Origin of the sequence: Piscinibacter gummiphilus, from assembly GCF_032681285.1 — a bacterium.
GTDB classification, from domain to species: domain Bacteria; phylum Pseudomonadota; class Gammaproteobacteria; order Burkholderiales; family Burkholderiaceae_C; genus Rhizobacter; species Rhizobacter gummiphilus_A.
On sequence record NZ_CP136336.1, the window covers coordinates 5,077,752 to 5,131,818 of the forward strand.

Below are 54,067 nucleotides of genomic sequence, written 5' to 3' on the forward strand. Positions count from 1 at the left end.
CAACAAGGGCACGCTCGCCGTGGTGCGCGAGGGCCGCACCTTCGTCGCGCTCAACACCCACGGCTCGCCGACCGCGGCCTTCGTGCACAACCCCGACTGGCAATTCCCCTCCGCGAGTTGCGAAGCCGCCTTGATGAACGCCGCAGGCCGCGACGGCTTCGGCGCCTTCGATGCCGAGCAGCTCGCCGTGGCGCTCTGCGGCGACTCGCTCTACACCAACCCGATGATGCTCGGCTACGCGTGGCAGAAGGGCCGGGTGCCGCTCTCGCACGCCTCGCTGATGCGCGCGATGGAACTCAACGGCGTGCAGGTCGAGCGCAACCAGCTGGCCTTCGAGTGGGGCCGCCGCGCGGCGCATGACCTGCGTGCGGTGCAATCCCTGGCCCAGCCGTCGCAGGTGATCGAGTTCGTGCGCAAGCCTTCCGGCAACCTGGATGAGCTGGTGAGCAAGCGCGTCGAGTTCCTCACCTCCTACCAGAATGCCGCCTACGCCGCGCAGTACCGCGCCTACGTCGACAAGGTGCGCACCGCCGAAGCGCCGCTCGGCAGCACGAAGCTGGCCGAAGCCGTGGCGCGCTACCTCTTCAAGCTGATGGCCTACAAGGACGAATACGAAGTCGCGCGCCTGCACACCGAGACCGGCTTCCTGGAGAAGATCGCCTCGCAGTTCGAGGGCGACTACCGCGTGAACTACCACCTTGCGCCGCCGCTGCTCGCCAAGCACAACGAGCGCGGCGAGCTGGTGAAGCAGCGCTTCGGCCCCTGGATGAAAACCGCCTTTCGCGTGCTCGCCAAGTTGAAGGGTCTGCGCGGCACCGCCTTCGACCCCTTCGGCCGCACCGAAGAGCGCCAGACCGAACGTGCGTTGATCGCCGAGTACCGCGCGAGCCTCGACGAGGTGCTGACGACGCTCAACGCCGACAACCTGCCGCAGGCCCTCGCGATTGCGAAGATCCCCGAAGACATCCGCGGCTACGGCCACGTGAAGGCACGCCACCTCGCCGCCGCGCGCGACAAATGGCAGAGCCTGATGCAGCAATGGCGAGGCGCCGTCCGTCAGGCGGCTTGATTTTTCTATTCACTTTCTATTCAAATAGAACCCCTGATGCCCTGAGACCCCTTGTTTTCTCGAGGGGCTGGGCGCCTGAGGTTCTATTCAATGACCAGCACCCAAGAGCTGCCAAGCCGCGTCCGATCGCTGCTGACCGCGCGAGGCTTCGCCACCTCGGCCGAGCTGCAGCAGGCCACGGGCAAGAGCCAGGCCACGTTGTCGCGTGTGCTCAAGGGCATGTCGCGCGACCTGGCGGTGCTGGGCGCGGGCAAGCGCACCCGCTACGGCCTGCCACACACCATCCGCGGGCTGCCTGCACAGCAGCCGCTGTGGTGGACCGATGAAGCCGGCCTCACCCGTCGATACGGCACCCTCACCTTTCTCGCCGGGGCCCATGTGCATGTCAGCGCCGAGCACGGCCTGGATGTGACGACGCGCGACGAACTCCCCTGGTTCCTGGCGCCGCTGCGGCTGCAAGGTTTCCTGGGGCGCGAATGGGCGCAGCGCCTGGGCCTGGACCGCAACCCCGAGCAGTGGGACGTGGAGCAGGTGCTCTACGCTGCCATTTGCATCGACGACCACCCCGGCGCCATCTCCATCGGCGAGCCGCAGGCCGAGATGGCGGCGCGCCACCCCATTCCGCTGCAGGAGCGCGGCCCTCGTTACGACACCCTCGCCGCCGACGTGTCGTCCACCCTGCCGGCGGGCTCATCGGCCGGCGGTGAGCAGTCGAAGTTCCTCGCGGTGCTCGGCACCGGCGAGCATGTGCTGGTGAAGTTCACGCCACCGCGCGGCACGCCCTTCGGCGAGCGCTGGCACGACCTGCTGCATGCGGAACACCTCGCCCTGCAGGTGCTGACCGAAGCCGGCTTCGCGGTCGCAGCCAGCCGGCTCGTCGAGACGACGACGCGCACCTACCTCGAATCCTCGCGCTTCGACCGTCTCGGCGCCCGGGGCCGGCGCCATGCGGTGCCGCTCGATGCCGTCCACCAGGCCTTCGTCCCCGGCCCACGCCAGACCTGGGCCGCGACCTGCGATGCACTCGCCGCGCAGCGCCGCCTCGCCACGCAGGAGGCGCAGGCCGTGCACACGCTGCTCAGCTTCGGCCGCCTCATCGGCAACAGCGACATGCACTTCGGCAACCTGAGCCTGTGGGCCGACGCCCCGGCCACCGAACGCTTCAACCTCGCGCCGCTCTATGACATGCTGCCCATGCGCTGGCGGCCCGATGCGTTCGCGGGGCTGCATGACTACGCCGCCTTCGAGCCGGTGCATCTGGCGGCCGATGCGCGCGCCACCGCGATGGCGCGAGATTTCTGGGCGCGCCTGGCCGAGCACGCTCCCGCCAGCCAGGCCTTGCGTGACACCGCGGCCGCCATGCACGACCGCCTGCCCCGCACCTGCCGAAGGGGGGCGTGACAACCCGGGCATGACACGGGACTCTGCGCGGTGGGAAGATGCGGCGCCCACCCCCACAGGAGACACCCGATGAACGCTCGCTTCCACCTGCCGGCCTTGCTCTCGATCTCCCTCGTCGCCCTCGCCGCCTGCGGCTCGATGGCGCCGAAGAACCCCACCACCTTCTTCGTGACCAGCACCGGCAGCGGCAAGGGGGCCGACTTCGGCGGCCTCGCCGGCGCCGACAAGCACTGCCAGTCGCTCGCCGACGCCGCCGGCATGGGCCAGCGCACCTGGCGCGCCTACCTCAGCACCAGTGCCAGCAGTGGCGGCACCGCCGTGAACGCCCGCGACCGCATCGGCAGCGGCCCGTGGCAGAACGTGAAGGGCGAGGTGATCGCCACCAGCGTCGACGACCTGCACAGCGCCAACAACAAGCTCACCAAGCAGACCGCACTCACCGAGAAGGGCGGCGTGACCAACGGCCGCGGCGACACGCCCAACCTGCACGACATCCTGACCGGCTCGCTGCCCGACGGCCGCGCCGCCAGCGCCACCTGCAACAACTGGACGTCCAGCGGCGAAGGCAGCGCCATCGTCGGCCACCACGACCGCATGGGGCTCAACGAGTCGGCCGAGGCGAAGTCGTGGAACTCGTCGCACCCCTCGCGCGGCTGCAGCCCGGATGCGCTCAAGGCCACCGGCGGTGCCGGGCTGCTGTATTGCTTCGCCATCAACTGACAGCGAAGCGGGCTTCGCTTCAGTTCAGAACTGCATGAAGCTCAGCCCGAAGCCGACGCTCGTCTGCTTGAAGTTGTAGTCGGTGAGCGTCTCGCCGTAGCCGTGGAAGGCCTGCAGGAACCAGCGCAGGCCGTTGGGCCGGCTCTTGGCCACCGGGTAGGTCCACTCGAACTGCAGCGCGCCCCAGTCGCTGCGCCGGGCGCTGTTGCGCCACAGCAGCGAGGTCGTGCTGGCGCCCGGCGTCCAGCCGAGCTGCAGTTCGGTGCGGCCGCGGTAGTCGACGAGGTCGGGGTTGTTGTCGCGCTCGAGCTTCTCGTTCAGGCGCTGCGAGACACGGGCGGTGAGGTTCAGGTCGCCGCGCTCGAAGCCGGTGCCGAGGTAGACGCGGTTCCAGCTGCGCGAGAGCGGGTCCGACTGGCCGTTGGACTGGTGCGCGAGGCCGAACTGCCCGAGCCGCCATTGCCAGCCGAAGGGCAGCTGCCGCACGGCCTTGGGCACCGGCACCACGAAGATGGCTTCGGGCTCGTAGTCGGTGTTGCGGAAGGGCTTGGAGTCCTTGCCGTTCCAGATCTGCCACATGGCCTGCTGCGTGAAGGCAAGCCACAGGTCGCCACCCGTGCCGAGCACGTCCTGGACCGCCTTGGTGCGCAGCGAGATCTGGAACTTGGCCTCGACGTCGCGGTAGTTCGGCTGGTTCACCGCGGCCTGCGTGGGCGACTGCGGCGCACGGTTGATGCGGTTGGTCTTGTGCAGGGGCATCACGTAGTTGGCGCGATAGCCGAGCAGGTTGAAGGTGCCGCGCTTGTCGCCCGCGTCGAGCTCCCAATACTGCGACAGCGGGCTCGCCTCGGGCTTCACCTCGTGAGCCGGGGCGGTGGCCGCCCCTTGCGGAGCCATCTGCGTGGTGGCGATGGGCACCTCGGCCGGCGGTGGCGCGGGCAGCGCGCGGCCGGCGAGCTTGTCGTAGCAGGCCAGCCGGTCGGCGGCCGAGCCGATGGCGGCGCATTCCTGCATCGCCTCGTTGCTGGGGGCGGGTACCGCCGACGGCGAGGTGCTCGCCTGGGCGCGGGCCGCGCTCGCTGCGAGCACGAGGCAGCTCGCGACGACACAGGGCAGGAAGGACAAGGCGTGGAGTCGTTGAGCAGGTTTCGACACGGTGAGCGCGCAGTGGACGGGGCCGCGCGATGGTAAGCGGCGGGTTTGGTGAGATCATTTCGCCCATGAATACCCAAGTCCAAGAGCTGGTCGAACTGCTGCAGGTCGAGCAACTGGAGCACAACCTCTTCCGCGGCATCAGCGGCGACATCGGCAGCCCGCGCGTCTTCGGCGGCCAGGTGCTGGGCCAGGCGCTGATGGCGGCCGCGCTCACCGTCGAGCGCGACCGCAGCGTGCATTCGCTGCACGCCTACTTCCTGCGCCCCGGCGACAAGCAGGCCAAGATCGTCTACGACGTGGAGCGCATCCGTGACGGCGGCAGCTTCACCACCCGGCGCGTGGTCGCCATCCAGCACGGCCAGCCCATCTTCAACTTCGCCGCCTCCTTCCATGTGAAGGAAGAAGGCGTGTCGCACCAGGACCCGATGCCCCAGGTGCCGCCACCCGACGGCCTGACGAGCGTGCACGAGCTGCGCCGCCAGCATTTCGACAAGCTGCCCGAGCGTCTGCGCGCGGTGCTGCATGCCGAGACCGCCATCGACATCCGCCACTGCGAGCCGTTCAACCCGCTCAACCCACCGCCAGCCGGCGAGCGCGCGGCGGTCAACAACTCGTGGTTCCGCGCCTCCGACCGCCTGCCCGACGACCCGGTGCTGCACCAGGCGATGCTGGCCTACTCGTCCGACTTCGGCCTGTTGAGCGCCGCGCTGTTGCCGCACGGGCTGAGCTTCATGAACGGCAGCGTGCAAGGCGTGAGCCTCGACCATGCGATGTGGTTCCACGACAGCTTCCGCATGGACGACTGGCTGCTCTATGCCACCAACTCCCCGGCCGCCAATGGCGCGCGCGGCTTCTGCCGCGGCAGCATCTACACGCAGGACGGGCGGCTCGTCGCCTCCGTCGCGCAAGAGGGCCTGATGCGGCCTCAGCCGCCCAAGCCCAAGCCGAACAGCTAAAGCGGCGGCCTGAGCCTGCGGATCAGGGCCTCGCGCCGCGCGAGGCTCTCGGCCGGCCAGACCTCCGACGCGCGGTAGTACTCAGGCACTGCCCATGCACCGGGCGGCAGCTGCACCCACGGCTGCTTCGACTGCGTGTAGATGTGGATGTCGGGCGGCAAACGATCCGGCTCGTCGAGCGTGCCCACCCGGACGAAACACACCGCATCGCCAGAGCCTGCATAGTGGCTCCACACCGCGATGCGGCAGTGGGCGCAGCGCACGATCTTCTGGCCCTTGCCGCTCGCCGACGGCGTGAGCACGGTCTCGACCTCGCCAGACGTCAGCCGCTGCACCCGGTCGGCTTCGATCATCGCGTTGAGCGCGAACGATGCGCCCGTCTCGCGCTGGCACCAGCGGCAATGGCAGCAGTGCACGATGAGCGGTGCGCTGGTCAGGCGGTAGCGCAGCTGCCGGCAGGTGCAGCCGCCTTCGAAGGTGGTGGTTGTGTTCTGCACCAAGGCCTCATCAGCCACCGCACACGCGGACAGCGACTTCCACTCCGAGCCGGGGGCTGCTCAGCACCAGGAGGCCGGTGTCGGCCAGCAGATCGGCCGCGCCGGCCATCGAGGCCTGGGCGAGCACGACGGTGTCGCCGGGTTTCGCGTGCCGGCGCACGGCGCTTGCGATGCGATCGAGGTAGGCCTCGCGCCGGCCCGCCTCGAAATGAGGCCAGGCCTCTTCGACGCACAGCGAGCGCATCGCGAGCGGCCGGCCGACGCGCTCGGCCGAGGAGCGCAGCAGCTGCGCGGTCGGCTCCAGGGTGCTCTGCACGGCGGCGACCATCAGCACCGGCGCACCGCGTTGCACGGCCTCGTCGGCCATGGCGCGGTCGATGCGGGTGATGGGCACGCTCGCGCGCGTCGCCTCGGCCAAGCCGCCGAGGGTGGAACAACTGCACACCACCACACGAGATTGGCTCGCCGCCGATTGCAGTGCCGAGCGCACGCCGGCGATGAGGCCCGGATCGTCGAGGCCTTCGACCTGCGCCCGCGCCAACAAGTCTTCGCGCACCAGATGCGAAGCGGTAAGCTGCGGCGCAACGTCCTTCACCAACGCATCGAAGGTGGCCACGTGCGCGGGCGAGGTGTGGAGGAAGGCGATGTCGGCCATGTCATCTCTTCAACAGCACGGGAAGCGACGACACGATCATCACCACCCCCGAGACGGTGAGCAAGCCCAGCACCACCCGCCGGAACGAGGTCTCGCTCAGCCCCACGTACAAGCGCGTGCCCAGCACCGAGGGAATGAAGAGCGCCGGGATCACCGCCCCGAAGAGCGGCCACATCTCGCGCGTGACCATGCCGCTGCCCACGTAGGTGGCGAAGGTGACCGAGAGCGCGGCGAGGTTGAAGTTCTGCAGCACGGCGCGGGCGGTGTCCTTGTCCCAGCCGCGCAGCGTGCACCACAGCGAGGGCACGACGCCGGTGAACCCGCCCAGCCCACCCATCACGCCACCGGCGGTGCCAGCCAGCGCATCGCCGATGCGCCCGCCGCGGGTGATGCGCGGGAAGCGCTGCGCAAAGAGCATGGCCGAGCAGCACACCATCAGCGTCACGCCGAGGCCGAATTTGAAGACGACCGCATCGACATAGGGCAGCACCACCACGCCCAGCGGCACGCCCACCAGCGCGCCGGCCAGGAAGGGCCACAGGAGCGGCCACTGCAGGCCCCGGCGCAGGCGCACGGCCGCGAAGATCTGCCCGCTCAGGCCGCCGGCGATCGACATCACGACTGCCACGCGCGGGTCGATGGCCCAGACCCAGATCGACATCGCAACCATGCCGAAGGCAAAGCCCGACAGCCCCTGCACGAAGCCGGCAACCGCCGCGCCGACGACGAGCAGCGCGATCTCAGCGCCCGGCATCGCGTGCGATCACTTGGAGCGGCCGTCGAAGTGGTGGACCTTCACCGTATCGAGGTCGATGCCTTCGAGGCAGCGCACGTTGATCGCGGCCATCGCATTGCCTTTCGGGTCGACACCCTCGCCATAGGGGTGGATGCCGCAGGTCGGGCAGAAGCGGTGCTTGATGACGTGCTTGTTGAAGGTGTAGGTGCTGGCGGCGTCTTCGGGCGTCTTGAGCTTCAGCTCCGCGCGCGGCACGAACCACAGCAGCGAGCCCTTGCGCTGGCAGATCGAGCAGTTGCAGGCCAGTGCCGTGCCGATCTCGCCTTCGACCTCGAAGGCGACTCGTCCGCAGTGGCAGCTTCCGGTGTATTTCATGGGGGGAGTCTCCTTGTCGTGGCAATGTACCTAACCCGTGATGATGGGCCGCAGGGTGTCGATCTCGTCGACGATGAAGTCGAAGAACGCGGCCACCCGCGGGCTTTTCCGCAGCTCGGGCGTGGTGAGCACACGCCAGATGCGGGTGAGCTCGGGGATGGGGCCGAGCACCTTTTCCAGCTCGGGCTCGGCATCGCCGAGCGCCGTGGGCAAGGGCGCGAGGCCGACGCCGGCCTTCACCGAGTGCAGCAGGCCCAGCACGCTGCTGTTGCGCGCCACCGGCACCACGCCGGGCGCAATCTGCTGCAGCCACTGGGCGGCCCGGTGCTGGGCCATTCCCTCGTCCAGGCCCACCAGCGCGTGTGACACGAGCTCGTCGACGGAACGTGGGCGCCCGTGCTGCGCCAGGTAGCGGCCGCTGCCGTACACGGCCCACAGCGAATCGCCGATCTTGCGGCCGATGAGCGCGCCGTCGTCGGTGTCGCCGGAACGCAGGGCGATGTCGGCTTCGCCCTTGTGCAGGTCGAGGTACTGGTCGCTCATCACGAACTCCACGCGCAGCTCGGGGTAGCGTGCCTGGAATCGGTCGAGCAGCAGCGACGCGCCGATGCGCGTGACGAGCGGCTCGGGGCAGGTCACGCGCACCACGCCGGCCACGTCGCGCGCCGCCACCGCGAGCTGCCACTCGAAGGCCTGCACCGCCTGGGCCACGGCTTGCGCGTGCGGCAGCATGTGGCGGCCGAAATCGGTGAGCTGGTAGCCGGTGGGCTCGCGCTTGACGAGCGGCTGGCCGGTGTGGCGCTCCAGCTCGGCAATGCGCCGCTGCACCGTGGACGCGTCGGCTCCGAGCGCGCGCCCGGCGGCGAGCGTGCTGCCGTGCTGGGCCAGGGCGACGAAGTAGCGCAGGTCGTTCCAGTTGAGCATGGGTCGACCTTATGCAGGATTGCGGCCCCCTTGTGCAAGCCTGCGCCTTACGTCCAGCAGGGCCGGCGCCTAGCCTTGGGTCAGCTCAACGCCGGAGACCTTCATGAACCGCCTCGCCCTTTTGCTGCTTCCCGCCCTCTGCGGCCCCGCGCTCGCGCAGGACCCGACCCTCACCGACGGCGACAAGTACCGCGTGGTGCTCGACAACGCCTGCGTGCGGGTGCTGCGCTACCACGATCAACCGGGCGACAAGACGCAACTGCACCGGCACCCGAACTTCGTGGTGGTGGCGCTCGCCCCCTTCAAGCGCAGGCTCACGCTGGCCGACGGCCGCACGATGGCCCGCGAGTTCAAGGCGGGCGACACGCTGTATTCGGCGGGAGAAGACCACATCGGCGAAAACGTGGGCGACACGCCCACCGAGGTGGTGATGGTCGAGCTCAAGCCCGGCCGCCAGTGCGCCCGCTGAGGTCGCGCCGGCTCAGCGCTTCTTGCCCGGGCCGCCCTGCCGGCGCCAGTACTGGAACTCGTCTTCGTGCACCTCGACGTCGAGCTCGTCGACGCGCACGCGCAGCCGCTCCTGCACTTCGGTCACCGCCTGGTTGTAGATGACGGGGCCGATCTCTTCCAGAAAGTAGTTGAGCAGCGCGCCCGCGGCGATGTTACCGATCCGCTCTTCCATGTTCTCCTGGAAGTAGCGCTCGATGGAGGCGATGGCCTCCTGACGGGCTTCCTTCGGGATCTCGATGGTCATGACAGGCCTGCGCACCCTCGGGGGGCATTGAACGACGTGGACGTGGGGGTCGTCATTTCTTGCGCTGCTGCCAGGCGATCAACTCGCCCACGAAGCCGCGGCGGAAGGCGATCACGCACACCACGAAGATCACGCCGATGATCACCGTGACCCACGAGCCCACGCGGTCGGCGAGGAAGTTCTGCAGCCCGATGATGGTGAAGGCGCCGATCACCGGGCCGGCGAAGGTGCCCAGGCCGCCGAGCAGCGTCATCAGGATCACCTCGCCCGAGAGCGACCAGTGCACGTCGGTCAGCGTGGCGAAGCCAAGCACCAGGGTCTTGAGCGAGCCAGCCAGGCCGGCGAGCGCGCTCGAGAGCACGAAGGCGAGCAGCTTGTAGCGGTCGACGTCGTAGCCGAGCGAGATGGCGCGCGGCTCGTTCTCGCGGATGGCCTTGAGCACCTGGCCGTAGGGCGAGTGCACGATGCGCAGGATACCGAGGAACACCGCCGCGAAGATCGCCAGCACCAGGTAGTACATCGCGATGTCGCTGCCGAGCGGCAAGACACCGAAGAGCTTGCCGCGCGGCACGCCCTGCAGGCCGTCTTCACCGCCGGTGAAGGGCGCCTGCAGGCAGACGAAGTACACCATCTGCGCCATCGCGAGCGTGATCATCGCGAAGTAGATGCCCTGGCGGCGGATGGCAATCAGCCCCACCACCAGGCCGAGCAGCGCCGCGACCCCGACCCCGGCGATCAGGCCGAGTTCGGGCGTGAGGCCGGCCGAGCGCACCAGCCAGCCGGTGGCATACGCCGCCGAGCCGAGGAAACACGCGTGGCCGAACGACAAGAGGCCGGTGAAGCCGAGCAGCAGGTTGAAGGCGCAGGCAAAGATCGCGAAGCACAGCGCCTTCATCATGAAGACGGGATACAGGCCGACGAAGGGCGCAATCGCGAGCAGCGCGAAGAGCACCGCCCATGCGATGCGCGCGTTGCGGGTCTGGGTGGTGGCTTGGAGGGCCATGCCTTATTTCTCCTTGCCGAAGAGGCCGGCGGGGCGAATCATCAGCACGATGGCCATGATCACGAAGACGACGATGTTCGAGGCCTCGGGGTAGAACACCTTCGTCAGGCCTTCGACCAGCCCGAGCGCGAGGCCGGTGAGGATGGAGCCGAGGATGGAGCCCATGCCGCCGATCACCACCACCGCGAAGACGACGATGATGAGGTTGGTGCCCATGAGCGGCGTGATCTGGATCACCGGCGCGGCCAGCACGCCGGCCAATGCGGCGAGGGCGGCACCGCCTGCGTAGGTGAACATCACCATCATCGGCACGTTGATGCCGAAGGCCTGCACCAGCGCAGGGTTCTCGGTGCCGGCGCGCAGCTTGGCGCCGAGGCTCGTCTTCTCGATCAGCGCCCAGGTGCCCAGGCACACGATGAGCGAGGCCACGATGACCCACGCCCGGTAGTTGGGCAGCACCATGAAGCCGAGGTTGGTCGCCCCCTGCAGCGCCTCGGGCACCGAATACGACTGGCCCGACACGCCGTACTGCTCGCGGAACACACCTTCGAAGATCAGCGAGATGCCGAAGGTGAGCAAGAGGCCGTAGATCGGATCGAGCTTGTAGAGGTGCTTGAGCAGCGTGCGCTCGATCACGAGGCCAAGCGCCCCCACCACCAGCGGCGCCACGATGAGCGCCATCCAGTAGTTGAGGCCGAACTTCTCGAGCGAGAACCAGGCCACGTAGGCACCGATCATGTACAGCGCGCCGTGCGCGAAGTTCACGATGCCCAGGAGGCCGAAGATCACCGCCAGGCCGAGGCTCAGCATGGCGTAGAACGAGCCGTTCACCAGGCCCAGCATCAGCTGGCCCATGAAGGCTTGTATGGGAATGCCGAAGATTTCAGTCATGGCGGTGTCTTGTTGGACGGCGGCGCAGGCTCAGCCCGCGCCGCGGGCAGCGCTTATTTCCAGAGAGCACACTTGGATTCGGCCTTGGTGGTCCAGGCCTCTTCACCCTTGAAGGTCTGCGCCACCTTGTAGTAGTCCCATGGCTCGGTCGACTCCTTGGGCGTCTTCACCTGCATCAGGTACATGTCGTGCACCATGCGGCCGTCGTCACGGATGAAACCGCCCTTGGCGAAGATGTCGTTGACCTTGGTCTTCTTCATCTGGGCCAGCACCTTGTCGGCATCGTCGCTGCCGGTGGCCTTGACGGCGTTCAGGTAGTTGAGCGCGGCCGAGTAGTCGCCGGCCTGGATGGACGAGGGCATGCGCTTGATCTTCTCGAAGAACTTGCGGCTCCACGCGCGCGTCTCGGGGTCGCGGTTCCAGTACCAGCTGTCGGTGAGGTACATGCCTTGCGTGGCGTTGAGGCCCAGCGAGTGCACGTCGTTGATGAACATCAGCAGGCCGGCGAGCTTCATCGTCTTGGTGATGCCGAACTCGTTGGCCGCCTTGATGCTGTTGATGGTGTCGCCACCGGCGTTGGCGAGGCCGAGGATCTGCGCCTTGCTCGACTGCGCCTGCAGCAGGAAGGACGAAAAATCGCTCGCCGACAGCGGGTGCTTCACCGAGCCCACGATATTGCCGCCCGCGGCCTTGACCACGGCCGAGGTGTCGTTCATCAGCTGAGCGCCGAAGGCGTAGTCGGCCTGCAGGAAGTACCAGCTCTTGCCGCCCGCCTTCACGACCGCGTTGCCGGTGCCCTTGGCGAGCGCCACGGTGTCGTAGGCCCAGTGCACGGTGTAGGGGTTGCACTGCTCGTTGGTCAGAGCCGAGGTAGCCGCACCGACCGAGATGAACACCTTCTTCTTCTCGGCCGCCACCTTCGCCATCGCGAGGCTGGTGCCGGAGTTGGTGCCGCCGATCAGCATGTCGAGCCCGTTGGTGTCGAACCACTCGCGCGCCTTGGCGGCGGCGATGTCGGGCTTGTTCTGGTGGTCGGCCGAGACGAGCTCGATGGTCTTGCCATTGATCTTGCCGCCCGCGTCGGCGATGGCCATCTTGATGGCTTCGACGCCAGCCGGGCCGTCGATGTCGGAGTACAGGCCCGACATGTCGGTGATGATGCCGATCTTGATCACGTCGCCCGAGATCTGGGCCTGGGCGGGAAGAAGCGCGCTGGTGCACGCGATGGCGGCTGCTGCGGCGATGTTCTTGAGTTTCATCATGGTGTGTTTCTCCTGGTGGTGGTGAGAGAACGAGCAGGTATCAGACGCCCAGGTACTCGTGGAGCTGGGCCATGCGGTCAGGCAGTTGCGCTTGGGTGAACTCTTGGATGATCCGGCCGTGCTCCATGACGAGGAAGCGGTCGGCCAGCGGTGCGGCGAAGCGGAAGTTCTGCTCCACCATCACGATGGTGTAGCCCTGCTTGCGCAAGGCCACCACCATCTCGGCGAGCTTCTGCACGATGACGGGTGCGAGGCCTTCCGAGATTTCGTCGAGCAGAAGCAGCTTGGCGCCGGTGCGCAGGATGCGCGCGACGGCCAGCATCTGCTGCTCGCCGCCTGAGAGGCGCGTGCCCTGGCTGTTGGCGCGCTCCTTCAGGTTGGGAAACATGTCGTAGATCTGGGCGATGCTCATGCCGCCTTCGGCTTGCTTGGGCGGCAGCATCAGGTTCTCTTCGCACGAGAGCGTGGAGAAGATGCCGCGCTCTTCGGGGCAATAGCCGAGGCCCATGCGGGCGATGCGGTGCGTGGGCAGCGAGATGGCCTCGGTGCCGCGTACCTTGATGCTGCCCTTGCGCGAGCCGATGAGGCCCATGATGGCGCGCAGGGTGCTGGTGCGGCCGGCGCCGTTGCGGCCGAGGAGCGTCACGACCTCGCCTTCGTCGACGTGGAAGTTCACGCCGTGCAGGACGTGGCTTTCGCCGTACCAGCCTTGGAGTTCTTTGACTTCTAGAAACCTGGTGCCCATTTCAGTGTTTCCTTTGCTTGGAGTGGGGCGAGCTCGCTGCGACAGGGCGCCGTGTTCCGCTCATGTCCCCCGAGTCGGGCTGCGCCCGCCTCTCCTCCTTTACTTCGCTCCACACGGCGCCCTGTCGCAGCGAGCCAGCCACCCTGGAGGCACGCCGACAACTTGGTATGCCACCGCTGGTGCTGGCCGAGGCCACCGGGTGACCGGCGCAGCGAAGTAAAGGAGGAGGCCAGGCGCAGCCTGGCCGGGGGACATGAGCGGAGCCGGTCACCCGGTGGCCTCGGCCCGCGCAGCAATGGGCAAGCATCAATGCGCCCCCTTCAACTCAACGCTGGCACTGCCCATATAGGCCTCGATCACCGCCGGGTTCTTCGACACCTCCGCATACGGCCCTTCGGCGAGCGTGGCGCCTCGCTGCAGGACGGTGATGGTGTCGGCGATGCTGGCCACCACGCTCATGTTGTGCTCCACCATCAGGATGGTGCGATTCGCCGAGACCTTCTTGATGAGCGAGCGGATGCGGTCCACGTCTTCCAGGCCCATGCCCTGCGTGGGCTCGTCGAGCAGCATCAACTCGGGCTCCATCGCGAGCGTGGTGGCGATCTCGAGCGCACGCTTGCGGCCGTAGCTCAGTTCCACCGTGGTGTTGTCGGCGTAGCTTTCGAGGTCGACCTGGCGCAGCAACTCGAGCGCACGCTCGTTGAGCGTGTGCAGCGAACGCTCGGGCTTCCAGAAGTGGAACGAGGTGCCAAGCTTGCGCTGCAGCGCCACGCGCACGTTCTCCAGCACGGTGAGGTGGGGGAACACCGCCGAAATCTGGAACGAGCGAATGATCCCGCGGCGCGCGATGTGAGCCGGCGCCTCGCCGGTGATGTCTTTGCCGTTGAAGACGATCTGACCCGAGGTGGGGGTGATGAAGTGCGTGAGCAGGTTGAAGCAGGTGGTCTTGCCGGCGCCGTTCGGCCCGATCAGCGCGTGGATGTGACCGCGCTTGACCTTCAGGTCGACCTGGTTGACCGCGACGAAGCCCTTGAACTCCTTGGTGAGCTTGCGCGTTTCGAGAATGATGTCGTCGCTCATGTGTCCGCTCGTGTGTCGTCGTTCATTTGGAGCTTTGTGAGGGCGAGGCGCCCAGCCGCTCGGAGAGCCGGCGGGCGAGGTCGATCACGGTGTCGCGCTGCTGGGCGACGAAGCGAGCCTTGAGCCCCGCTTTCTGCATGCACACGCCTAGGCCGGCCACCACTTCGCCGGACGCGCCGCGCACCGCGGCGGCCAGGCAGTAGACGCCCTGGCGCACGCTTTCGTCGTCGATGCTGTAGCCGCGCTCGCGCGTCTCGGCGAGTTCCTGCAGCAAATCACTGCGGCGCATCGCCGGCAGGTTCATGTAGGCCGGCAGGCGCGCCGCCGGGTAGAGCCGCCGGACCCAGGTTTCGTCGTGGAAGGCCAGCATGGCGCGGCCGGTGGCAGCCCGGTGGGCGGGCAGGCGCATGCCCACGCTGAAGGCCATGCCGAGCGGGCGCATGCCGTTACGCACACCGACATAGACGACGTCGGTGCCATCGAGCACCGAGAGGATGAGCGTCTCTTGCGGCACGGTGCCGAGGCTCGCCCAGAGCCGCTCGAACTCCTGGGCGGGCGTGGTCTGTTCGGCAAAGGCATGGGCCAGGCCCATCACGCGCGGGCCGATGTAGAACGTGCCGTCGTCCTGGCGGCGCAGGTACCCGAGCGCCACCAGGGTGTTGCACAAGCCGTGCACACTGCTCTTGGGCAGCGCGAGGCTGGCCGAGAGCTTGGCCAGGCTCATGGCACCCCGCTCCTTTTCCAGCAGGTCGAGCAAGGCCATGGCACGCGCCACGGCCGGCACGAGGGCGGGCTTGGTGGTGGAAGGTGCAGTGGCCACGGCGAGTTGCATGCGATGAAGAGAAGGCAAAACCCCCGCTTGGATCAGGGTGGGCGCTCGGCGGCGCCTTGGGCGTATCGTTCAATCCATTGAACGCTGTTCAATGGCCTGAACCATCGGGAGCCGAGTCTAAGAGTGGAGCGTGGCGGTGCAACATGCGCCAAACCCGCGCTAGGGAAAGTACGAACAGGGTTTGCGTCTTGGCACTTTTGCGTAAGCCCCATGTCTGAGCGGGGCGCCCGGACGTTCAAAAATTTGAAGGTTCACAACAAGGTCGATGAACGGCTTTGAACGCCGCCCCCGTAGAGTGCCGGTCATGAACACACCCACCCCAACCCGCTACAGCGCCGTCGCCATCGCGTTCCACTGGGTCCTGGCGCTGGCGATCGTCGGCGCGTTTGGCATGGGCGTGTACATGAGCGACCTACCGTTCTCCCCGCAGCGGCTCAAGTACTACAACTGGCACAAGTGGGCGGGGGTGACGATCCTGGCCCTCTCGGCACTGCGCCTCCTGTGGCGACTGACGCACCGGCCGCCGGCCGACCTGCCGGCGCCGGCCTGGCAGAAGCTCGCCGCCCATGCCACGCATTGGGCGCTGTATGCGCTCTTCTTCGCGGTGCCGCTGGTGGGCTGGGCCTACAGCTCGGCCGCGGGCTTCCCCATCGTGTGGTTCGGCGTCGTGCCGCTGCCCGACTTCGTATCGCCCGACAAGGCGCTGGCCGAAGCCATCAAGCCCTGGCACGGACGGCTGGCCTGGTTGCTCGCGGTGCTGGTGCTGATGCACGTGGCCGCGGCGTTCAAGCACCACTTCATCGACCGCGACGGGCTCATCGGCCGCATGTCGCTGCGCAGTTGAACCCGCGGTGAAAGGACCGCCTCCCATGAAAAAACTCTTCGTCTCCGTGGCGCTCGCCACCCTCGCCCTCGGCGCTGCGGCCCAGCAGAAGCTCGTGCCGGCCCAGAGCGAGATCGCCTTCACCAGCAAGCAGATGGGCGTGCCCGTCGACGGCAAGTTCAAGAAGTTCGACGCCCAGGTGGCCTTCGACCCCAAGAAGCCCGAGACCGCCAAGATCGCCTTCACCGTCGACCTCGCGAGCGTGAGCTTCGGGTCGAGCGAAACCGAGAGCGAAGTCGCCAAGCCCGACTGGTTCAACACCAAGGCCTTCCCGCAGGCCACCTTCCAGTCGACCACGGTCAAGGCCACCGGCCCCGGCAAATACGAAGTGGCCGGCAAGCTCACGATCAAGGGCGCCAGTCAGAACATCGTCGTGCCGGTGGCGCTCGCGCAGGCGGGCGGCACCACCACCGCCACCGGCGGCTTCGTGCTCAAGCGCCTCGATTTCCGAATCGGCGACGGCGACTGGAAAGACACCTCGATGGTCGCCAACGAAGTGAACGTGAAGCTCAAGTTCGCGCTGACGGGCGTTGCGCCCCTCTGATCCCCAACCCCTCCCAACAGGAAGCCCTCCCATGATGAAGAAGACCCTGCTCGTTTCCGCCCTGCTCGCCGTTGCCGGCATGGCCCAGGCCGAGACCGCCACCTACGCGATCGACCCCTCGCACACCTTCGTGACCTTCGAGGCCAAGCACTTCGGCACCAGCACCATCCGCGGCCGCTTCGACAAGAAGGAAGGCAGCGTGTCGCTCGAGAAGGGCAAGAGCGGCAAGGCCGAGATCACCATCGACACGACCTCGGTGAGCACCGGCGTGGGCCCGCTCGACGGCCACCTGAAGAGCAAGGATTTCTTCAACGCCGCCGAGCACCCGACCGCCAAGTTCGTGGGCGACAAGTTCAGCTTCAACGGCGACAAGGTCACGACCGTCGCCGGCACGCTGACCTTCCTCGGCAAGACCCAGCCGGTCACGCTCACCGCCACCAACTTCAACTGCTACACGAGCCCGATGCTCAAGCGCGAGGTGTGCGGCGGCGACTTCGAGACGACGATCCAGCGCACGCAGTTCGGCAACAACTACGGCGTGCCGGGCATTCCCGACAGCATCAAGCTCTTGATTCAGGTCGAAGCGGTAAAGCAATAAGGCTCATACCGGGACGAGGTGGCGCCGTAGCACCGCGCGCAGATCCTCGTCCTTGAAGGGCTTGGCGAGGTGATCGTCCATGCCCGCCGCGAGGCTGTGCTCGCGGTCACCTTGCAGGGCATTCGCCGTCAGCGCCACCACCGGCGTGCGCGGCAGCCCTTGTTCGCCTTCGTGCTCGCGGATGCGCCGCGCCGCCTCGAAGCCATCCATCACCGGCATCTGGCAATCGAGCAGCACGAGGTCGGGCGGCGACGCTCGGAACGAGGCCACGGCCTGCAGGCCGTCTTCGACGAGCTCGACGGTGAGCCCCATGTTCTTGAGCGCCGCCTCGGCCACGAGGGCGTTGACGGGGTTGTCTTCGGCCAGCAGCACACGGCCCTGCAGCGGCACGCCGTCCGCACCTTCGCCTGCCGCGGCGGGCGATGGGTTCGGCGCTTCGGGCAACTCGACCGTCACGGTGAAGCACGAGCCGCGGCCTTGCTGGCTGGTGCACACGAGATCACCGCCCATCGCCCGCGCCAGCTCGCGCGCGATCGTCAGGCCGAGCCCCGTGCCGCCGTAGCGGCGCGCGAAGGAGCTGTCGGCCTGGTGGAAGGCGTCGAAGATGCGCGGCAGCTCGTCGGCCGGGATGCCGACGCCGGTGTCGTGCACCGCGATGCGTGCGCGCGAGCCGCGGTGCTTCGCCACCACCGTCACCGCGCCCGCCTCGGTGAACTTGATCGCGTTGCCGATCAGGTTGTGCAGCACCTGGCGCAGGCGCGACGGGTCGCCCCGCACATGACAGGGCCGCGGCATGTGCAGCCGCGTGGTCAGCGAGAGGCCCGCCTGGAAGGCCCCGGGCACCGACAGCGACACCACGTCGTCGATCAGCGCGGCGAGGTCGAAGGTCTGCGGCGACAGGCGCACCTGCCCCGCCTCGAGCTTCGAGAACTCGAGGATGTCGTTGATCAGCGTGAGCAGGTGTTCGCCGGCGCGCTCGATGAGCTGCAACTGCTCTTCGGGCCGTTTCTCGGGCGTGATGGCGCCGTCTTTCCTCAGCATCCGGGTGAGCCCGAGGATGCCGTGCAGCGGCGTGCGCATCTCGTGGCTCATGGTGGCAAGGAACTGGCTCTTCACGCTGCTCTGGCGCTGCGCCAGCAGCAGCGCTTCGGCGCGCTCTTCGGAGATGCGGTCGGTGGTGAAGCGCAAGGTCAGCAGCTCGCGGATGCGCGCTTCGGAGCGCCGCGCTTCCACCATCACCAGCGCCAGAAACACCCACAGGCCGATGCCGGCGAAGAGGCCATAGCGCGTGCCACTGATCATCTGCTCGGCCCCGGCCGGCAGCAGCATCGACAGCAGGAAGAGCGAGCTGGCGCGAAAACTCGGCTGCAGCACGAACATGCCGATCGCCGCCACACCCACCAACGAGGTGAGCAGCAGCGCCACCACGTGCGGGCTGGTGCTGGCGGGGATCCACGCCGTGGCCATGCCCCAGGTGAAGCCATCGGCCACGAGCGTGATCTCGAGCCAGCGCCGCCAGGTGCGGTCGCTCCGCAGCGTGCTGCGCACGAACTGGTGCGTGAGCGCCAGGCGCAGGGCCGACACGGCACAACGCAAGACGAACCAGCCCCAGGCGAGGCGTGCGTCGACATAGGGAAGAAGGCCCACGCACACCAGCAGAGCGAAACCCACGCCGGCCAGCGTGGACGTCTGCGCCCGCTCGTAGAGCATGACGGTCTGCGCGTCTTGCACGCGCGCGGCGAGCCCGGCGTCGGCCGAGTCGGTGCTGTGGGGTGGCGTTCGCAATTCTTTTGACATCCCCGCCCCTCACCTGCCCATGACCCTCTGTTCAGATGGGCGCATTATCCCGAGACAGCCTGTTTTGAGCACATGCCTTTGATCACGTTTGCACCTTGTTTTTGCACTGCCATGCGTAAAGCATTCCTCGTGGGTGGGTGCCTGCTCTCGGGGCATGCGACCACGGCTCAAGCGCAGCCCGAGACCTACCTGCTCGACCCGGCCCACACGCGGGTGCATTGGGAGGTGATGCACTTCGGCACCTCGACCAGCCGCGGCCGCTTCGACGACACGAGCGGCAGCCTCGAACTCGACGCTGCCGCGGGCACCGGCGAGGTGTCGATCACCGTGCGCACCGCGTCGGTCAACACCGGCGTGCCACCGCTCGACGGCGTGCTGCGCCGCAGCTACCTCGCGAGCGAGGACCACCCGGTCGCGTATTTCGTGGCGAGGAACTGGCGCTGGCAGCGCGATGCACCGCTCGAGGTGCGCGGCGAGTTCACCCTGCGCGGCGTGTCGCTGCCGCTCAGCCTGCGGGCGCCGGCGCTTCGCTGCTACCCGCACCCGCAGCTGCAGCGCGAGGTCTGCGGCGCAGACCTCAGCGCCACCCTGCGCCGCAGCGATTTCGGCATGACCGACGGCCTGCCCTTCATCGGCGACACGGTGCGGTTGGTGATCCAGGTCGAAGCGATCCGGCAGCCCTGACCACCCGTCAGGCGCGGGCGACGCGGAAACGCGCCACCGCCTGGGCCAGCAAGCCCGCCTGCTCGCGCAGGCTCTCGGCGGCGGCCGAGCTCTGCTCCACCAGCGCTGCGTTCTGCTGCGTCATCTGGTCGAGCTGCGCCACGGTGCCGTTGACTTGGCCGATGTCGCTGCTCTGCGCGTTCGACGCGGCGGTGATCTCGCCGATGATGGCGGTCACCCGCTTCACCGAGTCGACGATCTGGTTCATGGTGGCGCCGGCGTCCTGCACCAGGCGCGAGCCCGATTCGACGCGGTCCACGCTCTCGCCGATCAGGCCCTTGATCTCGCGGGCCGCCTGTGCGCTGCGCTGCGCCAGCGAGCGCACCTCGCCGGCCACCACCGCGAAGCCGCGGCCCTGCTCGCCGGCACGCGCCGCTTCCACCGCGGCGTTGAGCGCGAGGATGTTGGTCTGGAACGAGATGCCGTCGATCACGCCGATGATGTCGGCGATCTTCTTCGAGCTGGCACTGATCTGCTCCATCACCTGCACGACCTGGCCGACCACTTCGCCGCCCTTGGCCGCCACGCCCGAGGCCGAGCTGGCGAGTTCGTTGGCGCCGTGGGCGCTGTCAGCGGTATGGCGCACCGAGCCGGTGAGCTGCTCCATCGAACTGGCCGCCTGTTGCAGGTTGGTCGCGGTGCGTTCGGTGCGCTGGCTGAGGTCGAGGTTGCCGGTGGCGATCTCGTTGGAGGCGGTGGCGATCGAGTCGCTCGTGATGCGGATCTGCGAGACCATCTCGCGCAACCCACTTGTCATCTGGCCGAGCGCGGCCTGCAGCGATTCGGGGTGAGCGCCCGGCGCCACGGCGACATCGAGGTCGCCTGAGGCGATGCGGCGCACCGACACGCGCAGCTGCGCAGGCTCCTCGCCGAGATCCTTCCACACCGAGCTGACGATGACCCACGAGGCGACGCCGAGCGCGAGAAGCACCACCAAGCCGGTCAGCACGGTGGCGATGAGGCTCAGGCGCACCCCAGCCGACGCCGCTTCGTACTGCGCATCGACCTTCGCATGGGCCGCTTCCTTGGCGCCCGCCAGCACCTGGTCGAGCGCCTTTTGCGCGACCTGCATCTTCTGCACCGAAGCCATCGCGTCGGGGCTCTTGTCGATCATGCCCTTCGCTGCAGCCGCCGCGGCGGACTGGTAAGCGTCGAACGCGGTGCGCAGGGCCGCCGCGTCTTCGCTCTTGCCAGCGAGTGACGCCATCGCATCGAGTGCGGCATGGCCACCTTTCACCAACTCCTGCACGTCCTTCAGCCGCTCGGCATCACCCTCGGCGGTGGCGGTCTGCACGGTGAGGCGCACGTTTTCGGTGACACGGTCGACCTGAGTCACGCGCGCGAGGAAGGGGTCGTCGACGCTGCGAAGGGTGGTGATGCCCGCCGACAGGCGGGCACCGATGGCGGCGCTGATGATCACGCCGACGATGAGCACCAGCGCGGCGCTGACCGGAAGGCTCCAGATCTTGGTACGGAACTTCATGTGTTTTCCTGTCGGGACTGCGGGTGAGCCCGCGCTCACGCGAGGCGGCTCACCCACCATTTCGGCACGGCGCGAGGCTCAGTTCAGCGTCGAGACGACCTTCACCGTGCCGTCGAGGGCCGACTTCTCGATGTAGCCCACCGCCTTCGGATCGGCGGCCACGGCCTTCTTGACGGCGGCGGCGTCGGCCGCTTCCTTGGGCGGCTGCACCTTGCCCGAGAACACCAGGCGCGACCACGTGGCTTTGACCTGCGCGGCATCGCGGCCGGTGGCCTGCTTGTAGAAGTCGGCGCGAATGGGCGACGACTCCGGCAGGTCGACCACCGAGGCGCTGGGGTTCTTGCCGAGGAAGGTATCGGCGACCTGGTCCTTGCTCATGGCGGCGGCCGACGGATGGCCGATCACCACGAGATCGGCTGCGCCGGCGCTGCCGATGAAACCCACCACGGCGATGGCGGCCACGACGAACGTTTTGCTCCTCTTCATCGTCGCCTCCTCAGAACACGAAGTCGACGCCGAGCGTCACGACGTTGGCCTTGCTGCCGGGCACGAAGCCCCAGTTGTTGCCGGGCTGGGCCTCGGTCTTCAGCCGGCCGTTCGAGCGCGAGCCGGTCTGGACGCGGTCGTATTGCAGCTTGATCGCGGTGTTCTTGTAGACGTCATAACGCACACCGACTGCGGTCGTCTTCTGCGTCGCGTTCGCCTGGTAAAGCAGCGGGGTGATGAACGCGCTCATCGGGCTCGTGTCTTCCTCGATCCGGGCCTTGACCTCGGAATGGATCAGGTAGGGCGTGAACTTGCCGACGCGATAACCACCGGCCACGTACCAGGAGCGGCTGTCCGACAGGATGCCGTCACCCTTGTAGTCGACGAACTCGCTCATCACGAACCAGTCACCCGGGTCGTACTGCGCGCCCAGCGCGAGCGCGTGGGTGTTCATGTTGCGCGGGTCGTACTTCTCGTACAGCCCGGGGATCATGGACATGCCAGCGAAGAGCGGCGCCAAGCTGTCGATCTGCAGATCTTCCTTGAGGTAGGTGTAGGCCGCGCGCAGCGTCAGCGACCCCACTTCCACCGTGTCGTTGATGCCCCAGCTCGTCTTGGCCTTGGCCGTGCCGCCACCGGCGAGCTTGACCTCGTTGGTGCCGTAGTACGCCTGCACGGTGTTCTGAGCCGAGCCGATCTTGGAGCGGTAGGTCGCGTCGATGCCGTCGTTGCTGGTCAGGGGCAGCACGCCATAGACGTCCTGCGGCGGGCGCGCCCAGGTGTGGGCGTAGCCGACCAGGCGCGACTCCGACATGAGATAAGCCGGCAGCGCGATGCGGCCCACGCGCAGGCTCAGCGCGTCGGTGGGCTTGTAGGTCACGTTGCCCCATTCGAGCTGCGGCCAGTACGACGCGTCGTGCTGGTATTGCGAGATCACCTGGGCCACGGCGGACCACTCGCTGTTGAAGGAAGCGTTGAGCTGCACGCCCAGCTTGCTGTCGGGGGTGGTGGTGGTCGAACGGGTGTGGCCGGCACCGTTCGGCTGGAACACGCTGCCGGTGAAGTCGGCCGTGTCCAGATCGGAATGCACGGCGGCGAGAGTACCGAAGCCGCTCAGCTTGTAGGTGGGGTCCGCGAACGCCGTACCAGCGCACAGGGCAAGGCTGATCGCAGCCACGAGCGGTCGCAGGGAAAGATGCTTCATGAAGAAAACCTCAACAGGCTTTTGGTTGGTCATACACCTCCGTCATATCGACCGGCCACTCGGCGCACTGAAGACGGGCTTGAGCGCATCACGCCGGGTTTCCGTGTGGCATCTGGCATGTCGTCGGCACGCCAGACCCTATAAGCAGAACCGCGTAGGGAAGACGCTGACGTGCGCGATGTCACGCTTTCTAGGTCGGCTCGCGCGGCGGCAAAATGTCGCCATGACCTCCACCGAACTCCAGGCCACCATCGCCCGCATGGGCACGGCCGCGCGTGCTGCCAGCTCGCTCATGGCCGCGGCCTCCACCAGCGCGAAGAACCACGCCCTCACCGCACTCGCCCGCCTGCTGCGCGAGAGCGCCGCACCGCTGGCCGAAGCGAACCGGAAAGACATCGCCGCCGCGGAGGCAGCCGGCCTGGCCGCGCCGATGGTCGACCGCCTGCGCCTCACCGAGAAGGTGATCGCCACCGTTGCCGAAGGCTGCGAGCAGATCGCCGCCATGCCCGACCCGGTGGGCGAGATCACCGGCGTGAAGCGCCGCCCGAGCGGCATCAGCGTGGGCCAGATGCGTGTGCCGCTCGGGGTCTTCGGCATGATCTACGAGAGCCGGCCCAACGTGACCATCGAGGCCGCGTCGCTCGCCATCAAGAGCGGCAACGCCTGCATCCTGCGTGGCGGCTCGGAGGCCATCCACTCCAACCTCGCGCTGTGGAAGCTGGTGCAAGCGGCCCTCACCGAAGCGGGCTTGCCGGCCGACGCGGTGCAGCTGGTGCAGACCACCGACCGTGCGGCGGTGGGGTACCTCATCGCCTCGCCGGAGTCGGTCGACGTGATCATCCCGCGCGGCGGCAAGGGCCTCATCGAGCGCATCAGCCGCGAAGCCCGCGTACCGGTCATCAAGCACCTCGACGGCAACTGCCACGTGTATGTGGACGCCGAGGTCGACCTCGAGCTCGCGCTCAAGGTCACCGACAACGCGAAGACCCAGAAGTACAGCCCTTGCAACGCCGCCGAGTCGCTGCTGGTGCACGAGGCGGTGGCCGCGAAATTCCTGCCGAAGATCGGCGCGGTGTTCGCCGCCAAGGGCGTCGAGGTGCGCGGCGATGCCACCGTGCTGGCCTTGCTGAAAGACGTGCCGCAGGCCAAGCTCGCCGAGGCCACCGAGCAGGATTGGAGCGAGGAGTACCTCGCCCCCATCATCAGCGCCAAGGTGGTGAAGAGCGTCGACGAGGCCATCGCCCACATCAACCGCTACGGCTCGCATCACACCGACGCGATCCTCACGACGAATCACCCAAACGCGATGCGCTTCCTGCGCGAGGTCGATTCGGCCAGCGTGATGGTCAACGCAAGCACCCGGTTCGCCGACGGCTTCGAGTACGGGCTGGGCGCCGAAATCGGCATCAGCACCGACAAGTTCCACGCGCGCGGCCCGGTGGGGCTGGAAGGCCTCACCTCGATGAAGTGGATCGTGCTCGGCCAGGGCGAAGTGCGCACCTGAGTCAGAGCAGCGCGGCCTTCAGGGCGTGCCACAGTGGCTCGTCCGCGGCCGACAGCAGTCCCACGCTCTCGTCGCCGGCGTGGTATGCGCCGCCGTCGTAGCGCCCCACATGGCCACCGGCCTCCTGCAGCAGCAGAGTGCCGGGCACGTGGTCCCACGGCAGCGTGCGGTAGAACATGGCGAACTGCTGCTGGCCGGTGATGATGGCCGGGTACTCGACGCCGGCACAGCGCGCGCCCGGCAGTGCCTGCCCGATGCGCCCGAGCTTCGCCTCGACCTGCTGTTTCAGCGCCGCCGGCAGGAATCTCGTGAGCACCGCGCCCCGCGCCTCTTGCAACGGCACGCTCCGATCCGGCACCCGCATGCGCTGCCCGTCGCAGAAGGTGCCGCTGCCACGCTGCGCCCGCCAGCGCTCGCCCGACACCGGGTTGAGCACCCAGGCGCCGATGGCCTCGCCGTCAATCACGAGCGAGGCCATGACCGCGAACACCGGCCGGCCCGCCACGAAGTTGCCCGTGCCATCCAGCGGGTCGACGAGCCACACCGTGCCCCGGTCCAGCCCCTGCAGCAGCGCCGGGTTGGCCGCACAGGCTTCTTCGCCGACCACTCGCGAGCCGGGCCACAGCGCGAGCAGGCCGTGTTCGATGATCGTCTCGGCTTCGCGGTCGGCCACGGTGACGAGCTCGTCCTTCGCCTTCTCGATCACGTCGCCTTCACGCAGCTGGCGAAAGCGCGGCATCACAGCCCGCTCGCTGGCTTCGGCCAACAGGGGCAGCACCTGGTCGAACACCGAATCGGGGGAGGCCATGGGGCGAAATCATCGCACTGCGCGCCGAGGGCCTCGCTACCATCGCCCGATGACCAAGCCACGCCGCGCCCTCGTTCTCTTCTCGGGTGGACAGGACTCCACCGTCTGCCTGGCATGGGCGCTGTCCAACTTCCACTATGTCGAAACCATCGGCTTCGACTACGACCAGCGTCACGGCGTCGAGCTCGAATGCCGGCTCGCCGTGCGCTCGCAGATCTACGCCCAGTTCCCGAGCTGGGGCGGCCGGCTGGGTGACGACCACCTGGTCGACCTCTCGCTGCTGGGCCAGCTGTCGGACACCGCGCTCACGCAGCAGCGCGCGATCGAGATGACGTCCACCGGCCTGCCCAACACCTTCGTGCCCGGCCGCAACCTCATCTTCTTCAACTTCGCCGCCGCCGTGGCCTACCGGCGCGAGCTCGACGTGATGGTCGGTGGCATGTGCGAGACCGACTACTCCGGCTACCCCGACTGCCGCGACAACACCTTGAAGGCACTTCAGGTGGCGCTGAGCCTCGGGCTCGACACGCCGATGGGCATCGAGACGCCGCTGATGTGGCTCGACAAGGCGCAGACCTGGGAGCTCGCGGCCACGCTCGGCGGCGAGGCGCTGATCCGCCTGATCGTCGAACACACCCACACCTGCTACCTCGGCGACCGCACGCAGCGCCACGAGTGGGGCTACGGCTGCGGCCACTGCCCTGCGTGTGCCTTGCGCATGCGCGGCTACAAGGCCTGGCGCTCGCGCAACCCCGAGCCGCCCACCGCCTTCGACGCCACCGACCGAATGGACTTGCGCTGATCGAGCCACGGTGACAGCGCCTTCGCACCCGACGGGGTGAGCGAGAGGGCGCGCGAGGCCCCGGTACGCCGCAGCCAGCCGCGTTCGAGGGCGTGGTCGAGCAACGCGACCGCAAAGCTGCCCGCGAGATGATCGCGACGCTCCGACCAGTCGAGGCAGGCATAGGCAAAGCGCCGGCCCGAGGGCACGTCGACACCGAGACCGGCCATCTCGGCACGCCCGGCCTCGCTCAGCACGAACTGCCCCTCGGCCGGCACCAGCGTGCCGCGCGCGAGCAGGCCCTCGAAGAGTTGCACGCCCAGCTCACCCGCGAGGTGACCGTAGCAGGTGCGCGCCGCCTTCAGCCGCTTGTAGGGCTCGCGCTCCCACTTGTCGGCCACGCTGCTGCGCTCGGCCACCAGCGACAGCGCTTCGAGCGCATGCGCGATGTCGGCATCGGCAAGGCGGAAGTAGCGGTGGCGGCCTTGCACGCGCACGACCACGAGTTCGCTCTCCACCAGCTTGGCGATGTGGCTGCTCGCGGTCTGCGCCGTCACGCCCGCCGCCTGCGCCAGCTCGCCCGCGGCGAGAAAGCCGCCGCCCATCAGCGCCGACAGCATGCGGGCGCGCGTGGGGTCGCCGATGGTCGACGCGATGCGGGCGAAGCGGGGCTCGGGTGCGCTCATTTCCACGGATCATGCCTCGGCTGCGTCACCAAATGCTTCGACGTGCACCGAAGCGCCTGGCCCGTGTCGTAGAGTCCGCTCGCGTCCAACTGGAGGGAGCATCCATGACCACCGTGCAGATCGTGAGCGTGATCGTCCTGGCCATCCTGGTCTTCTGGGGCGTCGGCGCCTACAACCGCCTCGTGCGCCTGCGCAACGTGATCGGCAACTCGTTTGCGCAGATCGACGTGCAGCTGAAGCGCCGCTACGACCTGATCCCCAACCTCGTGGAAGTGGCGCGCAAGTACGCCGCGCACGAACGCGAAACGCTGGAAGCCGTGACCGCCGCACGCAACCAGGCCAAGGCCGCCGCCGACGTGGCCCGCACGCGCCCCGCCGCGGCCGGCGCGGTGACGAGCCTGGCTGTCGCCGAGCAGACGCTCGCCGGCGCGATGGGCCGGCTGATGGCGGTGGTCGAGGCCTACCCCGAGCTCAAGGCCGACCAGAGCCTGCGCGAGCTGGCCGAGGAACTCACCAGCACCGAGAACAAGATCGGCTTCGCGCGCCAGCTCTTCAACGACGCCACGCTCGACTACAACAACGCGGCGCAGCAGTTCCCCACCAACCTGATGGCCAGCATGTTCGGCTTCCGCGAGGCGGCCATGCTGCAGGCCACCACCAGCGACGCGGAGCGCGCCCCGGTGCGGGTGCAGCTCTGAACGCAGCGGCCTGAGCGGGGCCACCCGCGATGCGCTTCCGCGACCAGCAGGACGACGCCCGCCGCGCCACGCAGCGGCTCCTGATGCTCTTTGCGCTGCTGCTGCTGGGATTGGTGCTGGCCGTCAACGGCCTGCTGATCGGCGTGTGGTGGGCGCTGCGCTGGCTGCTCTCGTGGGACCTGCCGCTGCCGCCGCTCTTCATCGAGACCAACACCGCCGTCGTGCTGCTCTTCGTGCTGGGCGGCGCGTGGGTCGAACTCGGCCGCCTGCGCACCGGCGGCGGTGCCCACGTGGCGAACTGGGCCGGCGGCCGCGAGCTGCTCGACGCACGCGGCCTGAGCGAGCGCCGCCTGCTCAACATCGTCGACGAGATGGCGATCGCCAGCGGCCTGCCGCGCCCGGCCGTCTACCTGCTCGACCGCGAAGACGCGATCAACGCCTTCGCCGCCGGCTGGTCGCCCGACGACGCGATCGTGGCCGTGACGCAGGGCGCGCTCGACCGGCTCACGCGCGACGAGCTGCAAGGCCTGGTCGCGCATGAGTTCGGCCACATCCATCAAGATGACCTGCGCCTCAACATGCAGCTGCTTGCGCTCGTGTGGGGCCTGTCACTGGTGCATGGCTACGGCCACAAGCTGCTGGAGGCCGACGAGGCCGGGCGCCGTTCGGCCTTCGGGCTGCTGGTGGGCCCGGTGTTTGTGGCCGCGGGTCTGCTGGGTTGGCTCGCCGGGCAGCTGCTGCAGGCCGCGGTGTCGCGCCAGCGCGAGCTGCTGGCCGACGCTTGCGCGGTGCAGTTCACCCGCAGCCGCGACGGCCTCGGCGGCGTGCTGCGCAAGGTCTGGCACCAGGCCCAGCACCACGAGGACCGCCTCGCGCGGGTGCCCGCGCGCCTGCTCGCGGCCATGCTGCTGCAGGCGCCGGCCGACTGGCTGGCCACGCACCCGCCGCTGCCCGAGCGCCTGCGCCGCCTCTACGGCCGCGCGGTCGACCCGCTGCCCGCTCCCAGGCTTGATGCCGGCACGCAGGCTGACGAGCCGCGCCGCGCGGCGCCCATACCCGTGCCGGAGGCGGTGCGCGCCGTGGTGGCTGCCGTCGCCGCCGCCGCCCCCATCGCCTATGCTGCTCCCATGACCTCGCACGACGACGACCCCGAGCCCGCCGCCACGCCCGAACCGCGCGCCTTCAGTGCGCAAGACGAACGCGAGGCGATTGAGCGCCTGTCGCGCCTCAACGGCCCGGGCGAGCTGCGCGCCGCCATCCTCGCGCTGCTGGCCACCCCGGGCAGCCGCCGTGAGCGGCGCGCCTGGCAGGACGAAACCGCCGGCCTCAGCACCGCGCGCGAGGTGCGCGACGACGTCAAGAAGCTCGGCCCCGCCACCCGCCTGCCCTGGCTCGGCCTGCTGCTGGCCCGCGCGGCCAAGGCCCCGCTGCCCGACCGCCAGCACCTGATGGCCGCGGCGCGGCGCGTGATGGCCGCCGACGGGCAGATCCGCCCCATCGACCGCCTGCACCTGCTGCTGATGCGCCAGCGCCTGGGCGAGGCGCCGCCCGTGGCGCCGTCGCGCGGCAGCTTCCCCGACATCGCCGACACCTCGCTGCACACCCGCCGCGAGATCGCCCGGCTCACCGCCTTCCTCGCGCGCCTCGTGCCCGACGGTGAAGGCTGGTACCGCAGCGTGATGCTGCCGTGGCTGCAAGGCGAAGCGCTGCCGCCCTGCGAAGCGCCCGACGCCGACGGCCTGGTGCACGCGCTGCAGGAGGTGCAGACGCTGCCGTGGATGTTGAAGCCCGTGCTGGTGCGCCACTGGACCGACGCGGCGCTGCGCCACAAGCCGCCCGGCCCGCTGGCCGACGAAGCCTGCGATGCGCTGCGCCTGGCTGCGGTGCTACTCGACTCGCCGCTGCCGCCCGAACTCGCGCGGCACTACGTCGAGCCCGGCACGACAAGCTGACTCACGCGCGAGCCGGCGCGAGCGCGTCGACCAAATGGCCGAAACGGGCCGTGGCGGTGATCTCGGGCAAGCGCGCGATGCGGCCGTTCTGCGCCCAGTTGCCCTCGGGCACTTCGCGGATCTCGAGCGACGTGACGACGGGCCGGCTGCGGTCGGGCGCGGCCGCTTCGGCGGCGGCCTGCACCGCCGCGGCGAGCCGGGCCTTGCGGGCGCCGTCGAGCACCCCGGCGCTCACCTGCAGCGAGGCGAAGACGCCGCGCACCAGGCTGTCGGCCGGCTCGCCCGCGGAATAGAACTGGCCCGGCGCCAGCTCCTGTATCAGCACGATGCCGCGGGCGCGTGGCCCGGCTTCGGGGGGAATCGATTCGGCCTCGAAGGCCGCTTCGGTGAGGCCGCGCGCGAGCCTGGCCTGGGCGGACGGGTCGAAGGCACCCGGGGTGACGGTGACGGTGAGAAGCGGCATGGTGTCGGCGCCAAAGGTTGAACAGGCCGCCACTGTCGCGCCGAGGGGGCGTCTCGTGCTAGTGTCTGTTTTGACATTGATCTTGCCAATACAGCCACAACCGAGCCAATGATCCGCATCGACACCCTCGTGCTCGCCGGCAGCAGTCCGGCCTCGCTCGGAGTCACGCTCGACGTGCTGAGCGCCGCCAACGCCCTCTCCGGCAAGCGCCTCTTCGACCACCGCGTGCTCTCGCCCGGCGCGCCCTCGGTTGCCTTGCGCAATGGCCTGTCGATGGCGGCCGAGCCGCTGGCCAAGGCGCGCGCCCGCGAGCTGGTGGTGCTGCCCGGGCTGGGCGCCGCGACCCCGGGGCAGATCGCCGACCGACTGGCAGAGCCCGATGCCCAACTCGCCTCGGCCTGGCTGCACAAGGCTTGGGGGCAGGGGGCGAGCCTTGCGGCCTCGTGCAGCAGCGTCTTCCTGCTGGCGCAGGCCGGCCTGCTGGACGGCCGGCGCTGCACCAGCACCTGGTGGCTGGTGCCCACGCTGAAGTCGCTCGCGCCGCTCGCCGACACCACGCTCGATGCGATGGTCACCGAAGACGAGCGCATCTGGACGGCCGGCGCCTCGCTCGCCCACATCGACCTGATGCTGGCGCTCGTCGCCCGCTTCGCCAGCCCGGGGCTCGCGGCCGAGGTGGCACGCTACCTGGTGATCGAGCCCCGCGCCTCGCAGGCGCGATTCGTCGCACCTGCCTTCCTCGCCGCACAGGACCCCTTGGCGCACCGGGTGGAGCTGCTGGTGCGCGAGCGCCTGGCCGACGTGCCCTCGCTGGAAGAGATCGCCGACCAGCTGGCGGTGAGCCCGCGCACGCTGACACGTCGCGTCAGCGCCGCCACCGGCCTCACGCCGATGCGTCTGGTGCAGAAGATCCGACTCGACTCGGCGCTGCATGCCCTACAGACCTCACGGGCGCCCATCGACCAAGTGGCGCGTGACGTGGGTTTCGAGGACGGCTCGGCGCTTTATCGACTGGTGCTCAGGCACACCGGCAAACCGCCGAGCGCGTTTCGCTAGCTGCAAACGACCGATGCGGTGGCCACGAGTTCGTTGAACAAGGCCATCGACACCCCCCCCGACACCGCATACGGGTCGAGCGTGGCCGTCTCCGAGTACTTGAGCAGCAGCGAGGCGTTCAAGTCGGACAGGTTCACCTGCCCCATGGCCCAGCCCGCAAACTTGCGTTCGCCAATCTCTTCGTAGGTCAGCAGCACCACATCGCGGTGGCGGGCATCGTTGGCGATGCGGTTGTAAAGCTGGCTCACCGCCAGGCGGCCGCCCTCGAGCACCTGCAGGAACAGGCCTTCCGAGAAGCACAGCACGCCGGTCACGCCGGAGGCGGGGTTGTGCTGGCGCGACTTCTTCAGGATGGCGGCCAGCGCCTCCTGGTTGACCGACTCGGCGGCGCGGCTGGCATACATCAGGCGTACAAGCATGGTCGAACCCCTTCAGGTCTTCTTGCTGAGCAATGACAGGAACTCGCGGCGCAGGTTCGCGTCTTTCAGGAAAGCGCCGCGCATCACGCTGTTGGTCATCATCGCGTCGTCGTCCTTCACGCCTCGCCAGTGCATGCAGAAGTGATCGGCCTCCATCACGATGGCCAGGCCATCGGGCTTGACGCGCGATTGCAGCTCGTTGGCGAGCATGGTCACCGCCTCCTCCTGGATCTGCGGGCGCGACATGATCCAGTCGCAGATGCGCGCGTATTTCGACAGACCGATGAGGTTGGAATGCTCGTTGGGCAGGATGCCGATCCACACCTTGCCCATGATCGGGCACAGGTGGTGCGAGCAGGCGCTGCGCACCGTGATCGGGCCCACGATCATCAGCTCGTTGAGGCGCTCGACATTGGGGAACTCGGTCACCGCCGGCATGGGCTGGTAGCGCCCGCGAAACACCTCGGTGAGGTACATCTTGGCCACGCGCTGCGCCGTCTCGTTGGTGTTGTGGTCGCTTTCGGTATCGATCACCAGCGACTTCAGCACCTCCTGCATCTTGGCCGCGATCTCGTCGCGCAACTCGTCGATCTCGCCTTCGCGGATGAAGGCCGAGATGTTGTCGTTGGCGTGGTAGCGCCGCCCGGAGCCGACCAGCCGGTAGCGGATGCGCTCCGACGCGCTCAGCTGCGCAAGGTCTTCCTCGGTTCTGAAGATCGGCGCGGGGGGTGGAGCCGGCATGCGAGGTCCTGTCGAGGTGGAAGAGCAGCGATTGTGCTGCCTTGCGCCGGCCGCCGCTGGCGAGCTGCACCCACCCCCCAAAAGGCTCCTGACATAACGCTGTCAGCAAGAGGCGCCGAGCATGGCCACTCACTCAACCACAGGAGAGAAACATGGCCCAACACACCCAACAGCATGCCGTGAACTGGTTTGAAATCCCGGTGCTGGAGCAGCCCCGCGCCCAGGCGTTCTACGAGCGCCTGCTCGATGTGAAGCTCGACTGGCAGACGATCGGCGGGCAATCCCTCGCTGTCATCCCTTACGACGATGGTGCTGTCGGCGGTTGCCTGGTGGCGGCCGGCCAGGGCATGGCGCCCTCGACCGAAGGCACGCTGGTCTATCTGAACGCCAAGCCCTCGCTCGACGCGGCGCTCGCCCGCGTGGAGCCGGCCGGCGGTCGCATCACCACCCCCAAGGTGCAGCTGCCGGGCGACCTGGGCTTCTTCGCCCACGTGACCGACACCGAAGGCAACCGCATCGGCCTGCACGCGCTGAGCTGATCCGCCATGCCGCTGGAGCCTTTCGAGCCACCCTTGCGCCACCCCTTGCAGGTGATGGCGCGCCCCGCCCTGCTGCCGCTGCGCGGCCCCGTCGCGCCACGGTTGCAGAATCATCCACCCACCACCCCGCCGTCACGGCCCCAGACCGACGAGCCCGACCGTATGCGACGTGCAGACCGCCTCTTCCAGATCGTGCAGATCATCCGCGGGCGACGCCTGTCGACTGCGCAGTTCCTCGCCGAGCGGCTGGAGGTGTCGGAGCGGACCGTGTACCGCGACATCGCCGAGCTGATGACGCAAGGGGTGCCCATCGAGGGCGAGGCCGGTGTCGGCTACCGCATGCGCAGCGGCTTCGACCTCCCACCGCTCATGTTCACCCACGAAGAAGCCCAGGCGCTGGTCGCCTCGGTGCGCATCGCCCAGCCGCGGCTCGATGCCACGCTGGCCGCGCAGGCGGAAAACGCGCTGTCGAAGATCCTCGCGGTGCTGCCGGCGGCGGCGCGCGCCGCCGCCGAGACGCTCGCGGTCTACGCCCCGCCGATCGAGTTCGACCCGGCCACCCGCCTGCGGCTCGAGCCGTTGCGGCTGGCGGCCGAGGGGCGGCGCAAGGTGCGTTTGAGCTACCTCGACCTCAAGGACGTGGCCAGCGAGCGCACGGTGCGCCCGCTCGGCTGCTTCTACTGGGGCGCGGTGTGGACGCTGGCCGCCTGGTGCGAGGTGCGCGAGGAGTTCCGCAATTTCCGCATCGACCGCATCCGCGAGCTCGACGTGCTCGGGAGCTTCCGCGACGAGCCGGGCAAGACGCTGCCCGACTTCTTCCGGCAGGCCGAGGTGTCGGCAGCGGCGCACCGGTCGGCGCACCCGAAGCCGAACTGAAGCTTCTCAGTGCGCCATCGCGGTGGCGCGCTGCTGCAGCGCCCAGCGGTCCAGCACGCCGCGCCAGGGGCGAAGGCGCAACGCGGCGTCGCCCACCCGCTGGCCCGCCGCGCCACGCCACAGGCCGCTGCTGTCGAAACTGAAGACCGGCCGCAGGTCGGTGCGGTGCGACAGCGGCAGCAGGGGCGGGTCGAGGCAGTCGAGCACCACCGGGTCGCGGTCGTGCGCATCGGCGATCAGCGCGATGTGGGCCACGCGCGCGGCCGACGCGACCGGCGAAGCCCAGCTGGCGTAGACGAGCCGCGGGCAACCGCCGCTGCCGCACGCGTTGAGCAGGAAGTACTTGGCGATGGCGTAGTCCTCGCAATCGCCACGGCCCGAGGCAAGTGTCTCGGCCGGGGTCTGCCAGCAGTCGCGGGCGCCGCAGAGGTCGAGGTCGGGGGCGTAGTCGACCAGTTCGTTGATGCGCCGGTTCGCCGCCGCGTGGCGCTCGGCCGGGGGCAGGTGTCGCAGGCCTTCAGCGAGCAGCCGGAAACGATCGGTCGCCGCCTGCAGAGGGTCCAGCACGGGCAGCGCATGCGCCTTCATGCCAGCACAGGCACAACTGGCAATACACAGCGAGAAGGCTCGTCGCAGCATGGGGTGGTGCGGCAGCGAAGCGGCACCACCACGATTTCACGTTAGTCGGTGGGCGGTGAAATGGCAAATAGCCAATTCACATCACCGCTCCTTCGGCACCATGCCGTTCACGCTGACGATGCGGCATTGCCCGGTGTAGGCCTCGCGGCGCGAGTCGCAGTCCGACAGCGCCGCCGACATGGCCTCGCGGGCGGAGGTCTTGCCGCTCGCCCAGCCGTAGGCTCCGGCACTCGACACCGCGAAGGCCTTCTCGTTCGAGGCCGGCATGTACTCGTCGCGGTACACCTGGGCGGCCGAGCCGTCCGGCATGCGCGGCATGGCCTGCTCCTGCATCCGCTCAGCCTGGCGCTGCTCGGACTGCTCGGCCTGCTCGGCCTGCTCGGCCTTCTGCTGCGCGCGTTTCACATAGTTGTTGTAGGCCGGCAGCGCCACGGCAGCCATCACGGCGAGGCCGACGGTGCTCAGCACGCAGATCGCGATGGCCAGCACCATGTTGCCGCGCCTCGGCTTCGGGCCGTAGTCGTTTTCTTCGGCGGTGCCCGGCCACAGCGAGATGACCAGGTTGCCGATGACGCCGACATAAGGGATGAGCGTGAGCAGCATCCACCACCCGCTGCGGTTGAAGTCGTGCAGGCGCAGGGCGGTGACACGGATGCCCCACACCAGCCACGCGAGGCCCAGCAGCCCGAGCGGCAGCAGGATCAGCTTGCCGAGCACCGGCGTGAGCACTGCCGCGATCACGCCCACGCCGAACACGACGAGCATCGAGGCGCCCCAGGTGTTGATGTAGCTGGCGCGGCCGTAGCGGCCCTCGAAGCTCAGGCTGGCAAACGGCGGTGGCTCGACGACGTCGCTGCTGCGCTCGCCGTCGACCTCGGCGTTCGGCGGCGCGAAACGGCCACCGTTCGCCGCCATCGCACGCGCCGCCTGCCGCTCGGCTCGCGCACGTTCGGCATCCTCACGCTTGCTTTCGAGGGCACGCGGGATGTCGGTGTTGCACTGCGTGCACAGCACAAATTTCTTCTGCTGGCGGTGGCCGCAGTTGGGGCACTGCACCTCGTCGGCCAGCTCCTGCAGCGACAGCGTGCCGACCGCGGGTTCGGCGGGTTGGGGCGGGGTCGCGGGCATCGGCGCCGGCATGGCGGGCGTGGCCTTGGGTTCGGCCGGCCCGTCGAGGGGCTCCACCAGCACCCGCATGCCCAGCTTGCGCAGGCGGTCGACATAGCGCTCGCCATCGTCGCGGCCGATCTGGTGCTTGAGCACCGTGCGCTTGCCGGAGAACACGGCCGCCAGGCGGTCGCCCTCCAGCTTGAACATCTGGCCGAACAGCCGCTTCACTTCGTCGGCGGTGTGGCCCTCCAACAGCTCCCCCGCGAACACCAGACGCACCTGCGCTTGGCCATCCATCCCTGCTCTCCCCGGGTCATTGCCCTGTCGTGATGGGCGGCAGCATACGCAAACGCCGCGCCTTCGCCTTCGGGCAAAACGTGAAGTAATGCCAGGGCTCAGTCGAGTGGCCAGGGCCGTTGCGGCGGGCGCAACTGCTCCCAGGCGTGCGCGAGCTGCAGCACCCCGAGATCGTCATGGCGATGGCCCACGATCTGCAGGCCGATGGGCAGCCCGCCCGCGGTGTAGCCGCAGTTGATGCTCGCGGCCGGCTGCTCGCTCATGTTGTAGGGCAGTGTGAAGGCGATGTGCTCGAAAGGCTGCGTCGGGTCGTTGGTGGGGCACGGCAGCTCGGCGGCGAAGGCGGCGATCGGCGCCGTCGGCGTGAGCACGAAGTCGAAGGGCTGGCAGGCGGCCACCGCCGCATCGCGCATCGCGCCCATCTGGCTGAAGCCGGTGAAGACCTGCTCGCCGGTGAGGCCTGCCCCACCGCGCGCCCACTCGCGGATGAAGGGCAGCACCTTCGCCTGCCGCTCCTCCGGCAGGGCCGAGATGTCCATCCAGGAGCGGCAGCGCCAGAAGCGGTCCATGCCGTCGATCATGCTGCGCGTCATGAAGGGCGCGAGCGGCTCGACGACCGCACCGGCCGCGGCAAACGCATCCGCTGCCACCTCGACCGCGGCGCGCACCTCGGGCTCGACCGGCAGGCCCCAGCCGGCGTCGAGCATGAGGCCGATCTTCAGGCCCTTGATCGGCCGCGTGAGCTCGGTCCAGGAGATCGGCTGGTAGGGCAGGCTCATCGTGTCGCGCGCATCGGGCAGCGAGAGCACGCGCATCATCAGCGCGGCGTCCTGCACGCTGCGCGTCATCGGCCCGGCCACGCGGCCGTAGTACGGCGGGTGGATCGGGATGCGGCCGAGGCTGGGCTTCAAGGTGAAGATGCCGCACCAGGCGGCAGGCAGGCGCACCGAGCCGCCGATGTCGGTGCCCAGGTGCAGCGGGCCGTAGCCGCCGGCGGCCGCGGCTGCGGCGCCGGCGCTGCTGCCGCCGGGGTTCTTCGTCAGGTCCCACGGGTTGCGCGTGAGCGCATGGAAGCTCGACAGCCCCGACGACAACATGCCGTAGTCGGGCATCGTGGTCTTGCCGAGCAGCACGGCACCGGCTTCGCGCAGGCGTGCAGCGGGCGGGGCATCGCGCTCGGCCGGGGCGTGCAGCGTGGCGGCGGTGCCCAGCGGCACGGGCGTGCCGCGGGTGGCAATGTTTTCCTTGATCGTGACCGGCACGCCGTCGAGTGCGCCCTGCGGCTCGGCTCTCCGGCCTTTCATCCAGCGTGCTTCGCTGGCCTTGGCGGCGGCCAGCGCCGCCTCGTGGTCGAGCGCGTAGGTGGCATGCAGCTTCGGCTCGCAGCGGTCGATCTGCCCGAGCACGGCCCGGGTGACCTCGACCGGCGACAGCGCGCGGCTCTCGTAGGCGGCGAGCAGCTCCAGCGCGCTCAGGGTGTGCAACGACGTCGTCATGGGGCCCTCCTGGGGTAGGGCCGGATGATGACCGAATCAGCCTTTGCTCGCCACCGGCGCAGCCAGCCCGGCGAGGTAGGCATCGAGCACCTGCTGGCCGGTCTTCACGAGGTCGAAGGCCTCGGGGTCGAGCAGCCAGTTCTGGATCAGCCCGTCGATCATGGCGTGCAGCCCGAGGGCCGCCGCGCGCGCCGGGATGCGCTTGGGCAAGAGGCCACGGCGCATGGCCAGCGTGACGCCACGCTGCGCGTGCAGCAGGCACTCGTCACGGATGCGCAGGTGGCGGTCGCGCACGGCCAGCAGTTCGTCCACGTATTCGACCTTGTGGATGGCGATGCCGAACACGCGGCGCACCTGGGGGTCGTTGGCGGTGAGGCGCAGCGCCTGCAGGAAGCTGCTGCGCATGTAGGCGATCGGGTCGTCGAGGCTCTCGTCGTCGCTGCGGTGGGCGGTCTCTTCCAGCGGCAGGGTGACGCGCTCCATCATCGCGTTGAAGAGGTCGGCCTTGTCCTTGAAGTGCCAGTAGATGGCGCCGCGCGTGAGCCCCGCGGCCAGCGCGATCTCGTTCAACGAGGTGCGCGAAACCCCCCGCTCGTGAAAGACCACCTCAGCCGTGTCAAGGATGAGTTTGCGGGTAGCCTGCGCCTCTTCTTTGGTGCGACGGACCATGGATGTGTGTCAGTGGGATGTCAACTTACATTCACTCGTGTATGTATACTAATCCGGCATTCGGTTCCGTCGATCTGCGTCTTTCTTGACGTCGTGTCGTCCGGTCGCGCGGGCCGAGATTCTGCCTCCCACACCTCTGGCGCCGGGGACCGGCGCGACCCCGAAGGAAATTGCATGTCTGCGTTGAAAGACGTTTCGGCCCGCTTTGCTCTCAATTCCCTGGCGCTGATCGCCGCCGCCACGCTGCTGGCCGCCTGCGGACAGAAGACCGACGGCCAGAAGGGCGGCGGTGCCCCGGGTGGCGGCATGCCGCCGGCCCAGGTGGGCGTGGTGACGGTGACGCCCACGACCGTGAGCCTGACGACGGAGCTGCCCGGCCGGCTCGAAGCCTCGCGCGTGGCCCAGGTGCGGGCGCGCGCCGCGGGCATCCTGCGGGAGCGGGTGTTCAAGGAAGGCAGCGACGTGAAAGCCGGTCAGCTGCTCTTCCGCATCGACAACGCGCCCTACCAGGCCGCGTTGGCCAGCGCCCAGGCCACGCTCGCCCGCGCGCAGGCCAACGTGGCGCAGACCACCGCCCAGGCCGAGCGCTACAAGCCGCTGATGGAGGCCAACGCGATCAGCAAGCAGGACTACATCAACGCGGTCTCGGCCCAGAAGTCGGCCGAAGCCGATCTCGCCGCCAGCCGCGCCGCGGTGCAGACGGCGCAGATCAACCTCGGCTACTCGAGCGTCACCTCGCCCATCGCCGGTCGCATCGGCCGTGCGCTCGTGACCGAAGGCGCGCTCGTCGGCCAGGGCGAGGCCACGCCGCTGGCCGTGGTGCAGCAGATCAACCCGATGTACGTGAACTTCACCCAGTCGACCACCGAAGTGCTCAAGCTGCGCCGGGCGCTCGCCGCCGGCAAGCTGCAGAAGGCCGGCGCCGATGCGGCCAAGGTGCAGGTGGTGCTGGAAGACGGCAGCGTCTACCCACAGACCGGCAAGCTGCTCTTCAGCGACCTGACCGTCGACCCCACCTCCGGCCAGATCACGCTGCGCGCCGAGGTGCCCAACCCCAACAGCCTGCTCCTGCCCGGCATGTACGTGCGCGTGCGCCTCGCGCAGGCCTCGCAGCCGGAAGGCATCCTGCTGCCGCAGCAGGCGGTGACGCGCAGCGAGGCCGGCGACACGGTGCTCGTGGTCGGCGCCGACAACAAGCCGGTCAAGCGCAACGTCAAGGTCGCCTCGGCGCAGGGCCAGAGCTGGCTCGTCACCGACGGCCTGCAGCCCGGCGAGAAGGTGATCGTCGACGGCTTCCAGAAGATGATGGTGCCCGGCGCGCCGGTGAACCCGGTGCCGTGGCAGCCCGCCGCAGCCTCCGCGCCGGCGTCGGGCGCTGCCGCAGCCTCGGCCCCCGCCTCGGCCGCCAGCCGCTGAGGAGCCGCACGCATGTCACGCTTCTTCATCGACCGCCCCATCTTCGCGTGGGTGATCGCGCTCTTCATCCTGGTGGCCGGCGGCGTGGCGATCACGCAGCTGCCGATCGCGCAGTACCCGCCGGTGGCGCCGCCCTCCATCGTGGTCTCGGCCACCTACCCCGGCGCCTCGGCGCAGACGCTCGAAGACGCCGTGCTCTCGGTCATCGAACGCGAGATGAACGGCTCGCCCGGCCTCATGTACATGGAGTCGGTGGCGCAGGCCAACGGCACCGGCAGCATCACCATCAGCTTCGAGCCGGGCACCAACGCCGACCTGGCGCAGGTGGACGTGCAGAACCGCCTGAGCCGCGCCGCGCCGCGCCTGCCGCAGGCGGTCACGCAGCAGGGCGTTCGTGTCGACAAGGCGCGTTCGAACTTCCTGCTCTTCACCATCCTCTCGTCGGACAACCCGGCCTTCGACCCGGTGGCGCTCGGCGACTACGCCTCGCGCAACATCCTGCCGGAACTGCAGCGCGTGCCGGGCGTGGGCCAGGCCCAGCTCTTCGGCACCGAGCGCGCGATGCGCATCTGGATCGACCCGAACAAGCTGCAGGGCTACAACCTGTCGTCTGGGGACGTGATCGCCGCCATCCGCGCGCAGAACGCGCAGGTCTCGTCGGGCACCATCGGCGACCTCCCCAACATCGCCGGCCAGGGCATCTCGGCCACGGTGGTGGTGAAGGGCCAGCTCAGCACAGTCGAGGAGTTCGGCAACATCGTGCTGCGCGCGCTGACCGACGGCTCCACCGTGCGCCTGCGCGACGTGGCCCGCCTCGAACTCGGCGCCCAGGCCTACGCCACCTCGGCACGCCTGAACGGCAACCCGTCGACCGGCATCGGCGTGCAGCTCGCGCCGAGCGGCAACGCACTCGCCACCGCCGCGGCCATCCACAAGCGCATGGACGAGCTCTCCAAGCTCTTCCCGCAGGGCGTGAAGTACGCCATCCCCTACGACAGCTCGCGCTTCATCAAGATCTCGATCACGCAGGTGGCCGAGACGCTGATCGAGGCGGTGGCGCTGGTGTTCCTCGTCATGTTCCTCTTCCTGCAGAACTGGCGCTACACCATCATCCCGACCATCGTGGTGCCGATCGCCTTGCTCGGCACCTTCGCCGTGCTGCTCTCGCTCGGCTTCTCGATCAACGTGCTGACCATGTTCGGCATGGTCCTCGTGATCGGCATCGTGGTCGACGACGCCATCGTGGTGGTGGAGAACGTCGAACGCATCATGAGCGAAGAAGGCCTGCCGCCGTTGCAGGCCACGCGCAAGGCGATGGGCCAGATCAGCGGTGCCATCGTCGGCGTGACGGTGGCGCTGATCTCGGTGTTCGTGCCGCTCGCCTTCTTCTCGGGCTCGGTGGGCAACATCTACCGGCAGTTCTCGGCGGTGATGGTCGCCTCGATCGCGTTCTCGGCCTTCATGGCGCTGTCGCTCACGCCGGCCTTGTGCGCCACGCTGCTGAAGCCGGTGGAAGCCGGCCACCACCATGAGAAGACGGGCTTCTTCGGCTGGTTCAACCGCGGCTTCACGCGCACGGCCAAGGGCTACGAAGGCTGGGTCGCGCGCATCCTGAAACGCGCCGGCCGCTTCCTCATCATCTACCTGGCGATCGGCCTCGCGGTGGCACTGCTCTACAAGCGCCTGCCGACCTCCTTCCTGCCACAGGAAGACCAGGGCAACATGATCGTCAACGTGCAGCTGCCGCCGGGTGCGACCCAGGAGCGCACGCTGGAGGTGATGAAGCAGGTCGAGGCGTACATCCTCAAGCAGCCCGAAGTTCAGAGCATGGTGGGCGTGCTGGGCTTCAGCTTCTCGGGCCAGGGCCAGAACGCGGCACTCGCCTTCGTGACGCTGAAAGACTGGACGGAGCGCAAGGAGCCGCAGCAAAAGGCCGACGCGATCGCCGGCCGCGCCTTCGGGGCGCTGATGGGCATCCGCGATGCGTTCATCTACCCGCTGAGCCCGCCGCCCATTCCCGAACTCGGCCAGTCGTCGGGCTTCAGCTTCCGCCTGCAGGACCGCGGCGGCCAGGGCCACCAGGCGCTGGTGAATGCACGCAACCAGCTGCTGGGCATGGCCTCGCAGAGCAAGGTGATCACGCAGGTGCGCCCCGACGGCCTGGAAGACGCGCCGCAGGTCGAGCTCGCCATCGACCGCGACCGCGCCAATGCGCTCGGCGTGAGCTTCGACAGCATCAACACCGCGATCTCCACCGCGCTCGGCTCTGCCTACGTCAACGACTTCCCGAACGCCGGCCGCCTGCAGCGCGTGGTGGTGCAGGCCGATGCGCCGGCCCGCATGCAGCCCGACGACCTGCTCAAGCTGAACGCGATGAACAACCAGGGCAAGCCGGTGCCGCTCTCGGCCTTCGCCACCACGAAGTGGGTGACCGGCGCGATGCAGACCGTGCGCTACAACGGCTACCCCGCGATGCGCATCAACGGCTCGGCCGCGCCCGGCTACAGCACGGGTGCGGCGATGGCCGAGATGGAAGCGCTGGCCGCCAAGCTGCCACCGGGCTTCGCCTACGAGTGGACGGGTCAGTCGCGCGAGGAAAAGCTCGCCGGCTCGCAGGCGCTCATCCTCTACGGCTTCGCGATCCTCGCGGTGTTCCTCTGCCTCGCGGCGCTGTACGAGAGCTGGTCGATCCCGCTGGCGGTGATGCTGGTGGTGCCGCTCGGGGTGCTGGGCGTGCTGCTGGGCGTGACCTTGCGCGGCTACACCAACGACGTGTATTTCCAGGTGGGCCTCATCACCATCATCGGCCTCTCGGCGAAGAACGCGATCCTGATCATCGAGTTCGCGAAAGACCTGCAGGCGCAAGGCAAGACGGCGATGGAAGCGGCGCTGATGGCGGCGCACATCCGCTTCCGTCCGATCCTGATGACCTCGATGGCCTTCATCCTCGGCACGCTGCCGCTGATGCTCGCCTCGGGCGCCGGCTCGTCGAGCCAGCGCGTGCTCGGCACGGGCGTGATCGGCGGGATGATCAGCTCGGTGCTGCTCGCCATCTTCTTCGTGCCGGTGTTCTTCGTGGTGGTGCGCCGCTTTTTCAAGGGCAGCGAGCGGCAACGCAAGTTCTACGCGCATGAGCAAGACGCAGATGACCAAGGAGGCCACCAGCATGTTTGACATCCGACTGACCAGCCTGGCCGCAGCGCTGATGCTGGCCGGCTGCACCAGCATGGCGCCGAAATACGAGCGGCCGGTCGCCCCTGTCGCCCCAGCCTTCACCGACAGCAGCACGACGACGGGCACCCAGGCCGCAGCCGACATCGCGTGGCAGAGCTTCTTCGTCGACGAGCGGCTGAAGCGGCTGATCGAGATCGCGCTCCAGAACAACCGCGACCTTCGCGTGGCGGTGCTCAACATCGAAGCGGCCCGCGCCAACTACGGTGTGCGCCGAGCCGACCTCTACCCCAGCCTCGGCGTCGGCCTGAGCGGCCAGCGTGGCCCGTCGCAGGTGGTGCCGGGCCGGCTGCAGACGGTGTTCCAGGCGGGCATCCAGCTCTCGGCCTGGGAGATCGACCTCTTCGGCCGCATCCAGAGCCTGGGCAATGCCGCCGCCGCGCAGTACCTGGCAAGCGTTGAAGGCCGCAAGGCCGCGCAGATCAGCCTGGTGGCGGCGGTGGCCAACACCTACCTGAGCCTCCTGGCCGACGAAGAGCTGCTCGCCATCACCCGCGACACGCTGGGCACGCGCGAAGACTCGTTCAAGCTGAACAAGCTCAAGTTCGACAACGGCGCCGCCTCCGAGCTCGACCTGCGGCAGGCCGAGTCGCTGCTGGAAGCCGGCAAGGTGACGCTCGCCGCCGTCACGCGCCAGCGGGCGCTCGACGAGAACGCGCTGGTGCTCCTGATCGGCCAGCCGCTGCCCACCGACCTGCCGCCGCCGCTCGCCATCGGCGAACAGCGCCTCGCGGCCGACCTGCCGGCGGGCCTGCCGTCGGAGGTGCTGACGCGCCGGCCCGACGTGCGCCAGGCCGAGCAGCAGCTCATCGCCGCAAACGCCAACATCGGCGCCGCACGCGCCGCCTTCTTCCCGCGCATCAGCCTGACCGGCAACGCCGGCAGCGCGAGCAGCGAACTCGATGGCCTCTTCAAGAGCGGCACCAAGGCTTGGAGCATCTCGGGCAACCTGGTGCAGCCGATCTTCGACGCCGGCCGCAACAGCGCCAACCTCGACCTCGCCAAGACCAACCGCGAGATCGCGGTGGCGCAGTACGAGAAGTCGATCCAGAACGCCTTCCGCGAAGTGCAGGACGCGCTGGCCGGCCGCGCCACGCTCGGCGAGCAAGCCCGCGCGCAACTGGCGCAGGCCAACGCCGAGCAGACCCGCTTCAGGCTCGCCGACCTGCGCTACCGCAACGGCGCCGCGAGCTTCCTCGACGTGCTCGACGCGCAACGCGCGCTCTTCTCGGCGCAGCAGGCGGTGGTGCAGGTGCAGGCGGCGATGGTGCAGAACCAGGTCAACCTCTACAAGGTGCTGGGCGGCGGCTGGACGGAGCCCACCGCCACCAAGTGAGGCGGGCGGCGAAGCGACAATCGCCGCATGCCCACGACGCACCGCAAGTCGTCTCCGCGCATCGGCTCGCCGGTGCGCGGCTCCAAGACCGGCCGCCCGATCATGGTGGCGCTCGACCTCTTGGGCCGCCGTGCCGCGCTGCGCATCTTCTGGGAGCTGCGCCACGGCGAGCAGATGACGTTTCGCGCCCTGCAGGAGGCCTGCGAGACCAACCCCAGCCTGCTCAACACGCGCATCAAGGAGCTGCGTGAAGTGGGCCTGCTGGAACACGAGGAAGGCGGCTACCGACTGACCGCCGAAGGCCGCCGGCTGATGGCGTCGCTGGGCCCGCTGTGCGACTGGGCCGAGGGCTGGCGCGGTGCTTGAGCCAGTAGGCGCCGGCCTACGCCAACTGTCGGCCCGCACCGATCGGCGGCGCGGCAGGTGCTGCCTACAGTGGCCGCCAAGTTCCGCAGCCAAGGAGCATGTCCATGTCTTTCGCTCTCTACATGATCGGTTTTGCCCTGCTGATCGGCGGGGTCGCCTGGGCGCTGGTGTTGGCCGGGGTCGCGCCCACCTATGTGGCGGTCGCCTGCGTGATCCTGGCCGGCATCGGCGTGATCACCGGCGTGTCGCGCACCCGCACCAAGGACATCTCGCAATGAGGTGCAACAGGCGCTGAAACGCTCCTGCAACGAATGAATCACGCCGGCCGGGGCTGCGACATCCGGCCGATACAGCCGCGTTCCATCCTCACGTTCCCCGAGACGGCTCCGCCACACGCAGTGCCGCCCCCGATGAACCGGATGGACACGCCATGAGCTTCGACACCCCTTCTCCTGATTCCCAGGACGCCCTGACCCCGCCCACCCGCCTGTCGGCCCGCACCCAGGGTGCCGGCGACCTGGTGGTGTGCCTGCATTCCACCGCCGGGACCCATGCGCAGTGGCAGGGCCTGGCCAACACCCTCTCGCGCCACTGGCAGGTGCTGCTGCCCGACCTGCACGGCCATGGCAAGAGCCCGACGTTTCCGAGCGCGACGATGAACGCGCTGCAAGCCGATGCGCAGGCGGTCACGGCGCTGATGGAGTCGGCCCAGCCACAGCTCGACACACGCGGCGTGCACCTGGTGGGCCATTCCTACGGCGCCGCGCTGGCCTTGCAGATCGCCTTGCGCCACCCGGAGCGGGTGCGTTCGCTGAGCCTGTACGAGCCGGTGGCCTTCAGCGTGCTGCGCGAGATGGCCCCGCGCGACCCGGCGCTGATGGAGATCACCGACGTCGCCCACACCGCCCGCGGCCTGGTGCAGCGCGGCGAGATCGACCAGGCCGCCGCCTACTTCATCGGCTACTGGGGCGGAGACGCCACCTGGAACCAGATGGCCGCGAGCCAGCGCGATGCGGTCGCGCACCGCATGCCCGCGGTGCCACGCCACTTCGACGCCTGCTTCACCGCCCGCTGGCACAAGAGCCTGCTCGCGCGCCTGACCATGCCCATCCTGCTGATGCACGGCTCGCAGACGCGCACGCCCGCGCGCCGCGTGACGGAGCTGCTGGCGCACACGCTCCCCAACGTGCTGCGCGCCGAGGTACCCGGCGCGGGCCACCTGGGGCCGATCTCGCACGAAGCCACCGTCAACGCGTGGATCACCGGCCGCATCGACCCGCGCCTGTCGAACGGGCTCGACCGCATCGTGATGGCGGCCTGAGCGTGGCGGCCTGAGCGCAAGTCCCGCTTGGCGGGACTGCACGAAGTGCGTAGGGTGCGCCCCCATGACCTACGCCGCCCCCTACGCCGCCATCACCACCCCCGACGGCCAGCGCCTGCACCTGCAGGCCTGGCCCGCCCCCGACCCCGCCGCCGCCCGCGGCACCGTGCTCATCGTGCACGGCCTGGGCGAGCACATCGGGCGCTATGCCCATGTCGCGAAACACCTCAACGCCAGCGGCTGGCACGTGGTCGGCTACGACCACCGTGGCCACGGCCGCAGCGACGGCCCCAAGGGCAAGATCAACACCGCCGACGACCTGCTGCGCGACCTGTCGCTCGTGATCGACCACGTGCGCGCCCAGCAGCCCGGCCTGCTGGTGCTGCTCGGCCACAGCATGGGTGGCCTGGTCGCCGCGCGCTTCGTGGGCCAGGGTGTCGCCCGGCCCGGCGAGGCCACGGCCGAATGGCACCGGCCGATCGACGCGCTGGTGCTCTCGTCGCCCGCGCTCGCCGCCGACACCAACGCCGTGCAGAAACTGCTGCTCGCAACGCTCGGCACGCTGGCCCCCGACCTGGCGGTGAACAACGGCCTGAAGCCGGAATGGATCTCGCGCGACCCCAAGGTCGTGGCGGCCTACACCGCCGACCCGCTGGTGCACGACCGCATCACGCCCCGGCTCGCGCGCTTCATCCTCGGCAACGGCGAGTGGGTGCGCCTGCACGCCGCGCGCTGGAAGGTGCCCACGCTCTTGATGTACGCCGGCAGCGACCGGTGCGTCGCGCCGTCCGGCAGCCGCGATTTCGCCGCCACGGTCCCGAAGCCTGTGCTCACCGCCAAGGAGTTCGGCCCGCTCTATCACGAGATCTTCAACGAGCCCGAGCAGGGCGAGGTGTTGGCCACCCTGTCATCTTGGTTGCAGTCGCTCAAGGGGCCCGCCGCCTAAAATCGCACTCCCGTCCTTTTTCATGCGAGCGAGCACACCATGATCCAGAAAGACAAGCTGTACATCGGCGGCCAGTGGGTGGCCAGCCTGGGCCAAGAGGCACCTGGCGCGGTGATCTCGCCCGCCACCGGCGACGCGATCGCGAGCGTCGTGCGCGGCAATGCCGCCGACGTGGACCGCGCGGTGGCCGCCGCCCGTGGCGCCTTCGACGCCTGGGCCGCCCTCACCCCCGCCGAGCGTGGCGCCTACCTGCTCAAGATCCACGAAGGCCTGAAGGCGCGTGCCGGCGAGATCGCCAAGACCATCAGCTCCGAGATGGGCATGCCGCTCAAGCAGTCGCTGCCGATTCAGGCCGGCTCGCCCATCGCCGTCTTCAAGTACTACGCCAAGCTCGTCGAGAGCTTCCACTGGGAAGAGCAAGCCGGCCACTCGACCATCGTGCGCGAGCCGGTGGGCGTGGTCGCGGCCATCACGCCGTGGAACTACCCGCTGCACCAGATCGGCGCCAAGGTCGCGGCCGCACTCGCCGCCGGCTGCACCGTGGTGCTGAAGCCGGCCGACGTGACGCCGCTCAATGCCTTCATCCTGGCCGAGGTCATCCATGAGGCCGGCGTGCCGGCGGGCGTGTTCAACCTCGTCACCGGCCGCGGCACGATCGTCGGCGAGGCGATGGTCAAGCACCCGGAGGTCGACATGGTGTCGTTCACCGGCTCCACTGGCGCCGGCCGCCGCATCTCGGCGCAGGCGTCGGAGACCATCAAGCGCGTGGCGCTCGAGCTCGGCGGCAAGTCGGCCTCGGTCATCCTGGAAGACGCCGACCTCGTGACCGCCGTCAAGGGCTCGGTGCAGGCCTGCTTCCTCAACGCCGGCCAGACCTGCACCGCGCACACCCGCATGGTGGTGCCCGAGAGCAGGTACGCCGAAGTGGCGAAGATCGCGGTGGCCGTGACCGCCGCCTACAAGGTGGGCGACCCCTTCGACGAGACCACGGTCATGGGCCCCGTCGCCTCGAAGTCGCAGCAGGACACGGTGCAGGAATACATCCAGATCGGCCTCGACGAAGGCGCCGAGCTGCTGACCGGCGGGCTGGGTGCCCCTGAAGGCCTGGAGAACAAGGGCTTCTACGTGAAGCCCACCGTCTTTGGCCGCGTGAAGCCCGACTCGCGCCTGGCGCAGGAAGAAGTCTTCGGCCCGGTGCTGTCGATCCTCACCTATCAGGACGAAGCCGAGGCCATCGCCATCGCCAACAACAGCATCTACGGCCTCTCGGGCGGCGTGTGGGCCTCGACGGACGAGCGCGCCAAGGAAGTGGCGAAGAAGATCCGCACCGGCATGGTCGACATCAACGGTGGTGGCTTCAACATGCAGGCGCCGTTCGGTGGCTACAAGCAGTCGGGCAATGGCCGTGAGTTCGGCAAGTGGGGCCTGGAAGACTTCCTGGAAGTGAAGTCGCTGCAGTTCAAACGCGCCTGAGCCTTACTGCACTCGACGAAGAGGGCTTGCCGCGAGGCAAGCCCTTTTTGCTTGTCTACACTGCATCGAGCACCCCAAGGAGCACGCCATGAACGCCCGTGACCCGCTGCAACCAATCCAGCCCGACGAAGCGACCGCCCTCGCCGACTACGCCGACCGCGCCTGGGACGAACGCATCGTCCCCGCCCTCACCGACTACATCGCCATCCCGTCGAAGAGCCCGATGTTCGATGCCGACTGGCAGAAGAACGGCTTCATCGACCAGGTGGTGCGCGACGCGGCCAGCTGGGTCGAAGGCCGCAAAGTGGCCGGGCTGAAGCTGGAAGTGGTGCGCCTGCCGGGCCGCACGCCGGTGATCTTCTTCGAAGTGCCGGCGACGAAATCCGACAGCACCGACACCGTGCTCATGTACGGTCACCTCGACAAGCAGCCCGAGTTCACCGGCTGGCGCACCGACCTCGGCCCCTGGACGCCCAAGTACGAAGACGGCCTGCTCTACGGCCGCGGCGGCGCCGACGACGGCTACGCGGTGTACGCCGCCATCACCGCCATCGAGGCGCTCGATGCGCAGGGCATTCCGCGCCCACGCTGCGTGGGCCTCGTCGAGGCCTGCGAGGAAAGCGGCTCCTTCGACCTGCCTGCGTACATCGACGCGCTCAAGCCGCGCCTCGGCGACGTGGCGCTGGTGGTCTGCCTCGACAGTGGCGCCGGCAACTACGACCAGCTGTGGCTCACCACCAGCCTGCGCGGCATGGTGAGCGGCACCTTGCGCGTCGAGATCCTGACCGAGGGCGTGCACTCGGGCGATTCGAGCGGGCTCGTGCCGTCGAGCTTCCGCATCCTGCGCCAGGTGCTCGACCGACTGGAAGACTCGAAGACCGGGCGGCTGCTGCCCGAGAGCTTTCACTGCACCATCCCGACCGACCGCATCGAGCAGGCCAAGGCCACCGCGAAGATACTCGGCGACGAAGTCTGGAAGCGTTTCCCCTGGGCTTGCGGCGCCGATGGCAGCCCCGCCTTGCCCACCACCACCGACCCGCTCGAAGCCCTGCTCAACCGCACCTGGCGGCCCACGCTGAGCGTGACGGGTGCCGACGGCTTTCCGGAGTGGAAGAGCTCCGGCAACGTGCTGCGCCCCTACACCGCGTTCAAGCTCAGCCTGCGCCTGCCACCCACGGTCGACGCGAACGAGGCGGCCGAGAAGCTGAAGCTGCTGCTGGAAGACAACGCGCCCTACAACGCGAAGGTCACCTTCGGCGCCGATGGTCGCGCGGGGGCCGCGGGTGCCACCGGCTGGAACGCGCCGAGCCTCGCGCCCTGGCTCGAAGACGCGTTGCAGTCGGCCTCGCAAGCCCACTACGGCGCGCCCTGCGGCTACATCGGCCAGGGCGGCACCATCCCGTTGATGAGCCTCCTGCAACAGAGCTTCCCCAAGGCGCAGATGATGGTCTGCGGCGTGCTCGGCCCGAAGAGCAACGCGCACGGCCCCAATGAGTTCCTGCACGTGCCCTACGGGAAAAAACTCACGGCCGCGGTGGCCCAGGTGATGGCGGCCTGCCCGTGAACGCTCGCATTGCCTCGTAGACTGGCCCGCCCAGTGCGCCCCTGTCGAGGCGCACGGAGAGACAACGGGAGCGTTTGAATGTTGAAGTGGGCCTTGCTGCTGATCGCAGCCACGGTGTGCAGCAGTGTGCAGGCACAACCCAGCGCCTCGCTGGTCGCGCCCCGTGTGGCCGCGTTGCAGGACAGGATGGTCGCCTGGCGGCGCGACATCCACCAGCACCCTGAACTCTCCGGCCAGGAGGTGCGCACCGCACGCTTGGTGGCCGATCACCTGCGCCAGCTCGGCCTCACGGTGAAGACCGGCGTGGGCGGCCACGGCGTCGTGGGCGTGCTCAAGGGCGGACGCCCCGGCAAGGTGGTGGCGCTGCGTGCCGACATGGATGCCTTGCCGGTGCTCGAAACCACCGGCCTGCCCTTCGCCTCGAAGGCCCTCGGCCGCTACCGCGGGCAGGACACGCCGGTGATGCACGCCTGCGGCCACGACGGCCATGTGGCGATGCTGATGGCGGTGGCCGAAGTGCTCACCTCGCTGCGGGCCGAGCTGCCCGGCACGGTGAAGTTCATCTTCCAGCCGGCCGAGGAAGGCGTGGCGACCGAAGACGCCGGCAAGCAGACTTTGTGGGGCGCGCGCGCGATGGTCGCCGACGGTGTGCTCAACAACCCGAAGGTCGATGCCGTGTTCGGCCTGCACATTTCACCCAACCTCGCGGCCGGCCAGCTGGGCTACCGCAGCGGCCCGATGATGGCCGGCGCCGACACGGTGCACATCACCATCACCGGCGAGCAGACGCACGGCGCCGCGCCGTGGACGGGCACCGACCCGATCGTCGTCGCGGCCCAGGTCATCACCGGCCTGCAGACCATCGTGAGCCGCCAGCTCAACATCAACCATGAGCCGGTGGTGCTGACCATCGCGTCCATCCACGGCGGCCACCGCGAGAACATCATTCCCGACAAGGTGGAGATGCTGGGCACGCTGCGCACCTTCGACGAAGAGATGCGCACCGAGGCCAAGCAGCGCATCACGACCACCGCCGAGAAGATCGCCGAAGCGAGCGGCGCGAAAGCCGAGGTGCGCTTCGGCTCCAACGCCTACAGCGTGACCATCAACGACGACCCGCTGATGCAGGCCATGCTGCCGACGCTGCAGCGTGCGAGCGGTGGCAAGGCGGTGCCGATCCCGAAGATCAGCGCCTCGGAAGATTTCTCCGAGTACCAGAAGCTCGTGCCGGGCGTGTTCTACTTCCTCGGCGCGCCGCCCAAGGGCAAGACGCCGATGGACGCGGCGACCAACCACTCGCCCAACTTCGACTTCGACGAAGACGCGATGCCGCTCGGAGCGTTGTCGCTCACGATGCTGGCGCTGGACTACCTCGCCTCGTCACGCTGAGCCTGCGCGCTGAAGCTTCAAGAGGCTCGCACCGACGGCCTCGGCCACCTCGATGCCGTCGACACCGGCCGACATGATCCCGCCTGCATACCCCGCACCTTCGCCGGCCGGGTACAGGCCCTTGACGTTGAGGCTCTGGTAGTCGCGGCCGCGCGTGATGCGCAAGGGCGATGAGGTGCGTGTCTCCACGCCGGTCAACACCGCATCGGGCATCGAGAAGCCTTTGATCTGGCGCTCGAAGGCGGGCAAGGCCTCGCGGATCGCATGGATGGCGTAGTCGGGCAGGCTCTCATTGCCCGGGGCGCCGAGGTCGGTGAGGTGCACACCCGGCTTATAGGACGGCTCGACACGGCCCAACACCTTGGAGGCCTGGCCTTTGATGAAGTCGCCCACCAACTGGCCGGGCGCGCCATAGGCGCGGTCGCCGAGCGTGAACGCGCGCGATTCGAGCTGGCGCTGGAAGGCGATGCCGTCGAGGGGGTTGACCGGCCCATCGCCCGGGTCTTGCCGGTAGTCCTGCGGCGAGATGCCGACCACGATGCCGGCGTTCGCGTTGCGCTCGTTGCGCGAATACTGGCTCATGCCGTTGGTCACCACACGCTCGGGCTCGGACGTCGCGGCCACGACGGTGCCCCCCGGGCACATGCAGAAGCTGTAGACCGAGCGGCCATTCTTCGCGTGGTGCACGAGCTTGTAGTCGGCCGCGCCGAGGATGGGGTTGCCCGCGTTGGGCCCGAAGCGGGCCTTGTCGATCAGGCTTTGCGGGTGCTCGATGCGAAAGCCCACCGAGAAGGGCTTGGCTTCCATGTAGACGCCGCGCTGCTGCAGCATCGCGAAGGTGTCGCGTGCGCTGTGGCCGAGGGCGAGCACCACGTGCTCGCTGTCGATCTGCTCGCCCGAAGCCAGCGTGACACCGCGCACCTGCCCGCCGTCGATGTGCAGGTCGATCACCCGTTGCTGGAAACGGATCTCGCCGCCGAGGGCCTCGATGTCGGCGCGGATCTTCTCGACCATGCTGACCAGGCGGAAGGTGCCGATGTGAGGCTTGCTGACGAAGAGGATCTCTTCCGGCGCACCGGCCTTCACGAACTCGGTGAGCACCTTGCGCGTGAGGTGGCGCGGGTCGCTGATCTGGCTGTAGAGCTTGCCGTCGGAGAAGGTGCCGGCACCGCCCTCGCCGAACTGCACATTCGACTCGGGGTTCAACTCACGCCGGCGCCACAGGCCCCAGGTGTCCTGCGTGCGCTGGCGCACCTCCTTGCCACGCTCGAGCACGATGGGGCGCAGACCCATCTGCGCGAGGATCAGCGCGGCGAAGATCCCGCAGGGGCCGAAGCCGATGACGAGCGGGCGCTTCTCGCCCCCTTCGTGAACATGCGCGGCAAAGTCGGCCGGCGCATGGCCGAGGAACTTGTAGCGCGTGTCGGGCGTGGGGCGGATGTGCGGATCGCCCTGGAAACGCGCCAACACCGCGGCCTCATCGGCCAGCGCGCAGTCGAGCGTGTAGATGAGCTGGATCGCACTCTTCTTGCGCGCGTCGTAGCTGCGCTTGAAGACCGTGAACGACTGCAGGGCCGCGTCCGCGATCCCCAGGCGTTGCACGACGGCCGGGCGCAGCGCCTCTTCGGGGTGGTCCAAGGGCAGTCGCAGTTCGGTGATACGGAGCATCCGGCGATTGTCCCGCAGGCAAAAAGAAAGCCGCCCGGAGGCGGCTTCTTCATGCTGGTGAGCGCAGCTCAGTGGCCGGCGCCCACAGCACCGCGGGCGGACTGGCCGGCGCGGGTCGCGGCGATGGCTTCCTTGCGGACCTCATCACGGCTGCGGGTCGAGGCGACCGGCGTGGCGCCGACGTCGACTTCGTTCAGGCGCTGCAGCGTGCCGTCCTGGCGGGCCTGCAGCACTTCGGCGCGGCGGTCGGCGCGCGTCACGGTGCTGGCGGCCGGGGCCTTCTGGAACAGGCCGGCGACGTCGGCTTCGGCAGGCACCAGGTTCTCGCCATTGGCGCGCGCCTTGATCACCTCGGCGCGCACGGCGGCGCGGGTGACGGTGCTGGGCTGCGAGGCACCGAAGTGCTGCAGGTCGAGTTCGGTGCTCTGGGCGAAGGCGGTGGAGCCGACGGCGGCGAGCGCGAGGGCGATGACGTGCTTGCGGTTCATGGTGATTTCTCCTGTGTTCGGTTCAATGCGGTTCGATGTGGTCGAGGTGGCGGCTCAGTAGCCGGCGCCGATACGACCCTTGTCCTGGTAGGTGTCGACGCGGGCCTGGGCACGCGCTTCGGCACGCACGGCCTCGCGGCTCAGGCCGGAATTGGCGGGGGCCTTCCAGGCCGCGACTTCAGGCGGCGTCACCAGGTCGGCACCGGCCAGTTCGGCCTTGACCTGGGCGCGGGTCACGCGGGTGGCGAACGGGCTCTGGGCAGCGGCCGGCACGGCAGCGGCGATCACTTCGCCGGGGATGGCCAGTTCACCCTTGGCCTGGGCCGACAGCACCTCGGCGCGCACGGCGGCACGGCTCACGGTCGAGGCCTGGTTCTGGCCGAAGTACTGCAGATCGATCTCGCTGCTTTGCGCGAAAGCGGCAGAAGAGCCGAGGAGGGCGATGGCGGCGGCGGTGAGGGCTTGCTTGCGGTTCATGATGATTCCTTCAGTTGATTGACAGAGGTTTTGACGTTTCGGGCATGGCGGGCTAGGGTTCCCCGTCTTGTCCTGCCTCGGTGAGTCGTGTTAGTCAAATCGGCTCATCGATGGAGCGAACTGTAGACATTGCCAAACCATCAATAAATGGCCTATCCTCAAACGGCGCATTGCTAAAAACGAAACGATTGGGATGTAAGCGATGGACAGACTCCACTCCATGCGGGTGTTTTCCCGGGTGATCGAAGAAGGCAGCTTTGCCGGCGCGGCGCGCCAGCTGAACCTGTCGGCCGCGGTGGTGACCCGCCTGGTGGCCGATTTGGAAGAGCACCTGGGCGCCCGCCTCATCAACCGCACCACGCGCCGACTGGCGCTCACCGACATCGGCGAGCTGTACCTCGAGCGGGTGCGGCAGATCCTCACCGAGGTGGAAGAGGCAGAGGCGCTGGCGAGCGCGGCCACCTCCGAGCCGCGCGGCCACCTGCGGGTGCTGGCGCCGCCCGCGTTCGCGGTGCACCAGATCGCCAAGCACCTGCCGCGCTTTCGCGAGCAGTACCCGAAGGTGACGCTGGAGTTGGCCGCACCCGGCCCGGTGGAGACGGTCGACGAGAACTACGACGTGAGCATCATCCAGGTCGGCCGGCAGCCGCTGGATGGCGATTTCGTGGCGCGTCTGCTGGCGCGGTCCGAGGTCATCACCTGCGCCTCACCCGACTACCTCGATCGCCGAGGGCGCCCCGAACACCCGAACGAGTTGCACCACCACGAGGCGATGCTGCCGAGCTTCGCCCGCGAGATCACCTTTCACCGCGGCCCGTGGGGCGACGACGAGCCGGCGGGCGAATCGGTGACGCTGGTGCCGGCGCGGCCGGCGCTGTCGACCAC

At 68.7% G+C, this 54,067-nt stretch carries 56 protein-coding genes (2 of these 56 only partly in view); 27 read left to right on the top strand and 29 right to left on the bottom strand.

The window, feature by feature from the left end; genetic code table 11:
* The 3 genes from RXV79_RS24125 to RXV79_RS24135 form a co-directional block, all read left to right on the top strand.
* Window positions 1-1,069 carry the 3' end of an indolepyruvate ferredoxin oxidoreductase family protein gene (locus RXV79_RS24125; RefSeq protein WP_316700630.1) on the top strand. 2,495 nt of this gene lie to the left of the window's left edge, so only the last 1,069 of its 3,564 coding nucleotides appear in the window; its start codon lies beyond the left edge, outside the window; it ends in the stop codon at window positions 1,067-1,069.
* 90 nt (window positions 1,070-1,159) lie between these two features.
* Window positions 1,160-2,470, top strand: coding sequence for a HipA domain-containing protein (locus RXV79_RS24130; RefSeq protein WP_316700631.1), 1,311 nt, complete (start codon window positions 1,160-1,162; stop codon window positions 2,468-2,470).
* A gap of 69 nt (window positions 2,471-2,539) precedes the next feature.
* Complete coding sequence (locus RXV79_RS24135) at window positions 2,540-3,190, top strand: hypothetical protein (RefSeq protein WP_316700632.1); 651 nt, start codon at window positions 2,540-2,542, stop codon at window positions 3,188-3,190.
* 24 nt (window positions 3,191-3,214) lie between these two features.
* On the opposite strand, the gene RXV79_RS24140 is transcribed toward RXV79_RS24135, so the two are convergent.
* A complete protein-coding gene (locus RXV79_RS24140) occupies window positions 3,215-4,315 on the bottom strand; it encodes a phospholipase A (RefSeq protein WP_316700633.1) in 1,101 nt (366 codons plus the stop codon).
* 95 nt (window positions 4,316-4,410) lie between these two features.
* Between RXV79_RS24140 and tesB the strand changes: the two genes are divergently transcribed.
* Window positions 4,411-5,301 carry an acyl-CoA thioesterase II gene (gene tesB / locus RXV79_RS24145; RefSeq protein WP_316700634.1) on the top strand — a complete coding sequence of 297 codons (891 nt, stop codon included), beginning with the start codon at window positions 4,411-4,413 and terminating at the stop codon, window positions 5,299-5,301.
* Here the strand turns inward: tesB and RXV79_RS24150 are convergent.
* The 5 genes from RXV79_RS24150 to RXV79_RS24170 are packed head-to-tail and all read right to left on the bottom strand — an operon-like array spanning window position 5,298 to window position 8,488.
* Window positions 5,298-5,798: a GFA family protein gene (locus RXV79_RS24150; RefSeq protein WP_316700635.1), complete on the bottom strand. Its 501-nt coding sequence runs from the start codon at window positions 5,796-5,798 to the stop codon at window positions 5,298-5,300. The two genes, tesB and RXV79_RS24150, sit on opposite strands and share 4 nt — an antisense overlap.
* 10 nt (window positions 5,799-5,808) lie before the next feature.
* Window positions 5,809-6,453: an aspartate/glutamate racemase family protein gene (locus tag RXV79_RS24155; RefSeq protein WP_316700636.1), complete on the bottom strand. Its 645-nt coding sequence runs from the start codon at window positions 6,451-6,453 to the stop codon at window positions 5,809-5,811.
* Between the two features lies 1 nt (window position 6,454).
* Window positions 6,455-7,207 carry a sulfite exporter TauE/SafE family protein gene (locus RXV79_RS24160; RefSeq protein WP_316700637.1) on the bottom strand — a complete coding sequence of 251 codons (753 nt, stop codon included), beginning with the start codon at window positions 7,205-7,207 and terminating at the stop codon, window positions 6,455-6,457.
* 9 nt (window positions 7,208-7,216) lie between these two features.
* On the bottom strand, window positions 7,217-7,564 hold the full coding sequence (locus tag RXV79_RS24165; RefSeq protein ID WP_316700638.1) for a GFA family protein: 348 nt from the start codon (window positions 7,562-7,564) through the stop codon (window positions 7,217-7,219).
* 30 nt (window positions 7,565-7,594) lie between these two features.
* Window positions 7,595-8,488, bottom strand: coding sequence for a LysR family transcriptional regulator (locus RXV79_RS24170; RefSeq protein WP_316700639.1), 894 nt, complete (start codon window positions 8,486-8,488; stop codon window positions 7,595-7,597).
* A 103-nt stretch (window positions 8,489-8,591) separates the two neighbouring features.
* On the opposite strand from RXV79_RS24170, the gene RXV79_RS24175 reads away from it, so the two are divergent.
* Window positions 8,592-8,957, top strand: a complete 366-nt coding sequence (locus RXV79_RS24175; protein ID WP_316700640.1) for a cupin domain-containing protein — start codon at window positions 8,592-8,594, stop codon at window positions 8,955-8,957.
* A 12-nt stretch (window positions 8,958-8,969) separates the two neighbouring features.
* Here RXV79_RS24175 and RXV79_RS24180 read toward each other — a convergent pair whose 3' ends face one another.
* From RXV79_RS24180 to RXV79_RS24210, 7 genes are all read right to left on the bottom strand, one after another.
* On the bottom strand, window positions 8,970-9,242 hold the full coding sequence (locus RXV79_RS24180; protein ID WP_316700641.1) for a DUF2164 domain-containing protein: 273 nt from the start codon (window positions 9,240-9,242) through the stop codon (window positions 8,970-8,972).
* Between the two features lie 52 nt (window positions 9,243-9,294).
* Complete coding sequence (locus RXV79_RS24185) at window positions 9,295-10,245, bottom strand: branched-chain amino acid ABC transporter permease (RefSeq protein WP_316700642.1); 951 nt, start codon at window positions 10,243-10,245, stop codon at window positions 9,295-9,297.
* 3 nt (window positions 10,246-10,248) lie between these two features.
* Window positions 10,249-11,136, bottom strand: a complete 888-nt coding sequence (locus RXV79_RS24190) for a branched-chain amino acid ABC transporter permease (protein ID WP_296726191.1) — start codon at window positions 11,134-11,136, stop codon at window positions 10,249-10,251.
* A gap of 53 nt (window positions 11,137-11,189) precedes the next feature.
* Window positions 11,190-12,395, bottom strand: a complete 1,206-nt coding sequence (locus tag RXV79_RS24195) for an ABC transporter substrate-binding protein (protein ID WP_316704196.1) — start codon at window positions 12,393-12,395, stop codon at window positions 11,190-11,192.
* Window positions 12,396-12,438: 43 nt separating this feature from the next.
* Window positions 12,439-13,143, bottom strand: coding sequence for an ABC transporter ATP-binding protein (locus tag RXV79_RS24200; protein ID WP_316700643.1), 705 nt, complete (start codon window positions 13,141-13,143; stop codon window positions 12,439-12,441).
* 306 nt (window positions 13,144-13,449) lie between these two features.
* Window positions 13,450-14,223, bottom strand: coding sequence for an ABC transporter ATP-binding protein (locus tag RXV79_RS24205; RefSeq protein WP_316700644.1), 774 nt, complete (start codon window positions 14,221-14,223; stop codon window positions 13,450-13,452).
* A gap of 22 nt (window positions 14,224-14,245) precedes the next feature.
* Window positions 14,246-15,055, bottom strand: a complete 810-nt coding sequence (locus RXV79_RS24210; RefSeq protein ID WP_316700645.1) for an IclR family transcriptional regulator — start codon at window positions 15,053-15,055, stop codon at window positions 14,246-14,248.
* 304 nt (window positions 15,056-15,359) lie between these two features.
* Here RXV79_RS24210 and RXV79_RS24215 point away from each other — a divergent pair, with 304 nt between their 5' ends.
* The 3 genes from RXV79_RS24215 to RXV79_RS24225 are packed head-to-tail and all read left to right on the top strand — an operon-like array spanning window position 15,360 to window position 17,080.
* Window positions 15,360-15,899, top strand: a complete 540-nt coding sequence (locus RXV79_RS24215; RefSeq protein ID WP_316700646.1) for a cytochrome b — start codon at window positions 15,360-15,362, stop codon at window positions 15,897-15,899.
* A gap of 25 nt (window positions 15,900-15,924) precedes the next feature.
* Window positions 15,925-16,482 carry a YceI family protein gene (locus tag RXV79_RS24220; RefSeq protein WP_316700647.1) on the top strand — a complete coding sequence of 186 codons (558 nt, stop codon included), beginning with the start codon at window positions 15,925-15,927 and terminating at the stop codon, window positions 16,480-16,482.
* 34 nt (window positions 16,483-16,516) lie between these two features.
* The gene (locus RXV79_RS24225; protein WP_316704197.1) at window positions 16,517-17,080 is read left to right on the top strand and encodes a YceI family protein; all 564 of its coding nucleotides are present in this window, start codon (window positions 16,517-16,519) and stop codon (window positions 17,078-17,080) included.
* 3 nt (window positions 17,081-17,083) lie between these two features.
* On the opposite strand, the gene RXV79_RS24230 is transcribed toward RXV79_RS24225, so the two are convergent.
* Window positions 17,084-18,877, bottom strand: a complete 1,794-nt coding sequence (locus tag RXV79_RS24230; RefSeq protein WP_316700648.1) for an ATP-binding protein — start codon at window positions 18,875-18,877, stop codon at window positions 17,084-17,086.
* Window positions 18,878-18,988: 111 nt separating this feature from the next.
* Between RXV79_RS24230 and RXV79_RS24235 the strand changes: the two genes are divergently transcribed.
* On the top strand, window positions 18,989-19,561 hold the full coding sequence (locus RXV79_RS24235) for a YceI family protein (protein WP_316700651.1): 573 nt from the start codon (window positions 18,989-18,991) through the stop codon (window positions 19,559-19,561).
* Between the two features lie 7 nt (window positions 19,562-19,568).
* Here RXV79_RS24235 and RXV79_RS24240 read toward each other — a convergent pair whose 3' ends face one another.
* The 3 genes from RXV79_RS24240 to RXV79_RS24250 all read right to left on the bottom strand — a co-directional run bounded on the left by RXV79_RS24240 (window position 19,569) and on the right by RXV79_RS24250 (window position 22,773).
* The gene (locus RXV79_RS24240; RefSeq protein ID WP_316700653.1) at window positions 19,569-21,083 is read right to left on the bottom strand and encodes a methyl-accepting chemotaxis protein; all 1,515 of its coding nucleotides are present in this window, start codon (window positions 21,081-21,083) and stop codon (window positions 19,569-19,571) included.
* Between the two features lie 78 nt (window positions 21,084-21,161).
* Entirely contained in the window at window positions 21,162-21,569 is a 408-nt protein-coding gene (locus RXV79_RS24245) for a hypothetical protein (protein ID WP_316700655.1), read from the bottom strand.
* A 10-nt stretch (window positions 21,570-21,579) separates the two neighbouring features.
* On the bottom strand, window positions 21,580-22,773 hold the full coding sequence (locus RXV79_RS24250; protein ID WP_316700657.1) for a porin: 1,194 nt from the start codon (window positions 22,771-22,773) through the stop codon (window positions 21,580-21,582).
* 223 nt (window positions 22,774-22,996) lie between these two features.
* Between RXV79_RS24250 and RXV79_RS24255 the strand changes: the two genes are divergently transcribed.
* On the top strand, window positions 22,997-24,277 hold the full coding sequence (locus RXV79_RS24255; protein ID WP_316700658.1) for a glutamate-5-semialdehyde dehydrogenase: 1,281 nt from the start codon (window positions 22,997-22,999) through the stop codon (window positions 24,275-24,277).
* A 1-nt stretch (window position 24,278) separates the two neighbouring features.
* Here the strand turns inward: RXV79_RS24255 and RXV79_RS24260 are convergent, their stop codons facing one another.
* Complete coding sequence (locus tag RXV79_RS24260; RefSeq protein WP_316700659.1) at window positions 24,279-25,085, bottom strand: inositol monophosphatase family protein; 807 nt, start codon at window positions 25,083-25,085, stop codon at window positions 24,279-24,281.
* 49 nt (window positions 25,086-25,134) lie between these two features.
* Between RXV79_RS24260 and queC the strand changes: the two genes are divergently transcribed.
* Window positions 25,135-25,887, top strand: a complete 753-nt coding sequence (gene queC / locus RXV79_RS24265; RefSeq protein WP_316700660.1) for a 7-cyano-7-deazaguanine synthase QueC — start codon at window positions 25,135-25,137, stop codon at window positions 25,885-25,887.
* Here queC and RXV79_RS24270 read toward each other — a convergent pair.
* Window positions 25,812-26,552, bottom strand: coding sequence for an ArsR/SmtB family transcription factor (locus RXV79_RS24270; RefSeq protein WP_316700661.1), 741 nt, complete (start codon window positions 26,550-26,552; stop codon window positions 25,812-25,814). The genes queC and RXV79_RS24270 overlap by 76 nt on opposite strands.
* Window positions 26,553-26,656: 104 nt before the next feature.
* On the opposite strand from RXV79_RS24270, the gene RXV79_RS24275 reads away from it, so the two are divergent.
* Together RXV79_RS24275 and RXV79_RS24280 are read left to right on the top strand one after the other, a co-directional pair.
* Window positions 26,657-27,250, top strand: coding sequence for a LemA family protein (locus RXV79_RS24275; RefSeq protein WP_316700663.1), 594 nt, complete (start codon window positions 26,657-26,659; stop codon window positions 27,248-27,250).
* A 29-nt stretch (window positions 27,251-27,279) separates the two neighbouring features.
* On the top strand, window positions 27,280-29,202 hold the full coding sequence (locus tag RXV79_RS24280; protein ID WP_316700664.1) for a M48 family metalloprotease: 1,923 nt from the start codon (window positions 27,280-27,282) through the stop codon (window positions 29,200-29,202).
* Between the two features lies 1 nt (window position 29,203).
* On the opposite strand, the gene RXV79_RS24285 is transcribed toward RXV79_RS24280, so the two are convergent.
* Window positions 29,204-29,665 carry a tautomerase family protein gene (locus RXV79_RS24285; RefSeq protein WP_316700665.1) on the bottom strand — a complete coding sequence of 154 codons (462 nt, stop codon included), beginning with the start codon at window positions 29,663-29,665 and terminating at the stop codon, window positions 29,204-29,206.
* Between the two features lie 108 nt (window positions 29,666-29,773).
* Between RXV79_RS24285 and RXV79_RS24290 the strand changes: the two genes are divergently transcribed.
* On the top strand, window positions 29,774-30,721 hold the full coding sequence (locus tag RXV79_RS24290) for a GlxA family transcriptional regulator (RefSeq protein WP_316700666.1): 948 nt from the start codon (window positions 29,774-29,776) through the stop codon (window positions 30,719-30,721).
* Here RXV79_RS24290 and RXV79_RS24295 read toward each other — a convergent pair.
* Window positions 30,718-31,140, bottom strand: a complete 423-nt coding sequence (locus RXV79_RS24295; RefSeq protein ID WP_296726139.1) for a BLUF domain-containing protein — start codon at window positions 31,138-31,140, stop codon at window positions 30,718-30,720. The genes RXV79_RS24290 and RXV79_RS24295 overlap by 4 nt on opposite strands.
* Before the next feature lie 12 nt (window positions 31,141-31,152).
* The gene (gene folE, locus RXV79_RS24300) at window positions 31,153-31,881 is read right to left on the bottom strand and encodes a GTP cyclohydrolase I (RefSeq protein WP_316700669.1); all 729 of its coding nucleotides are present in this window, start codon (window positions 31,879-31,881) and stop codon (window positions 31,153-31,155) included.
* 152 nt (window positions 31,882-32,033) lie between these two features.
* On the opposite strand from folE, the gene RXV79_RS24305 reads away from it, so the two are divergent.
* Together RXV79_RS24305 and RXV79_RS24310 are read left to right on the top strand one after the other, a co-directional pair.
* Window positions 32,034-32,420: a VOC family protein gene (locus tag RXV79_RS24305; RefSeq protein WP_316700670.1), complete on the top strand. Its 387-nt coding sequence runs from the start codon at window positions 32,034-32,036 to the stop codon at window positions 32,418-32,420.
* 162 nt (window positions 32,421-32,582) lie between these two features.
* The gene (locus RXV79_RS24310) at window positions 32,583-33,296 is read left to right on the top strand and encodes a helix-turn-helix transcriptional regulator (protein ID WP_316704198.1); all 714 of its coding nucleotides are present in this window, start codon (window positions 32,583-32,585) and stop codon (window positions 33,294-33,296) included.
* A 6-nt stretch (window positions 33,297-33,302) separates the two neighbouring features.
* Here the strand turns inward: RXV79_RS24310 and RXV79_RS24315 are convergent, their stop codons facing one another.
* From RXV79_RS24315 to RXV79_RS24330, 4 genes are all read right to left on the bottom strand, one after another.
* A complete protein-coding gene (locus tag RXV79_RS24315) occupies window positions 33,303-33,884 on the bottom strand; it encodes a transglutaminase-like cysteine peptidase (RefSeq protein ID WP_316700671.1) in 582 nt (193 codons plus the stop codon).
* A 132-nt stretch (window positions 33,885-34,016) separates the two neighbouring features.
* Window positions 34,017-35,342, bottom strand: coding sequence for a DUF805 domain-containing protein (locus tag RXV79_RS24320; RefSeq protein ID WP_316700673.1), 1,326 nt, complete (start codon window positions 35,340-35,342; stop codon window positions 34,017-34,019).
* A 98-nt stretch (window positions 35,343-35,440) separates the two neighbouring features.
* A complete protein-coding gene (locus tag RXV79_RS24325; RefSeq protein WP_316700675.1) occupies window positions 35,441-36,838 on the bottom strand; it encodes an amidase in 1,398 nt (465 codons plus the stop codon).
* A gap of 36 nt (window positions 36,839-36,874) precedes the next feature.
* Window positions 36,875-37,507: a TetR family transcriptional regulator gene (locus tag RXV79_RS24330; protein ID WP_316700676.1), complete on the bottom strand. Its 633-nt coding sequence runs from the start codon at window positions 37,505-37,507 to the stop codon at window positions 36,875-36,877.
* 174 nt (window positions 37,508-37,681) lie between these two features.
* Between RXV79_RS24330 and RXV79_RS24335 the strand changes: the two genes are divergently transcribed.
* From RXV79_RS24335 to RXV79_RS24380, 10 genes are all read left to right on the top strand, one after another.
* The gene (locus RXV79_RS24335; protein WP_316700677.1) at window positions 37,682-38,923 is read left to right on the top strand and encodes an efflux RND transporter periplasmic adaptor subunit; all 1,242 of its coding nucleotides are present in this window, start codon (window positions 37,682-37,684) and stop codon (window positions 38,921-38,923) included.
* A 12-nt stretch (window positions 38,924-38,935) separates the two neighbouring features.
* On the top strand, window positions 38,936-42,097 hold the full coding sequence (locus tag RXV79_RS24340) for an efflux RND transporter permease subunit (RefSeq protein ID WP_316700679.1): 3,162 nt from the start codon (window positions 38,936-38,938) through the stop codon (window positions 42,095-42,097).
* On the top strand, window positions 42,090-43,490 hold the full coding sequence (locus tag RXV79_RS24345) for an efflux transporter outer membrane subunit (RefSeq protein WP_316700681.1): 1,401 nt from the start codon (window positions 42,090-42,092) through the stop codon (window positions 43,488-43,490). Before RXV79_RS24340 ends, RXV79_RS24345 begins: the two co-directional genes overlap by 8 nt.
* A 102-nt stretch (window positions 43,491-43,592) precedes the next feature.
* Window positions 43,593-43,856, top strand: a complete 264-nt coding sequence (locus RXV79_RS24350; protein WP_413816712.1) for a winged helix-turn-helix transcriptional regulator — start codon at window positions 43,593-43,595, stop codon at window positions 43,854-43,856.
* Window positions 43,857-43,960: 104 nt separating this feature from the next.
* Window positions 43,961-44,134 (top strand): hypothetical protein, encoded by a 174-nt coding sequence (locus RXV79_RS24355; RefSeq protein WP_316700685.1) that lies wholly within the window; start codon window positions 43,961-43,963, stop codon window positions 44,132-44,134.
* A gap of 152 nt (window positions 44,135-44,286) precedes the next feature.
* A complete protein-coding gene (locus RXV79_RS24360; protein ID WP_316700687.1) occupies window positions 44,287-45,177 on the top strand; it encodes an alpha/beta fold hydrolase in 891 nt (296 codons plus the stop codon).
* A 64-nt stretch (window positions 45,178-45,241) separates the two neighbouring features.
* A complete protein-coding gene (locus tag RXV79_RS24365; RefSeq protein ID WP_316700688.1) occupies window positions 45,242-46,123 on the top strand; it encodes an alpha/beta hydrolase in 882 nt (293 codons plus the stop codon).
* Window positions 46,124-46,162: 39 nt separating this feature from the next.
* The gene (locus RXV79_RS24370; RefSeq protein WP_316700689.1) at window positions 46,163-47,596 is read left to right on the top strand and encodes an aldehyde dehydrogenase family protein; all 1,434 of its coding nucleotides are present in this window, start codon (window positions 46,163-46,165) and stop codon (window positions 47,594-47,596) included.
* An 88-nt stretch (window positions 47,597-47,684) separates the two neighbouring features.
* Entirely contained in the window at window positions 47,685-49,160 is a 1,476-nt protein-coding gene (locus RXV79_RS24375; RefSeq protein WP_316700691.1) for a M20 family metallopeptidase, read from the top strand.
* Between the two features lie 78 nt (window positions 49,161-49,238).
* Window positions 49,239-50,549: an amidohydrolase gene (locus tag RXV79_RS24380; RefSeq protein ID WP_316700692.1), complete on the top strand. Its 1,311-nt coding sequence runs from the start codon at window positions 49,239-49,241 to the stop codon at window positions 50,547-50,549.
* On the opposite strand, the gene RXV79_RS24385 is transcribed toward RXV79_RS24380, so the two are convergent.
* The 3 genes from RXV79_RS24385 to RXV79_RS24395 form a co-directional block, all read right to left on the bottom strand.
* Window positions 50,541-52,217, bottom strand: coding sequence for an NAD(P)/FAD-dependent oxidoreductase (locus tag RXV79_RS24385; RefSeq protein ID WP_316700693.1), 1,677 nt, complete (start codon window positions 52,215-52,217; stop codon window positions 50,541-50,543). The two genes, RXV79_RS24380 and RXV79_RS24385, sit on opposite strands and share 9 nt — an antisense overlap.
* A 68-nt stretch (window positions 52,218-52,285) precedes the next feature.
* The gene (locus tag RXV79_RS24390) at window positions 52,286-52,705 is read right to left on the bottom strand and encodes a DUF4148 domain-containing protein (protein ID WP_316700696.1); all 420 of its coding nucleotides are present in this window, start codon (window positions 52,703-52,705) and stop codon (window positions 52,286-52,288) included.
* Between the two features lie 54 nt (window positions 52,706-52,759).
* The gene (locus RXV79_RS24395) at window positions 52,760-53,182 is read right to left on the bottom strand and encodes a DUF4148 domain-containing protein (protein ID WP_316700698.1); all 423 of its coding nucleotides are present in this window, start codon (window positions 53,180-53,182) and stop codon (window positions 52,760-52,762) included.
* A gap of 220 nt (window positions 53,183-53,402) precedes the next feature.
* Here RXV79_RS24395 and RXV79_RS24400 point away from each other — a divergent pair, with 220 nt between their 5' ends.
* A protein-coding gene (locus RXV79_RS24400; RefSeq protein ID WP_316700699.1) for a LysR family transcriptional regulator crosses the window boundary here: on the top strand, window positions 53,403-54,067 show its 5' portion. 310 nt of this gene lie beyond the right edge of the window; 665 of the gene's 975 nt are visible here — the first part of the coding sequence; the start codon lies at window positions 53,403-53,405; its stop codon lies off the right edge, out of view.

What these genes read in the sequence shown, in the direction of transcription:
- RXV79_RS24340 (WP_316700679.1), top strand. Translation starts at nt 38,936, where the DNA reads ATGTCACGCTTCTTCATCGACCGCCCCATCTTCGCGTGGGTGATCGCG.
- RXV79_RS24290 (WP_316700666.1), top strand. Translation starts at nt 29,774, where the DNA reads ATGATCCGCATCGACACCCTCGTGCTCGCCGGCAGCAGTCCGGCCTCG.
- RXV79_RS24280 (WP_316700664.1), top strand. Translation starts at nt 27,280, where the DNA reads ATGCGCTTCCGCGACCAGCAGGACGACGCCCGCCGCGCCACGCAGCGG.
- RXV79_RS24360 (WP_316700687.1), top strand. Translation starts at nt 44,287, where the DNA reads ATGAGCTTCGACACCCCTTCTCCTGATTCCCAGGACGCCCTGACCCCG.
- folE (WP_316700669.1), bottom strand. Translation starts at nt 31,881, where the DNA reads ATGCCGGCTCCACCCCCCGCGCCGATCTTCAGAACCGAGGAAGACCTT.
- RXV79_RS24305 (WP_316700670.1), top strand. Translation starts at nt 32,034, where the DNA reads ATGGCCCAACACACCCAACAGCATGCCGTGAACTGGTTTGAAATCCCG.
- RXV79_RS24195 (WP_316704196.1), bottom strand. Translation starts at nt 12,395, where the DNA reads ATGAAACTCAAGAACATCGCCGCAGCAGCCGCCATCGCGTGCACCAGC.
- RXV79_RS24200 (WP_316700643.1), bottom strand. Translation starts at nt 13,143, where the DNA reads ATGGGCACCAGGTTTCTAGAAGTCAAAGAACTCCAAGGCTGGTACGGC.
- RXV79_RS24295 (WP_296726139.1), bottom strand. Translation starts at nt 31,140, where the DNA reads ATGCTTGTACGCCTGATGTATGCCAGCCGCGCCGCCGAGTCGGTCAAC.
- queC (WP_316700660.1), top strand. Translation starts at nt 25,135, where the DNA reads ATGACCAAGCCACGCCGCGCCCTCGTTCTCTTCTCGGGTGGACAGGAC.
- RXV79_RS24230 (WP_316700648.1), bottom strand. Translation starts at nt 18,877, where the DNA reads ATGTCAAAAGAATTGCGAACGCCACCCCACAGCACCGACTCGGCCGAC.
- RXV79_RS24320 (WP_316700673.1), bottom strand. Translation starts at nt 35,342, where the DNA reads ATGGATGGCCAAGCGCAGGTGCGTCTGGTGTTCGCGGGGGAGCTGTTG.
- RXV79_RS24310 (WP_316704198.1), top strand. Translation starts at nt 32,583, where the DNA reads ATGCGACGTGCAGACCGCCTCTTCCAGATCGTGCAGATCATCCGCGGG.
- RXV79_RS24180 (WP_316700641.1), bottom strand. Translation starts at nt 9,242, where the DNA reads ATGACCATCGAGATCCCGAAGGAAGCCCGTCAGGAGGCCATCGCCTCC.
- RXV79_RS24185 (WP_316700642.1), bottom strand. Translation starts at nt 10,245, where the DNA reads ATGGCCCTCCAAGCCACCACCCAGACCCGCAACGCGCGCATCGCATGG.
- RXV79_RS24335 (WP_316700677.1), top strand. Translation starts at nt 37,682, where the DNA reads ATGTCTGCGTTGAAAGACGTTTCGGCCCGCTTTGCTCTCAATTCCCTG.
- RXV79_RS24155 (WP_316700636.1), bottom strand. Translation starts at nt 6,453, where the DNA reads ATGGCCGACATCGCCTTCCTCCACACCTCGCCCGCGCACGTGGCCACC.
- RXV79_RS24250 (WP_316700657.1), bottom strand. Translation starts at nt 22,773, where the DNA reads ATGAAGCATCTTTCCCTGCGACCGCTCGTGGCTGCGATCAGCCTTGCC.
- RXV79_RS24160 (WP_316700637.1), bottom strand. Translation starts at nt 7,207, where the DNA reads ATGCCGGGCGCTGAGATCGCGCTGCTCGTCGTCGGCGCGGCGGTTGCC.
- tesB (WP_316700634.1), top strand. Translation starts at nt 4,411, where the DNA reads ATGAATACCCAAGTCCAAGAGCTGGTCGAACTGCTGCAGGTCGAGCAA.
- RXV79_RS24210 (WP_316700645.1), bottom strand. Translation starts at nt 15,055, where the DNA reads ATGCAACTCGCCGTGGCCACTGCACCTTCCACCACCAAGCCCGCCCTC.
- RXV79_RS24135 (WP_316700632.1), top strand. Translation starts at nt 2,540, where the DNA reads ATGAACGCTCGCTTCCACCTGCCGGCCTTGCTCTCGATCTCCCTCGTC.
- RXV79_RS24385 (WP_316700693.1), bottom strand. Translation starts at nt 52,217, where the DNA reads ATGCTCCGTATCACCGAACTGCGACTGCCCTTGGACCACCCCGAAGAG.
- RXV79_RS24285 (WP_316700665.1), bottom strand. Translation starts at nt 29,665, where the DNA reads ATGCCGCTTCTCACCGTCACCGTCACCCCGGGTGCCTTCGACCCGTCC.
- RXV79_RS24175 (WP_316700640.1), top strand. Translation starts at nt 8,592, where the DNA reads ATGAACCGCCTCGCCCTTTTGCTGCTTCCCGCCCTCTGCGGCCCCGCG.
- RXV79_RS24395 (WP_316700698.1), bottom strand. Translation starts at nt 53,182, where the DNA reads ATGAACCGCAAGCAAGCCCTCACCGCCGCCGCCATCGCCCTCCTCGGC.
- RXV79_RS24215 (WP_316700646.1), top strand. Translation starts at nt 15,360, where the DNA reads ATGAACACACCCACCCCAACCCGCTACAGCGCCGTCGCCATCGCGTTC.
- RXV79_RS24165 (WP_316700638.1), bottom strand. Translation starts at nt 7,564, where the DNA reads ATGAAATACACCGGAAGCTGCCACTGCGGACGAGTCGCCTTCGAGGTC.
- RXV79_RS24365 (WP_316700688.1), top strand. Translation starts at nt 45,242, where the DNA reads ATGACCTACGCCGCCCCCTACGCCGCCATCACCACCCCCGACGGCCAG.
- RXV79_RS24315 (WP_316700671.1), bottom strand. Translation starts at nt 33,884, where the DNA reads ATGAAGGCGCATGCGCTGCCCGTGCTGGACCCTCTGCAGGCGGCGACC.
- RXV79_RS24345 (WP_316700681.1), top strand. Translation starts at nt 42,090, where the DNA reads ATGTTTGACATCCGACTGACCAGCCTGGCCGCAGCGCTGATGCTGGCC.
- RXV79_RS24270 (WP_316700661.1), bottom strand. Translation starts at nt 26,552, where the DNA reads ATGAGCGCACCCGAGCCCCGCTTCGCCCGCATCGCGTCGACCATCGGC.
- RXV79_RS24190 (WP_296726191.1), bottom strand. Translation starts at nt 11,136, where the DNA reads ATGACTGAAATCTTCGGCATTCCCATACAAGCCTTCATGGGCCAGCTG.
- RXV79_RS24225 (WP_316704197.1), top strand. Translation starts at nt 16,517, where the DNA reads ATGAAGAAGACCCTGCTCGTTTCCGCCCTGCTCGCCGTTGCCGGCATG.
- RXV79_RS24355 (WP_316700685.1), top strand. Translation starts at nt 43,961, where the DNA reads ATGTCTTTCGCTCTCTACATGATCGGTTTTGCCCTGCTGATCGGCGGG.
- RXV79_RS24330 (WP_316700676.1), bottom strand. Translation starts at nt 37,507, where the DNA reads ATGGTCCGTCGCACCAAAGAAGAGGCGCAGGCTACCCGCAAACTCATC.
- RXV79_RS24370 (WP_316700689.1), top strand. Translation starts at nt 46,163, where the DNA reads ATGATCCAGAAAGACAAGCTGTACATCGGCGGCCAGTGGGTGGCCAGC.
- RXV79_RS24240 (WP_316700653.1), bottom strand. Translation starts at nt 21,083, where the DNA reads ATGAAGTTCCGTACCAAGATCTGGAGCCTTCCGGTCAGCGCCGCGCTG.
- RXV79_RS24390 (WP_316700696.1), bottom strand. Translation starts at nt 52,705, where the DNA reads ATGAACCGCAAGCACGTCATCGCCCTCGCGCTCGCCGCCGTCGGCTCC.
- RXV79_RS24380 (WP_316700692.1), top strand. Translation starts at nt 49,239, where the DNA reads ATGTTGAAGTGGGCCTTGCTGCTGATCGCAGCCACGGTGTGCAGCAGT.
- RXV79_RS24325 (WP_316700675.1), bottom strand. Translation starts at nt 36,838, where the DNA reads ATGACGACGTCGTTGCACACCCTGAGCGCGCTGGAGCTGCTCGCCGCC.
- RXV79_RS24260 (WP_316700659.1), bottom strand. Translation starts at nt 25,085, where the DNA reads ATGGCCTCCCCCGATTCGGTGTTCGACCAGGTGCTGCCCCTGTTGGCC.
- RXV79_RS24170 (WP_316700639.1), bottom strand. Translation starts at nt 8,488, where the DNA reads ATGCTCAACTGGAACGACCTGCGCTACTTCGTCGCCCTGGCCCAGCAC.
- RXV79_RS24235 (WP_316700651.1), top strand. Translation starts at nt 18,989, where the DNA reads ATGCGTAAAGCATTCCTCGTGGGTGGGTGCCTGCTCTCGGGGCATGCG.
- RXV79_RS24255 (WP_316700658.1), top strand. Translation starts at nt 22,997, where the DNA reads ATGACCTCCACCGAACTCCAGGCCACCATCGCCCGCATGGGCACGGCC.
- RXV79_RS24350 (WP_413816712.1), top strand. Translation starts at nt 43,593, where the DNA reads ATGGTGGCGCTCGACCTCTTGGGCCGCCGTGCCGCGCTGCGCATCTTC.
- RXV79_RS24275 (WP_316700663.1), top strand. Translation starts at nt 26,657, where the DNA reads ATGACCACCGTGCAGATCGTGAGCGTGATCGTCCTGGCCATCCTGGTC.
- RXV79_RS24130 (WP_316700631.1), top strand. Translation starts at nt 1,160, where the DNA reads ATGACCAGCACCCAAGAGCTGCCAAGCCGCGTCCGATCGCTGCTGACC.
- RXV79_RS24220 (WP_316700647.1), top strand. Translation starts at nt 15,925, where the DNA reads ATGAAAAAACTCTTCGTCTCCGTGGCGCTCGCCACCCTCGCCCTCGGC.
- RXV79_RS24245 (WP_316700655.1), bottom strand. Translation starts at nt 21,569, where the DNA reads ATGAAGAGGAGCAAAACGTTCGTCGTGGCCGCCATCGCCGTGGTGGGT.
- RXV79_RS24205 (WP_316700644.1), bottom strand. Translation starts at nt 14,223, where the DNA reads ATGAGCGACGACATCATTCTCGAAACGCGCAAGCTCACCAAGGAGTTC.
- RXV79_RS24375 (WP_316700691.1), top strand. Translation starts at nt 47,685, where the DNA reads ATGAACGCCCGTGACCCGCTGCAACCAATCCAGCCCGACGAAGCGACC.